This is a genomic window from Paenibacillus sp. TY11 (assembly GCF_059772165.1).
In genome coordinates this window covers 1-57671 of record NZ_JCBAIQ010000018.1, presented here as the reverse complement: position 1 = coordinate 57671, position 57671 = coordinate 1, and the positions used below count along the sequence as shown (strand labels likewise).

Annotated in this window: 54 protein-coding genes and 4 pseudogenes (1 of these 58 running past the window's edge); 45 read left to right on the top strand and 13 right to left on the bottom strand. The window is 41.6% G+C overall.

Translation table 11 applies throughout. The annotated features are described in order from the left end of the window. The 26 genes and pseudogenes from AC6EJC_RS19200 to AC6EJC_RS19075 form a co-directional block, all read left to right on the top strand. On the top strand, nucleotides 1-725 hold the 3' end of the coding sequence (locus AC6EJC_RS19200) for a hypothetical protein (protein WP_444955336.1). 2443 nt of this gene lie to the left of the window's left edge; 725 of the gene's 3168 nt are visible here — the last part of the coding sequence; its start codon lies off the left edge, out of view; its stop codon occupies nucleotides 723-725. A gap of 44 nt (nucleotides 726-769) precedes the next feature. After that, complete coding sequence (locus tag AC6EJC_RS19195) at nucleotides 770-1078, top strand: hypothetical protein (RefSeq protein WP_444955335.1); 309 nt, start codon at nucleotides 770-772, stop codon at nucleotides 1076-1078. An 84-nt stretch (nucleotides 1079-1162) separates the two neighbouring features. Then, a complete protein-coding gene (locus AC6EJC_RS19190) occupies nucleotides 1163-1351 on the top strand; it encodes a DUF5659 domain-containing protein (protein WP_444955334.1) in 189 nt (62 codons plus the stop codon). A gap of 21 nt (nucleotides 1352-1372) precedes the next feature. Next, entirely contained in the window at nucleotides 1373-3514 is a 2142-nt protein-coding gene (locus tag AC6EJC_RS19185) for a hypothetical protein (protein ID WP_444955333.1), read from the top strand. Between the two features lie 425 nt (nucleotides 3515-3939). Beyond that, nucleotides 3940-6144 carry an ATP-binding protein gene (locus AC6EJC_RS19180; RefSeq protein WP_444955332.1) on the top strand — a complete coding sequence of 735 codons (2205 nt, stop codon included), beginning with the start codon at nucleotides 3940-3942 and terminating at the stop codon, nucleotides 6142-6144. A gap of 286 nt (nucleotides 6145-6430) precedes the next feature. After that, a complete protein-coding gene (locus AC6EJC_RS19175; RefSeq protein WP_444955331.1) occupies nucleotides 6431-7696 on the top strand; it encodes a DNA modification methylase in 1266 nt (421 codons plus the stop codon). Between the two features lie 20 nt (nucleotides 7697-7716). Continuing rightward, the gene (locus AC6EJC_RS19170) at nucleotides 7717-7878 is read left to right on the top strand and encodes a hypothetical protein (protein WP_444955330.1); all 162 of its coding nucleotides are present in this window, start codon (nucleotides 7717-7719) and stop codon (nucleotides 7876-7878) included. Nucleotides 7879-7943: 65 nt separating this feature from the next. Next, nucleotides 7944-8687 (top strand): transposase, encoded by a 744-nt coding sequence (locus AC6EJC_RS19165; protein ID WP_444955329.1) that lies wholly within the window; start codon nucleotides 7944-7946, stop codon nucleotides 8685-8687. 159 nt (nucleotides 8688-8846) lie between these two features. Continuing rightward, nucleotides 8847-9692 carry a tyrosine-type recombinase/integrase gene (locus tag AC6EJC_RS19160; RefSeq protein WP_444955328.1) on the top strand — a complete coding sequence of 282 codons (846 nt, stop codon included), beginning with the start codon at nucleotides 8847-8849 and terminating at the stop codon, nucleotides 9690-9692. A gap of 176 nt (nucleotides 9693-9868) precedes the next feature. Beyond that, complete coding sequence (terL, locus tag AC6EJC_RS19155) at nucleotides 9869-11419, top strand: phage terminase large subunit (RefSeq protein ID WP_498475224.1); 1551 nt, start codon at nucleotides 9869-9871, stop codon at nucleotides 11417-11419. A gap of 128 nt (nucleotides 11420-11547) precedes the next feature. Further along, nucleotides 11548-11820 (top strand): hypothetical protein, encoded by a 273-nt coding sequence (locus AC6EJC_RS19150; RefSeq protein WP_444955326.1) that lies wholly within the window; start codon nucleotides 11548-11550, stop codon nucleotides 11818-11820. Nucleotides 11821-11869: 49 nt separating this feature from the next. Beyond that, nucleotides 11870-12175, top strand: coding sequence for a hypothetical protein (locus tag AC6EJC_RS19145; protein WP_444955325.1), 306 nt, complete (start codon nucleotides 11870-11872; stop codon nucleotides 12173-12175). Between the two features lie 174 nt (nucleotides 12176-12349). Then, nucleotides 12350-12583 (top strand): hypothetical protein, encoded by a 234-nt coding sequence (locus AC6EJC_RS19140; RefSeq protein ID WP_348621587.1) that lies wholly within the window; start codon nucleotides 12350-12352, stop codon nucleotides 12581-12583. Between the two features lie 86 nt (nucleotides 12584-12669). Then, nucleotides 12670-13350, top strand: coding sequence for a hypothetical protein (locus tag AC6EJC_RS19135; RefSeq protein ID WP_444955324.1), 681 nt, complete (start codon nucleotides 12670-12672; stop codon nucleotides 13348-13350). A gap of 181 nt (nucleotides 13351-13531) precedes the next feature. After that, nucleotides 13532-14053, top strand: coding sequence for an SMI1/KNR4 family protein (locus tag AC6EJC_RS19130; protein ID WP_444955323.1), 522 nt, complete (start codon nucleotides 13532-13534; stop codon nucleotides 14051-14053). Between the two features lie 141 nt (nucleotides 14054-14194). Next, nucleotides 14195-15502, top strand: a complete 1308-nt coding sequence (locus tag AC6EJC_RS19125) for a phage portal protein (protein ID WP_444955322.1) — start codon at nucleotides 14195-14197, stop codon at nucleotides 15500-15502. Then, a pseudogene (locus AC6EJC_RS19120) lies at nucleotides 15471-15626 on the top strand (hypothetical protein); the annotation flags it as partial. The gene AC6EJC_RS19125 and the pseudogene AC6EJC_RS19120, both read left to right, overlap by 32 nt. 36 nt (nucleotides 15627-15662) lie before the next feature. Further along, nucleotides 15663-15884, top strand: coding sequence for a hypothetical protein (locus AC6EJC_RS19115; protein ID WP_444955321.1), 222 nt, complete (start codon nucleotides 15663-15665; stop codon nucleotides 15882-15884). 392 nt (nucleotides 15885-16276) lie between these two features. Then, nucleotides 16277-16894, top strand: coding sequence for a DUF4355 domain-containing protein (locus AC6EJC_RS19110; protein WP_442436150.1), 618 nt, complete (start codon nucleotides 16277-16279; stop codon nucleotides 16892-16894). A 27-nt stretch (nucleotides 16895-16921) separates the two neighbouring features. Then, a complete protein-coding gene (locus tag AC6EJC_RS19105) occupies nucleotides 16922-17752 on the top strand; it encodes a phage major capsid protein (RefSeq protein WP_444955320.1) in 831 nt (276 codons plus the stop codon). A gap of 98 nt (nucleotides 17753-17850) precedes the next feature. Next, nucleotides 17851-18069, top strand: coding sequence for a hypothetical protein (locus AC6EJC_RS19100; protein ID WP_192513228.1), 219 nt, complete (start codon nucleotides 17851-17853; stop codon nucleotides 18067-18069). Beyond that, nucleotides 18062-18373 carry a phage head-tail connector protein gene (locus tag AC6EJC_RS19095; protein WP_444955319.1) on the top strand — a complete coding sequence of 104 codons (312 nt, stop codon included), beginning with the start codon at nucleotides 18062-18064 and terminating at the stop codon, nucleotides 18371-18373. Before AC6EJC_RS19100 ends, AC6EJC_RS19095 begins: the two co-directional genes overlap by 8 nt. Then, nucleotides 18373-18663, top strand: a complete 291-nt coding sequence (locus tag AC6EJC_RS19090; protein ID WP_444955318.1) for a hypothetical protein — start codon at nucleotides 18373-18375, stop codon at nucleotides 18661-18663. The genes AC6EJC_RS19095 and AC6EJC_RS19090 overlap by 1 nt, the downstream gene beginning before the upstream one ends. Then, nucleotides 18660-19811, top strand: coding sequence for an Ig-like domain-containing protein (locus tag AC6EJC_RS19085; RefSeq protein ID WP_444955317.1), 1152 nt, complete (start codon nucleotides 18660-18662; stop codon nucleotides 19809-19811). Before AC6EJC_RS19090 ends, AC6EJC_RS19085 begins: the two co-directional genes overlap by 4 nt. 62 nt (nucleotides 19812-19873) lie before the next feature. Then, entirely contained in the window at nucleotides 19874-19999 is a 126-nt protein-coding gene (locus tag AC6EJC_RS19080) for an SHOCT domain-containing protein (protein WP_268794278.1), read from the top strand. A 90-nt stretch (nucleotides 20000-20089) separates the two neighbouring features. Then, entirely contained in the window at nucleotides 20090-21712 is a 1623-nt protein-coding gene (locus tag AC6EJC_RS19075) for a recombinase family protein (protein ID WP_444955316.1), read from the top strand. 29 nt (nucleotides 21713-21741) lie between these two features. Here the strand turns inward: AC6EJC_RS19075 and AC6EJC_RS19070 are convergent, their stop codons facing one another. From AC6EJC_RS19070 to AC6EJC_RS19060, 3 genes are all read right to left on the bottom strand, one after another. Then, on the bottom strand, nucleotides 21742-22017 hold the full coding sequence (locus tag AC6EJC_RS19070) for a hypothetical protein (RefSeq protein ID WP_444955315.1): 276 nt from the start codon (nucleotides 22015-22017) through the stop codon (nucleotides 21742-21744). A gap of 197 nt (nucleotides 22018-22214) precedes the next feature. Next, nucleotides 22215-22601, bottom strand: coding sequence for an immunity 22 family protein (locus AC6EJC_RS19065; protein WP_444955314.1), 387 nt, complete (start codon nucleotides 22599-22601; stop codon nucleotides 22215-22217). Between the two features lie 13 nt (nucleotides 22602-22614). Beyond that, on the bottom strand, nucleotides 22615-25605 hold the full coding sequence (locus AC6EJC_RS19060; protein WP_444955313.1) for a contractile injection system protein, VgrG/Pvc8 family: 2991 nt from the start codon (nucleotides 25603-25605) through the stop codon (nucleotides 22615-22617). 508 nt (nucleotides 25606-26113) lie between these two features. Between AC6EJC_RS19060 and AC6EJC_RS19055 the strand changes: the two are divergent. The 6 genes and pseudogenes from AC6EJC_RS19055 to AC6EJC_RS19030 all read left to right on the top strand — a co-directional run. After that, nucleotides 26114-26407: pseudogene (locus tag AC6EJC_RS19055) on the top strand (N-6 DNA methylase); the annotation flags it as partial. Nucleotides 26408-26767: 360 nt separating this feature from the next. Next, the gene (locus tag AC6EJC_RS19050; protein ID WP_444955312.1) at nucleotides 26768-27757 is read left to right on the top strand and encodes a tRNA dihydrouridine synthase; all 990 of its coding nucleotides are present in this window, start codon (nucleotides 26768-26770) and stop codon (nucleotides 27755-27757) included. 54 nt (nucleotides 27758-27811) lie between these two features. Beyond that, nucleotides 27812-28381, top strand: coding sequence for an SF0329 family protein (locus AC6EJC_RS19045; RefSeq protein ID WP_444955311.1), 570 nt, complete (start codon nucleotides 27812-27814; stop codon nucleotides 28379-28381). A 274-nt stretch (nucleotides 28382-28655) separates the two neighbouring features. Next, nucleotides 28656-29273: a TetR/AcrR family transcriptional regulator gene (locus AC6EJC_RS19040; protein ID WP_444955310.1), complete on the top strand. Its 618-nt coding sequence runs from the start codon at nucleotides 28656-28658 to the stop codon at nucleotides 29271-29273. 138 nt (nucleotides 29274-29411) lie between these two features. Continuing rightward, the gene (locus AC6EJC_RS19035; protein WP_444955309.1) at nucleotides 29412-30170 is read left to right on the top strand and encodes an amidohydrolase family protein; all 759 of its coding nucleotides are present in this window, start codon (nucleotides 29412-29414) and stop codon (nucleotides 30168-30170) included. Continuing rightward, nucleotides 30115-30252, top strand: a pseudogene (locus AC6EJC_RS19030) (amidohydrolase family protein); the annotation flags it as partial. The gene AC6EJC_RS19035 and the pseudogene AC6EJC_RS19030, both read left to right, overlap by 56 nt. Before the next feature lie 125 nt (nucleotides 30253-30377). Here the strand turns inward: AC6EJC_RS19030 and AC6EJC_RS19025 are convergent. Next, nucleotides 30378-31319 carry a helix-turn-helix domain-containing protein gene (locus AC6EJC_RS19025; RefSeq protein ID WP_444955308.1) on the bottom strand — a complete coding sequence of 314 codons (942 nt, stop codon included), beginning with the start codon at nucleotides 31317-31319 and terminating at the stop codon, nucleotides 30378-30380. Between the two features lie 227 nt (nucleotides 31320-31546). Between AC6EJC_RS19025 and AC6EJC_RS19020 the strand changes: the two genes are divergently transcribed. Continuing rightward, complete coding sequence (locus AC6EJC_RS19020; RefSeq protein ID WP_444955307.1) at nucleotides 31547-32566, top strand: glycoside hydrolase family 88/105 protein; 1020 nt, start codon at nucleotides 31547-31549, stop codon at nucleotides 32564-32566. Between the two features lie 12 nt (nucleotides 32567-32578). Further along, nucleotides 32579-34753 (top strand): 1,3-beta-galactosyl-N-acetylhexosamine phosphorylase, encoded by a 2175-nt coding sequence (gene gnpA / locus AC6EJC_RS19015; RefSeq protein ID WP_444955306.1) that lies wholly within the window; start codon nucleotides 32579-32581, stop codon nucleotides 34751-34753. Nucleotides 34754-35092: 339 nt separating this feature from the next. Here the strand turns inward: gnpA and AC6EJC_RS19010 are convergent, their stop codons facing one another. Beyond that, nucleotides 35093-36031 (bottom strand): helix-turn-helix transcriptional regulator, encoded by a 939-nt coding sequence (locus AC6EJC_RS19010; protein WP_444955305.1) that lies wholly within the window; start codon nucleotides 36029-36031, stop codon nucleotides 35093-35095. 244 nt (nucleotides 36032-36275) lie between these two features. Between AC6EJC_RS19010 and AC6EJC_RS19005 the strand changes: the two genes are divergently transcribed. Both AC6EJC_RS19005 and AC6EJC_RS19000 read left to right on the top strand, forming a co-directional pair. Beyond that, a complete protein-coding gene (locus AC6EJC_RS19005) occupies nucleotides 36276-36725 on the top strand; it encodes a VOC family protein (RefSeq protein ID WP_444955304.1) in 450 nt (149 codons plus the stop codon). 300 nt (nucleotides 36726-37025) lie between these two features. Continuing rightward, a complete protein-coding gene (locus tag AC6EJC_RS19000) occupies nucleotides 37026-38501 on the top strand; it encodes a protein adenylyltransferase SelO (protein WP_444955303.1) in 1476 nt (491 codons plus the stop codon). 109 nt (nucleotides 38502-38610) lie between these two features. Here the strand turns inward: AC6EJC_RS19000 and AC6EJC_RS18995 are convergent, their stop codons facing one another. The 5 genes from AC6EJC_RS18995 to AC6EJC_RS18975 are packed head-to-tail and all read right to left on the bottom strand — an operon-like array spanning nucleotide 38611 to nucleotide 42919. Further along, on the bottom strand, nucleotides 38611-39027 hold the full coding sequence (locus AC6EJC_RS18995; RefSeq protein WP_025684793.1) for a DUF4280 domain-containing protein: 417 nt from the start codon (nucleotides 39025-39027) through the stop codon (nucleotides 38611-38613). 5 nt (nucleotides 39028-39032) lie between these two features. Continuing rightward, nucleotides 39033-39563, bottom strand: coding sequence for a hypothetical protein (locus AC6EJC_RS18990; RefSeq protein ID WP_444955302.1), 531 nt, complete (start codon nucleotides 39561-39563; stop codon nucleotides 39033-39035). Further along, nucleotides 39563-40822 (bottom strand): pentapeptide repeat-containing protein, encoded by a 1260-nt coding sequence (locus AC6EJC_RS18985; RefSeq protein WP_444955301.1) that lies wholly within the window; start codon nucleotides 40820-40822, stop codon nucleotides 39563-39565. The genes AC6EJC_RS18990 and AC6EJC_RS18985 overlap by 1 nt, the downstream gene beginning before the upstream one ends. 13 nt (nucleotides 40823-40835) lie before the next feature. Continuing rightward, a complete protein-coding gene (locus tag AC6EJC_RS18980; RefSeq protein WP_444955300.1) occupies nucleotides 40836-42251 on the bottom strand; it encodes a phage baseplate assembly protein V in 1416 nt (471 codons plus the stop codon). Next, on the bottom strand, nucleotides 42248-42919 hold the full coding sequence (locus AC6EJC_RS18975; protein ID WP_444955299.1) for a hypothetical protein: 672 nt from the start codon (nucleotides 42917-42919) through the stop codon (nucleotides 42248-42250). Before AC6EJC_RS18975 ends, AC6EJC_RS18980 begins: the two co-directional genes overlap by 4 nt. Before the next feature lie 221 nt (nucleotides 42920-43140). On the opposite strand from AC6EJC_RS18975, the gene AC6EJC_RS18970 reads away from it, so the two are divergent. From AC6EJC_RS18970 to AC6EJC_RS18955, 4 genes and pseudogenes are all read left to right on the top strand, one after another. Next, nucleotides 43141-44073 carry an AraC family transcriptional regulator gene (locus AC6EJC_RS18970; protein WP_444955298.1) on the top strand — a complete coding sequence of 311 codons (933 nt, stop codon included), beginning with the start codon at nucleotides 43141-43143 and terminating at the stop codon, nucleotides 44071-44073. Nucleotides 44074-44129: 56 nt separating this feature from the next. Beyond that, nucleotides 44130-44762: pseudogene (locus tag AC6EJC_RS18965) on the top strand (aminoglycoside phosphotransferase family protein); the annotation flags it as partial. 222 nt (nucleotides 44763-44984) lie between these two features. Continuing rightward, nucleotides 44985-45554 carry a GNAT family N-acetyltransferase gene (locus AC6EJC_RS18960; protein ID WP_444955408.1) on the top strand — a complete coding sequence of 190 codons (570 nt, stop codon included), beginning with the start codon at nucleotides 44985-44987 and terminating at the stop codon, nucleotides 45552-45554. A 376-nt stretch (nucleotides 45555-45930) separates the two neighbouring features. Beyond that, nucleotides 45931-47310, top strand: coding sequence for an amino acid permease (locus AC6EJC_RS18955; protein ID WP_444955297.1), 1380 nt, complete (start codon nucleotides 45931-45933; stop codon nucleotides 47308-47310). A gap of 128 nt (nucleotides 47311-47438) precedes the next feature. Here AC6EJC_RS18955 and AC6EJC_RS18950 read toward each other — a convergent pair whose 3' ends face one another. Next, entirely contained in the window at nucleotides 47439-47645 is a 207-nt protein-coding gene (locus tag AC6EJC_RS18950) for a DUF3953 domain-containing protein (protein ID WP_444955407.1), read from the bottom strand. A 495-nt stretch (nucleotides 47646-48140) separates the two neighbouring features. Here AC6EJC_RS18950 and AC6EJC_RS18945 point away from each other — a divergent pair, with 495 nt between their 5' ends. The 3 genes from AC6EJC_RS18945 (at nucleotide 48141) to AC6EJC_RS18935 (ending at nucleotide 53243) form a co-directional block, all read left to right on the top strand. Beyond that, nucleotides 48141-49079 (top strand): hypothetical protein, encoded by a 939-nt coding sequence (locus tag AC6EJC_RS18945; protein WP_444955296.1) that lies wholly within the window; start codon nucleotides 48141-48143, stop codon nucleotides 49077-49079. 197 nt (nucleotides 49080-49276) lie between these two features. After that, nucleotides 49277-49957: a hypothetical protein gene (locus AC6EJC_RS18940; RefSeq protein WP_444955295.1), complete on the top strand. Its 681-nt coding sequence runs from the start codon at nucleotides 49277-49279 to the stop codon at nucleotides 49955-49957. Between the two features lie 412 nt (nucleotides 49958-50369). Further along, the gene (locus AC6EJC_RS18935; protein ID WP_444955294.1) at nucleotides 50370-53243 is read left to right on the top strand and encodes a DUF3863 domain-containing protein; all 2874 of its coding nucleotides are present in this window, start codon (nucleotides 50370-50372) and stop codon (nucleotides 53241-53243) included. A 187-nt stretch (nucleotides 53244-53430) separates the two neighbouring features. On the opposite strand, the gene AC6EJC_RS18930 is transcribed toward AC6EJC_RS18935, so the two are convergent. Continuing rightward, nucleotides 53431-54105 (bottom strand): NAD(P)H-dependent oxidoreductase, encoded by a 675-nt coding sequence (locus AC6EJC_RS18930; RefSeq protein WP_061831600.1) that lies wholly within the window; start codon nucleotides 54103-54105, stop codon nucleotides 53431-53433. Between the two features lie 143 nt (nucleotides 54106-54248). Between AC6EJC_RS18930 and AC6EJC_RS18925 the strand changes: the two genes are divergently transcribed. Then, nucleotides 54249-54641 carry a winged helix-turn-helix transcriptional regulator gene (locus tag AC6EJC_RS18925; protein ID WP_165179453.1) on the top strand — a complete coding sequence of 131 codons (393 nt, stop codon included), beginning with the start codon at nucleotides 54249-54251 and terminating at the stop codon, nucleotides 54639-54641. 192 nt (nucleotides 54642-54833) lie between these two features. Then, entirely contained in the window at nucleotides 54834-55826 is a 993-nt protein-coding gene (locus AC6EJC_RS18920; protein WP_235307361.1) for an ABC transporter substrate-binding protein, read from the top strand. Between the two features lie 119 nt (nucleotides 55827-55945). On the opposite strand, the gene AC6EJC_RS18915 is transcribed toward AC6EJC_RS18920, so the two are convergent. After that, nucleotides 55946-57448, bottom strand: a complete 1503-nt coding sequence (locus AC6EJC_RS18915) for a stalk domain-containing protein (RefSeq protein WP_444955293.1) — start codon at nucleotides 57446-57448, stop codon at nucleotides 55946-55948. Between the last annotated feature and the right edge of the window lie 223 nt (nucleotides 57449-57671).

Here is a 57671-nt window from a genome sequence, read left to right as displayed (position 1 = left end):
TGAAGCATTTACAAGCCCTATGTATAGATGCTTCCAAATCGGGTCTGTTCGACCAAGTTGTCATTCCAGACGTGATTCGGCATCGGTTTGGAGTGTTGAAACCACAATTTACATTTTTCAAAGACGGAAAAACTTACAACAAGGATCGTAAGCACACCTCGGCTTTAGATCTGCTTGCCAAGTCCATGTTTTCATTTAAGAAATATATAAACCGAATCATGATAGACGATACGGATCTGAAAATTCGGAAACATCAGTTTGAGAATATCTATCAGTATTTTCAAAATCCTGACTTGGATACAGTGTATGTGGATCAAACCATCAATGCGTTAAAGACAACTTATGATACGTTCCTGCAAAGAAATAAAGAGCTAACACAAGAGAAGCAGAGCCTGAATCCATTCGCATCAGACGAGAAGCAGAAGCGATTGCGAAAAGAAGTGGATGCCAAATTTGCGGAGCTATATCGGGAAACGAAGGCAGTAGCGGAAAGCATATGCGATTGTCCTTCTCTACTTGCTACGGCTGCTGTGCGGAAGACTTACGTGGACTCCAAAGCGAAAAATTCGAATGAAAATTATTCCTTTTGTTGGGTGGTCGCCAGTGAAGGAATGCTGCAAAATGTACAGCTTCATTATGAGGACAAAGATAAAGTATATATCCAGCAGGCAAAGAGAGCGATGAACATACCTTTGAGTGGCTGGGCCGTAACTATACTACGGTGATGAAACGAGAAGCTTACACATTACAATGGCCTAAAGGCAAAGATATGAGCATTCCTAATAAGTACCTTAAACGACAGGATGCGAAGCTCGATGATCTCATCGGCTACCAAATCTCCTTGGTAAGCAGCGAAAAGAGGATATGGAATCCCAAAGAAGTAGCAGAGAAAATGTTGGGACAAACGTATACCTTGTTTGATGACCGTGGCTGGCTTGGCGTAGCTGAAGGATTGAGTATTGCTCGCAAAACAGGAGATACCATCCTCAATTGCTATATGAGCAAGTCGATAACCATTAAACAGATTATAAAGACAACGAACGCTTCTATCATTTGCCAGGCAGACTTTCGAGCATAACCATGCGGCTTGCCAGCCGATAGAGAGGGATGTGGGGGGATTAACCTTTCACATTCCAATCATTAATATATGTGGAGGTCAGATATGGAAAGCGATACAATTGTCATTACTCAGTCTCGAATGGCAGGATGGCTGATGTTTAATGGATTTAAGAAAGTAAATGAGCGTTTAGACTTAAAAGATGACAATCGTGTGATTTACATATTTAATAACTCGCCGCAACTGCGGAAAACGATGGCACAATACAACCAATTTAAAGCTCGTTTATTGTAATTCAGGCAGGTGATCATAACGATGGAGCAGACGACGAAAAAATGTATCTATAACGAAGTTACTTACAATAAAGAATTCAAGGATGGTCAGCTTTTTGAGCGTTTGTTTAGTGTAACGATTGATTCTTATAAAATTGATGATCTCATTATAAACAACTCAAAAGTAAATGATTTGGCAACGGAAGTTTCTAATCGCTTCGTTACCACTTTTCAACATTCATATCAGAAATCCATATCGGATAAGCAACAGCAATTTTCACAGGACTGTACGCGACTTATTTTTAGCGAATTGAAGCATCCCGATAAAGCTGTAGTCATCCCGGCTAAGGCTGGATTTGGCAAATCGACTTTGATCCAATCCATTGTAGAAACGCTCATTAATAACATCGGTGTATTTCATGAACATGAAAAAGAACTGGATTTGGGCATGATCATCGTCAGTGATCGGATCAAAGACTTGAAAAATATACAATTCAAAATTCGAGAGCAATTTGGTTACTACGATGAATTTAAAAAAGTGGATTGGGTATATGTGATGGAAGGCTGGAACAAAGAACACTGTCTGAATGGGATTACCGAATATGTCAAAGGGAGCTGCTCCAGCCGAAACTGCCCCTTTTACCAAGACTGTTGGGTATTTAAACAACGATTTGATCAAAAGAACAGTCCCATTGTGGCCATGAGCAAGGAGCGATTTTCTCATTATAGAACGGATAAACTAAGTACATTAGCGACTTATAATTGCTGGGGAGGAGCACGCCCACGTAATATCATTATGATGGATGAAAAACCAGTCCTTGAGAAACAAGTGAACGTGGATGAGAAGCTCCTATTAAAACTGTCAAACGCAGTGAATGAGATTCCAATTTTTGATTCCGAAACGACGAATAACAAAATGTATATGAAACATGTTCTGCATCAAGTACAGGGTAGAATACTGGATTTGCAGAATCAGTATAAAGAGTATCGCAGTAGAGTTATACTTCACAATGAAGACATTTTTGAGGAAAAGTTTCTAGAGCTTTTTTACAAGTATCTTCAACCCTTTACAGAGGAACTCGCTGCGATTCAACTATTTTTCCAATCAGGAGGATTATTCTGTAATACCTCCAGTTCTATTTATTTCAAAGTGATTTTTCCTAAAGAAGAATTCCGCTTCGAACAATTTAGAACATATATTTTTGATGCAACAGGTGAAGGAGACCCTAGCTACACCCCAGAATTCGTTCACTTTAATATCGATGACTATAAAGAATATGACAACGTTACCTTTCATATCATAAACGAAAATATGAGTAGAAGTGCTATTGAAAACTCCAAATCCAAGTTAAAAGTGGTAACCAACTGGATTCGAAAAAATTTCCACGAACCCACGTATGTTGTTTCTTATAAAATGAGTGGCAAAATGAACATCAATAAGCAACTTACCAAACAACTCGAACATCATCCTTATGTTGTCTTGGATCAGGATCAGAATGGAAAAAATGTAGTTCCTTACTTTGGGAATACCAAAGGGAAAAATCTATTTCAACATTGCCGGAAAATGGTTCAGATTGGCTGGAACCGTTTACCCTCGGATGAAACCCTAGCTGTTTTTATATATACATTTTTGACTATGGATCGTTTAGCTCAATTAAATGAAAGCGACATGAATAAAGTACAAAACTATATTCAGTTTGATGGAAAAACGAGCCGATTTGGTCATGATAATCTCAACATATTTGAATTGCGAAGAATGTTAGTAGATTTGGAACAAGAGGTATTCCGAACCAAAGTGCGAGATTTTAGTTCAGATGAACAGGTTGACATCTACTTATTTGGTGGCGATTTTCGCTTGAAAGAAATGATAGGCCAACGATTTAAAGGATGTACATTTAAAGTAGAACAGATTCCAGAATTTGATTTGGAGAAAAATCACCAAAAGGGTGTAGATAAACAAGAAAAACGACTATACACCTATATTGAAACATGGGATGGACAATCTATCGCGGTTACGGAAGTACGTAAACAATTGGACATTACAGATACTTATTGGAGTAGACTGATCAAAAAGGAAAACATTCAACTTATGCTCAAGCAGCATGGAATCCAAATTTCACGGCTAAAAGGTGGAGGGAGACAGCAGTATTTGCATCGCTTTGGTGAAACGGATCTTAAATCCTAACTTACACACTTTTCTATAATAATATATAAGAAACCGTGCAAGTTGAGAAATCATAATGAGCCGCAAAGGGGTTGGGTGTGGGAGGGGAAACGGCGGCAGGTCGATGAATACCCGTTTACGTAGCGTAGCGAAGTGGTTTTTATCGAGATGGTGATAGAGTTTCCCCTATCCCACAAGTAGATGAATAATATAAAGTTCCATTAAAACTAATTTTACATAATGATTAGAGAATTTATTAAATAGGCTATTGATATAGTAGGGTGCTTCGCACAGGGCTTGTCAGCCCGTAGAGAGGTCGTGATGTGAATACACGTTCTATTCAACGGCTAAATTAATAGAGTTATAGATTATCACTTTAAAATTTTCATGTTTCATATTGAATTTTAATCTTGCTCAAAAAAATCGAAAAGGGAGAGATTTTAAACTTGGATTTGATCACAACTCAGGATTGGACAAAATTTAGAAATTTAGAAACACTACCACAGAAAGCTGGGGTCAGCCGGGACAAACTTGGACTATTGGTTGCGAAGGAGTTGGCAGATAACGCTCTGGATCATTGTGGACACTGTGAAGTGGGATATGTGGAACCGAATGGATTCTATGTAAAGGATCAAGGTGAGGGAATCAATCCTGAATTATTGCCAAAGCTATTCTCCATTAATCGTCCGTTTCTGTCTAGTAAAATACTACGGATGCCAACTCGGGGAGCATTGGGAAATGGACTTCGTGTCGTATCAGGTGCGGTTATTGCTTCGGGTGGGAGTTTATGCGTATCCACACGTGGACAAAGATATCAGATTCATTTCCAAGCAGATGGAACTTCTACGGCTAAGCAAGTAGGCGATTCTCCTCATACGGGAACGAAGATTGAAATTCAGTTTGGTGATTCGTTAACGCCAGATCTACATTGGGCAGAACTAGCGATCCTTTATAATCAAGGCGAAGAGTATAAGGGGAGAACATCTGGCTATTGGTACACGTCAGAAGCATTTTATGAATTATGTCAAGGATATGCAGGCAGTGTACGCGAGTTGGTTGCAGAGTTTGATGGTTGCACAGGGACGAAAGCTGGAAAAGTGGCAAGCGACTATAAAAACAAATTGGGTCAATCGCTTTCGTTTGATGAAGCGGAATTATTGCTTGGTGCAATTCGGAATCACAGTAAACAGGTCAATGGGTCTCGTTACAGTAGTATGAATGGAATAACGGGTTATGAATATTACAAGTCCAGTGGTGAATTTACAGTGAAAAGTGGTAGAGGAGTATATAACGCCGAAATCCCGTTTACAGTTGAAGCTTGGGTTGATTTCAATAAGTCTTCTGGACTGGATATCCTCGTCAATAAATCTCCAACTACAGGATGGAACCAACTTAGCGTAGATAAAAAATCAGTTACTGTATTTGCGAGTGGCTTCTATGAAAAAATTGAAATAAAGCCTTGCCACATTATTCTGAATATCACTACTCCCTATATGCCGATTGTGAGTGATGGTAAGGAGCCTGATTTAAATTGGATGAAGGATGAAATTAAAGAAGCTATTCAGAAGGCAGCGAAACGAGCGAAGAAGCATATAAGCAAAACGGATAAGAAGAAGTCACAGAAGGTTATCATTCTGGCTCATTTACAAGCAGCCATCAACAAAGCAAGTGGTAACGGTAAGTACCCCTTCAGCTTACGCCAACTGTATTATGCCATACGTCCTTATATCATCTCAGAGTTAGGTCGGCAGCTTGAGTATGGAAATTTTTGTGGAATCATCACCAACTATGAAAATGAATGCGGAGAGATTCCAAATTTGTATCGGGATAATCGAGGTGTATTGTATCACCCTCATACAGGTGAGGATATTCCTATCGGTACATTGACGGTTCAAAACTATAGTCGACCGAATTGGACATTTAATAAAATCCTATATTGCGAAAAGGAAGGTTTATTCCCATTATTAAAACAGGCCAAATTTCCTGAACGGTATGATTGTGCATTGGTCACGTCGAAGGGATATGCCAGTCGAGCCGTTAAGGATTTGCTGGATATGCTGGGGGAAACGGAGGAGGAACTGCAATTCTTCTGTATCCATGACGCTGATGCTGCTGGAACTAAAATCTATGAGACATTAGTGGAGGAAACGAAAGCTCGCCCAGGTCGAAAAGTACGAGTGATTAATTTGGGACTTGATCCAGAGGAAGCTGTTCACATGGGGCTAGAAGTGGAAAAGTTAGAAAGGAAGCGAGACGAGAAGCCTGTAGCGGGTTATGTAGCTGGCGAATGGAAAGATTGGCTACAAACGAATCGAGTCGAGTTGAACGCCATGGATTCGGAATTATTTGTTTCTTGGCTGGAAAGGAAGATGTCTGAGTATGATAAAGGAAAAGTCATTCCAGATTCATCAACGCTTATGCTTAGCCTAGAACAAAGCATTCATGAGCGTGTCAAGCAAGAAGTTACGAATGAGATTTTACGAAAAGCCCATTTGGAAGAACTTATAGATCAGCGAATGGCTCACCTTTTGCCTGAATTAAATGAACGATACAAGGTATTGGAAGAGGAAGTATATCATGTACTGGACAACCAACGGGAGCAATGTTGGCGAGAGGTCATTAGTGATATAAGCGATCAAATTGAATTGTAGAAGCTAGCTGAGTCACGATTCAAAATTTGTAGTTTTACGACAAGAAATTTAGCAAGTTGAATGATGATTGAAATATCAAAAATTTAAAAATACATATCATACACGGGAACTCTGGCTACGAGCTAGGGTTCCTTTTTCATTTAGAGAGGAGAAATATGAATGCTATTAATGTTACAAGCAATAAGTGTAGAAATATCACGAGTTGTCACAGCAGTTGTCGTGTTTTGCATCTGGATGTGGATTGCAGCCTTTTTAAAAATGAAGGTAGAAAGGGGGATCAAGTGGATTGGAAATCAAATTCATAAACGTAGAAACTTTAATTCCGTACATAAAAAACGCCAGAAATAATGAGAAAGCTGTAGATTATGTAGCAACAAGTATTCAGAGTTATGGTTTTAAAAATCCCATTCTGATTGACAGTAATCATGAAATCATAGCAGGTCATACTCGTTTGTTAGCAGCTAAGAAGCTTGGACTAAAGGAAGTACCAACTATATTAGTCGATGACTTAACACCAGAACAGGTCAAAGCTTTCAGAATAGCTGATAACAAAACGGCTGAGTATGCAGATTGGAATTTTGAATTGTTAGCGCAGGAACTAGAAGAATTAAAACTGGCTGATTATGATCTTTCTCTAACTGGATTTGATATGAGTGAGTGTGAGCGTCTATTGGATACATTGCATGAAGAATTAGTGGATGAGGAAGATGATTTTAATCTGGAAGAAGCATTACCTGAACATCCGATCACTCGTAAAGGTGACATTTGGCTACTTGGGAAGCATAGGCTAATCTGCGGTGACTCGACTAATCAGCAGGATATTACAACATTGATGGATGGTAAGAAGGCTCAGCTTATTGTAACTGATCCACCTTATAATGTGGATTATACAGGTAAGACGAAGGATGCATTGAAAATTGAAAACGATAAGATGGATGACGACCAATTTTATGATTTCCTATTGGCTGCCTATAATCAAATGTTTGAAGTAGCAGATGACGGGGCAAGTATTTATGTGTTCCATGCAGATAGCGAAGGTTTGAATTTTAGGAAGGCATTTATTGAAGCTGGATTCAAACTGGCACAATGCTGCATATGGGCTAAGCAAGCGATGGTAATGGGTAGACAAGATTATCACTGGATGCATGAACCCGTATTATATGGTTGGAAGCCGACAGGTGGACACTACTGGAACAGTGATCGTAAGCAAACAACTTTATGGCAATTTGATCGCCCCTTCCGAAATGAATATCATCCCACGATGAAGCCAATTTCCCTGATTAGTTACCCGATCAAGAATTCCAGTAAACTTGGTGATATCGTATTTGATCCATTTGGCGGTTCAGGTTCAACGTTGATTGCTTGCGAGGAAACGGATCGGATTTGCTTTACGAGTGAGCTTGACCCCAAATATGTAGATGTGATTGTAAAGCGGTATATTGCCCACGTTGGTAGCGATAGCGATGTATATTCGATTCGGGAAGGTAAGCGGTATGACTATCATGAAGTTGTTGCTGAGTCGGCAAGGTCAGAGGTATCATGTGCTGACTAAACCGAGAGGGTGATGGGGATATGGGCAAAACAAAAGTGAATATGATGATTCGGTTCCTAAAGGGTATGCAAGCCGAAAAGGTAAATGTGCTGGGAGCTGAGGAGGCTCGGGAGGACAATGAATTGATTCAGAAGGTGATTGAGGATATTGAATTGTTTTACGAAGCTGAGTTAGAAGGATAAGCTGATACATATGGGGAATGGTCGATAGTTGGCTGTTCCCTTTTTTTGTGCTGGAGGTGAGCAGAATGAGTAAGAACAATAACAATCCAAAAAGGAATAAACCAAAGATACTGACCAAGTATGATCAATTTGTTGTGCCAAGACTCAGGGATATTCCCGTTTGGGTACGTGAAGGAGCAACAGATGAAGAGATTGCTAAGCGACTGAACATTCATATTTGGACATTAGGCGATTATCGCAGAAAGCATCCGAAATTTGCTGAAGCATTGGAACGTCCAACCAAGTGGGAAACCCATGTATATCCTCGATTAGCGGAGATTCAACAATGGTTCGAAGAAGGCGTGAATGCGGAGGATATCATCAAGAAACTCGACATTGGTAAAACGACTTGGTACGAGTATATAGATAAACATCCGATGCTGGCTGAACTAGTCAAATGGAGCAAATCTGTCCCCATATCCCACGTAGAAAATTCACTTTTGAAAGCTGCTACAGGGTATGAATATGAAGAAATTAAAACCATCATTGAAGAGGACAAAAATGGAAAAAAGAAGACTCGTATTGAGAAAGTGAAACGATATCAGCCTCCCAATCCGACAGCGATGATTTTCTACTTAAAGAACCGTGCACCTAACGAGTGGAATGATCGGCGTGAGTTGGTGGTGAATACAAAAGCGTTAGAACAGGAACGAAAGCAGCTATTTTTGGATATGATTGAAGCCGATGTAGTGGATGCCGACTATGAAGCTATCGAGGAATCGGTCGAGATGGAGGAAGGATACATAGAGCCGGATGATTCGCAGCCATAACGTTATGTCGTCAGTATTTGTATAGATAAACGCCAGTTTCAGCCTTGAATTAGCCCCAAAATCGCCCAAACTCAGTGCATAAGATAAGTTATGTATGGAGTGGACTTTCCCTCGCATCAACGCTATGATGTGACACACAAGCGAAGGGTGGGGACGAATATGGACTATATTCAAGGGTTTGAAGCACATTTACGGAGCAAGGATCGAAGCAAGAACACAGTTTCGTGCTACATCCGGGACGTGTTGCAGTTTATAACCTGGTATCAAAGGAAAACGGAATATGGACTGGACAAGTGGATTGAATTGGATGGCGTGGAGTACAAGAAATATCTGCAAAGCACCAACCAAGCGATACTCACCATCAACCGCAAGATTGCCAGTATCAACGTATTTGCTCAGTGGATGCACCAACAAGGATATATTAAGGAAGAAATACATATCGAAGCGGTCAGAAACAAGATTGTTCGCCAATACAAAGGGTTAGCAGAAAAGGATTTGTGGAAGCTGCGGAATGAAATTCACCGTATGGGCAATCGGATGCATATCTGTATGATTGAATTGTTGCTGGGAACAGGAATACGGGTTAGCGAATTGGTTGGTATTAAGCTGAAAGATATTGAAATAAGCGAACGAAAAGGTTTATTGAAGGTGTTCGGCAAAGGAAACTCCTTCCGCACCATTCCATTAAATAAGGATGTGCGAAAAGCTATTACTCGGTATCTTGAAGTCAGACCACAGGTTAATTCGGAATATCTATGTATGGGGCAGCGTGGAGCATTAGAACGAAATGCGATAAATTTGATTCTGAACAAGTATGGGAATCGGATCAATGTGAAGATCACACCCCATATGCTGAGGCATACGCTTGGCTATAAGCTGGTAAAGACGACTCCATTGACGACCATCCAGCAAATCCTTGGACATGATCATGTAGCAACCACCAATATTTATACCCTAACGACACAGCAGGATATGGCTGATGCTTTGGCAAATATCGAGTGGTAAGCAGCCACTCTTTTTGTCGTGGATGGGAGGGGGCCTTCTATGTAGGTAAACGAGGCCGCCAGCAAAGGGTGCAGAAATTTTTGTGATGGTTTTATAGTAAATTTGAGAAAGGAGCTATACCGATTGAAACAATAAAGCAAGAAGAGCAACGACAAGCTGAGCTACTTAAGCAGTATATGGAGAAGCATTTTAAACCACTGAAAATGAAACAACTAATTGAAACATTCTCTTTTTCTGAACTTCGCAAGCTAATCGGTGAGATGGACATTGAGTTTTTCGCTTTAGCCTATTTCCCTAAATATTTTGATCGAGCGTTTGGACAGTTTCACAAAGAGTTATTTTCGGAATTAAGACATATGCTTGCAAATACAGGACTGATTACAGCTTTTGGACTCCCAAGGGAGCATGGAAAGTCAACGATCAGTTCTTTTTTAGTTCCGCTGTATGCGACTTTATATGATAAATCACAGTTTACACTGATCATATCTGCCACAGAACAGATTGCGCTTCCGTTCCTCGATATGATCAAAGATGAGTTAGAAACGAATACGATGTTGATTGAGGATTTTGGGATTCGTAAAGGGAGCCGTTGGAACAACAATGAAATATGGCTGAAGAGTAAAGGTGGACTAGATTCTTGCATTATGATTCGTGGCATCGACGGTAGCTTGAGAGGTATCCATTACAAGCATCATCGTCCTACGCTGGTATTGATGGATGATTTGCTCAAAGAGGATACGGCTCGATCTGAAGCAAAACGAGAACAGATTAAAAATACATTTACAGATGTCATTCTACCTATTGGCACAAGGGATACGAATATTCTAATCTGTGGAACCATTCTAAACGAAGAGGATATTATGGCCGATTTGCTCAAAGGTAAAATACCAGGTGTGCGAAGTGTCCGTAAAGCAGCCGTGCTTCAATTTTCAGAACGAGATGATCTATGGTCAGAGTGGGAACGAATGTATAATAACTTGCAAGACGGGGACAGGATCAATACTGCCTTGTCTTTTTTTATGGCGAATGAGGAGGAAATGCTGGAGGGTACGAAAATCCTATGGAACGAGTATTTGGACTATTATTATTTGATGTGCAAAAAGCAAGCGATGGGTGAAAAGAGTTTCTATAAAGAGTTACAAAATGATCCGCGCTCGACCGATGAGTACATATTTCAGAATCTCATGTATTGGGAAAGGTTGCCTGAGTTTGAGGATATGGAAATGGCGATGTATATTGATCCAGCCATTAAGGCTGGAAAGAAGAATGACTATTCGGCCATTTCGATTATTGGACAGCATCGCAAAACAAAGCAGATGTATGTGATCGATGGCAATATCTATAAACTGTTGCCGGATGATTTGTTTCAAGTAGCCATTGAAAAATTGAAGCTTTACCCTGTAGATAAGCTGGGTTTTGAAGTGAATCAGGCACAAAGCTATATGAAGCAAAAGTTTGAAGAAGAGTTATGGAAAGCGAAGATACATACGCCCGTGGAAAGTGTGCATTCCAGAGGGCAGAAGCATGAACGTATTATTAGCTTGGAGCCGGAAGTGAAGAAGGGTCATATTCTGTTCAATGCAGATAACATCAGATATAATAACCAGATAAAAGATTATAACCGAAACTGCCAATATGATGATGCACCAGATAGTTTATATGGGGCTGTTCAATTGATTCAGTCGGTCAAGAGTCTGAAGTTTTATGATCGAAGTTTGTTATTTTGAGGGTTTTGCTAAAACACAAATCTTATTTTATCCAATCTCGTTAAGTCAATGGACAGGATACAGCAGGAAAATGTCGAATCACTAATTATGACCGCATTTGCTTTTGTAACTCTAAGGGGTGTATTAAATTGGAAAGAAAATGGTTAGCATATCGAATCTTCCCTGAACCATTAGGAACCACTTATCAGGATTATGACTTAACGAATAGAGCTGACGTTGAAAAGTTATTTGATTACTGTCAAATATTGGAGGCTATGATTTCAAGACAGGGTTGGCAATTTTTAATAAATCATTTGATTGTGAAAGCCTTGAAGAATTTATTTTTGAAGTTGAATCTCATATTGATTCGTTACCTATTTAAGCTCCCTCGAAGTAGCAAAAGGCAGCTATGGCAGACATGAGTAAGGTGAAACTATGTACGACTATATAAGTATCCATTCGGACAAGTACATGTCCAAAATTAAATCGGAGGTTGTTGAGCAATTCTTAACCTCTGTTTTGGGATTCACAAAAGTTAGTCACCTAACATTTCATAAAGAAGTCGATGGGGAGATTGTTAAAGTAACTGGTATTCTTGCTAATCCAGATGGGAGCTATGCTTTCGACACGCTTGATGGTACTGAAGAAGTAAATTTAATTGAAATTGATGTACCAATATACACTGATGACATCTTAGAACTAATATTATCTAGCATTGCAACTTCGATTACGAAAGAATTTTCGTGGATAATTGACGACGACCATGGATTGAACTAACGGGCAGAATAGTTAAGGTTGTGGCAACCATACAAGCTGATAACTGTAATCAAGACAATAACAGTTACAGCACTCATGATGCCTAAATTTCTTGAACTTTTTAGACATGTGGATCGTATGTATCATGATACATAAAGAAACATTATAGGAATCCTTTTGAAGGAGAGATTTTTATTGAAAAAGGGCTTAAAGTGGACGCTGTGGATCGTATTGTTGTTGATATTAGGTGGTATTGTTTTAAACTTCTATTTGAATTATTTTACATTCGCCTATGCTTTAATGAGTGTGCTCCTGCTTGTATTCTCAGGTTGGGGAGCTGTAGCCAAATTAAAGAACGACGTACATGAATATAAGAACCAACTGAGAAGAGAGTCGGATATAGATGATATTGAGCGATACACCAGATAGCGTCCAGACTGCGAGCTTAATTTTTTATAATACATATTGGTAAATGCAGGATAGAATTAAACATTATAAAATATGGAGGTCGGAGTATGGAGATTCACAAGAAGAGATTGCTTATTATGGCAGGATGTATTGCTCTATCTATAACGTTAACCAGTTGCGGAGAATCAGCCAAAGAAAACAAAGAGAGCGATAATGACGGAGAGACAATAAGCACGGTTGAATCAACTCCTATGGACGAAGCTGCAACGGATACAGAAAGCGGCAAGGTTACTGAGCCAGTTAAAGATAAAGGCACCACTAAAGAACCCCTGATCACCAAGGCAGGAGGACTTGGTGATACGAAGGAAACTATCGAACATCTCCGCGGGGCAGATGAGAATGGGCAAGATGCTGGCATTAGCTCTTATCAGAACAATAGTTTTCTGGCTATTTATGCCGAAGATGACGTTACAAAGAAAGACACGGCTTTGAATGTAACCCTGTCATTTGAAGCTACGGATACGCCAAGGCGCTCTGTAAAGGAAGCTATACGCGAGGCTTCTTCTGTAATTCCAAGTGACGCTGTTAAGGTCAAGGAGTATAAGGTAGACGAGGGGCGAGATGTTATCCAGTACGAGAGTAAGCTCCTTTCAGAACGGTTGAAGGGTTGGTATGAACTTGATGCAGCGAATAGTCCAGAATTTATGCCAGGCACCTTTATCGTCATACTGAAGCACGATGAAGAGGGAGTTTTCTCAGTCGTGGTTGGTGCTGGTAATAATCCGTAAATAAGCTCAACTAGTAACTATAAATGCACCCGTGGAAAGTGTGCATTCCAAGGGGCAGACGCATTATTAGTCTGGAGCCGGAGGTTAAGAAGGGCATATTTAGTTTAATTCATCAAAAATTTAATGCAATAACTAAAGAAAGGATTATTTTATATCTATTGAATAGCTGGAGGATTATGAAATGATGCATCAAGCTGAGTCACTATGGCAGCGTATTATTGAAAAAGGGATTAGCAAGGAAGCGGATTTTGAAAAGAAATTGAATCTACAAGTCGGTGCAAGAGATGAAGATTTCCAGATACTCGAAAGTACGCTTGGCATCAAGCTTCCCGAAGAAATGAAAAATTTTTATAGGGTATATAATGGGCAAGATTGGAAGGTGGGAGTTAGTTCTTTCGTAAGAAATTTAACACTTTCCCCTATTGCTCAAATTATTGATAACTGGAAGTTTATTCAGGAAGAATTTGATCCAGACGATTTGGAATTGGATGCCGATAATGAAATCAGGCCTTGTCTTTGGAATCCTAAATGGGTACCAATTGCAGAGAACGGTGGTGGGGACTATCTCTGTCTTGATACAGATCCATCCGAAGCGGGAGTTGTAGGGCAAGTATTATACTTTTGGCACGACTGGGGAAACCGTTCTGTAGAAGGGAACAACCTATATGAATTCATTGAAATTTGTCTGAAAGAAGAAGATTGAATAAATTATGAGCGTAAATTAGAATTTAAACTTCTTAGCAGAATAGTTAACTAAGGAACTGCCTTTTTAAAGGGCAGTTTTTTGATATGTGTAAAAATTAGTGGAATGTATGACATTGTTATTTTGAAAGGATTCGATGAGATGCAAATTACCGAACAAATCATATTAGATTGTCTAAATGAACTCCAATCGACTGCACTAGCCAAACAGAAATACTCAGACTACTACAATGGTCAGCATGCTATTCTCAAGAACTATGCGATGCAAGAAAGCCGAAGCAATCAAAAGCTTAACTTCAATTTCCCACGTAAATTTGTAGATAACGAAGTCGGCTATCTGCTCGGTAAACCAGTAAACTATGTGTCCAAGTCAGATCAGGATGAAGTCATACATAATATCGATATACATATGAGTCATTGGGACAAAGAGCACAATCTACAGCTTCGGAAACAATCCGAAATCTTTGGTGAGAGTTTTGAATTGAACTATATTGATTCGGATGGCCAGTTTTCAGCGACAGTATTGTCTCCTTTGAATGCGTATGTGTTGGAGGACGGAACAGCAGAACGAAATGTATTACTAGGACTACATAAATTTACGAGAAGGTTTGATAAACAAGTGTATCTGGACGTGTATACTGATCATGAAATTCTACACTATACAATCGGCAACGATAGTAAACTCATTCAAATGAAACAAAACCAATCATACGAACCGAAATATATCGGCAAACATAATCACATCTTTGGAAGAGTCCCACTTATCTCCTGTCCAGCTAATGCAGAGAGAAAAAGCGGATTCCAGGATGTGATTTCTTTATTTGATGCTTATAATGCGTTGAATTCAGATTTGGTCAATGAAATTGCAGATCATCGCAATGCCTATCTCGTGATCGAGAATGCCAAATTGGAAGCGGAAGACTTGTTGAATATGAAGAAGATGGGCATTATTCAAGTTCCGGCTGGTGGAAAGGTAAGTTGGCTTACGAAGGAGATTAACGATTCCTTTGTGAAAAACGAGTTGGATAACATTGAACGCAAAATCTTCGATATGATGGATCAGGTCAACTTTAATGAAAACTGGGCCAGCAATACATCTTCCTTAGCTCTGAGAAACAAGCTGCTGAATTTGGAGAATCGAGTGGCGATGCGTGAAGCCTTAATGGAAAAGGCAATCAAGCAGCGTTTACGGAATTTCTTTACCTACCTGCACATTAAAGAAGGTGTCCAATATGATTACCGGGATATCGCCGTAAAATTCACTCGTAACTTGCCGACAGACTTGGTTGGGATGGCTGATGTGATCGTTAAATTGCAGCAAGTAGTATCTCAGGAAACGTTGCTGACACTATTACCATTTGTGGAGAATCCGAAGCTGGAATTCAATAAATTTCATTCGGAGCAGCAACGATTAGCAGATGCGAGTAAGGAGAAATCGAATGCAGAATAAAAATGGTATCAAGCGGCTCGTTAAGAATAGCTGTGCTGGTTATCTTGGAGCAAAGCACGGTATCCCAAACTATTGCTGCTTACAAGATGGCCCATGTGTATTTTTCGCTCAAGATGATGGTCTGCCCCGTTGTACATATTTTGAAAATGGAGTGCTACCAATGGACGAGAAATTGGAGCGAGAATATAAGTCTGAACGTAATGTAGAGACTGAGCCTAAGACAGCGAAGCCGAGGGTGAACTGTACACGTTGTGGAGGAACATTTTCGGCAAATTCGAATCGGCAGAAATATTGTGAGAAATGCAGAGATAAGAATGCGAACGAAAAGTCGAAGTTACGGATGCGCCAGATGAGAAAAAGCAGGCTCGATGTTACGCTTTAGGCTATCCAAAAGCCATATAAACTAAGGGTGAAAAAAATCGTAAATGGTGAGGGAGTATGTTTGTACTATTTCTCATTTTTGCGGTTTCTAATGCGTAACATCATTGTATCGGATATGACGTTAAACGAATTCAACATACATATGCGTGTTCGAAAGCTCGAACCTATACAGACTTACGGTGTTACGCTTTAGGCTATCAAAAATCCTAATGAAATAAGGGTTAAAAATACCCAAAAGTGGGGAGTCGGTATGTTTGTACCTTTTCCTCGTTTTTGTGATTTCAAAAGCGTAACATCCCTGTCCTGAGCATGACATTAAACGGCTCAATTAATACATACATATGTGTGTTTGGTTCTGTGGAGTCGAATGGACAATAAAGGAGATTAACGAAAATGAATTTAGAACAAGTAAAGCAGTTGATTGAGGAAAACCAAACAAACGAGGAATGGCAATCGTATCTTCGGGGATTGAATCCGTATAGCGTAGAAGGGATAGAGCAATACATTCAATCTAATCATGATGCAAGAAGTTGGTTCGATAGCACGGTGGACAAACGATCCGCTAAATCGCTGGAAACGTGGAAATCCAATCATTTGGAAAGTGCAGTGGATGCTGAGATCAAGAAGCGATTCCCGGCTAAGGATGAGAAAGAAATCGAAGTTGAGAAGCTACGAGCCGAAGTGGAAAATATGAAGCTAGAGAAGCAACGTGAACGCTTAACCAGCCAAGCGATCAAAATAGCATCCGAAAAGAAACTTCCACTCCCGTTAGTGGATTATTTTATTGGTGCAGATGAAGAAGTGACAACAGCAAATTTGACTATGTTAGAACAATCGCTGCAAGTGGCTGTACAACAGCAAGTGGAGCAACGGCTTAAAGGGGAAGGATATACCCCTCCGGCTAGTTTAACGAATAGCACATTTACATTAGAAGCGATTAAAGGCATGTCACCAAACGAGATCAATCAGCATTGGGATCAAGTCAAGCAAGCATTACAAAACAAACAATAATAAACGAAAAGGATAGGGTGAATAGATATGTCAGTACAGAATTTTATTCCTACAATTTGGAGCGCACGTTTAAATGAAAGCTTGAAGAAGAATCTGGTGTATGGGGAAGTGGTCAACACCGATTACGAAGGGGAAATTCAAGGTCAAGGTTCCACCGTGAAAATCAATTCGATTGGGGCAATAACGATTGGCAATTATGACAAGGTAGCTGGAATCGGGAATCCACAGGAACTAGATGCTATGCAAAAAACGTTGGTGATCGATCAGGCGAAGTATTTTAATTTTCAGGTGGATGATGTCGATGCTGCTCAAGCGAATGTAAATCTACTGGATGGTGGAATCGTGGAAGCTTCCTATGGACTCGCCAATGTAGTGGATCAGTATCTTGCTGGATTCTACACAGAGGTTAAAGCTGAGAATACAATTGGTAACGATACAACGCCTATAATTCCAACCAAAGATACAGCCTATGATTTACTGATTGATTTAGGCGTACTATTGGACGAAAATAATGTGCCGGAAAGCGAACGATTTGTGGTGGTTCCTGCATGGTACTATGGCTTGCTTTTGAAGGATGCTCGTTTCACCAAAGACCCGAACATTATCCGTACAGGCTATGTGGGAGATATTGATGGTATGACCGTTTATAAATCCAACAATGTGCCGAATACCACAGGAGCCAAGTATAAAATCATCGCAGGTCATAAGAGTGCGATTTCGTTTGCCGGGCAAGTGGATTCGGTGGAAGCCTTCAGACCAGAGAAACAATTTTCAGATGCAGTGAAAGGATTGCAGGTATTCGGAGCTAAATGTATCAAGCCGGAAGCTCTCGCTGTACTCACAGCCAATAAGTCTTAATTGAAAATAGAATGATATGAGAACACATTATAATAGTAGAAACACGTTCGGGGTGTCCGTTTTGGATGCCCTTATTTTTAATTTTGGAGGGTGATAAGATGTGGTTTTTGAATCAAGAGACAGGCTGCACATGGGAAGTAACGGATCAGGAGCTGCTGCTGCGTTTACAGGTTAATGATCATTATGAGCAAGTGGATGAGCCTAAACCAGATGAGACTGAGCAAGATTTACCCCAAACGAAAGTTCAAACTGTCAAGAATATGAAGCGTACCGAGAAGGCACAGGTAAAGGAGGAACAGGAGACAGTACATGAGTGAGCTAATGAATTTGATGAAGCGATTATTGAGTATGGAATCAACAGACATATCCAAGGATGATATCCTGATCCACTATTTGAATAAAGCGAGGAGTAATATTTTTGGCTATTGTAATGTGGTAACACTGCCTGTGGAATACGATCATGTCATGGTTGATTATGCCGCATATCTCTATAAGAATAGGGATTCGGTCGGGCTTATGAATAAGCAGGAAGGTGAACGCTCAGCCACATACGAAACAGGCATTCCAGTAAGTATTCGACTTGCTCTTCCTCTACCTAAAATCAAGGTAGGGACAGATTAATGTTCTATAATACGAAGCTGGAAATTTTAGATGCTACTCATTTCAACCCTGTTCTGTCAGTGATGGCAGATGTACAACCTTATCGTAAAAATTTTTCATTCGAAGATGGTTACATACTAGAGACGACATGTCGAGCTTTTTGTCCACTGGAATCCTTATTGCAATTAAACGGCTATGTTCAAATCAGCAAGGATGTCTTTATTATTTTAGACATGAAGGAATGGAGCGATTATATGGAGTTGTATCTGTATCGCTGTAAGCCGGATTTTGCATTGGAGGTGAAGGAATGACAAGGAGTATAGAGCCGATGATGGATTTCTTTCTGCGAGAGAAAGGCGAACTTGTGTATATCAATAGTGTAAAGCAGCTTGCTCTAATTCGGGATGCGACAGATCATATTCAAATGACCGATGAAAAAATTATTCGAGCAGCAACACCTTTACATACAGGTGATATTGTGAACTATCGCTATGAACGATATTTAATTACCAGTCAGGTGGATCGAAATGAACAGTCGTGTCGAGGCAGAATGAAAAAGTGTAATCAACGGCTAGCTTTAAACTGGAATGGACAGGTGAAATGGATTGATGCTGTGGTGGAAGGCAGAACGTTTTCAACGGAAACAGGTAAAGTTATCTCCATGCCAGAGGGCAACATCCTGGTTATCGTACAGGACAATGCAGATACGAGGAGCATTACATTAAGCCAACGATTTTATATGACTCATCAGCCGTTTAAAATAGTTGGAATGGATCGTACGATGAATGGCATCATCCAGTTAAGCTGCACATTGGATAGCATAAATACAGCTTACGATGACGTGGAAAATAACATTGCAGACAGATGGAAGTACGAGATTTCCCATACATATGCATTACATATTCATCAGGGAACGATAGCTCATGTACCTCTAAACGAAACGTTATATTTGATTGTGAGTGCTACGGATAATGGAAATGAGATAGCGAATCCGGCGATTACCTATATATCCAGTGATCCGAATGTGATTAGTGTAGATCAGCAAGGTCGGGTTATGGGCATCGCTTTGGGCCAAGCAAGTATCACCGTAAAATTAACATATCACTCTACGATACTGAGTACGATTGAAATGAGAGTCGTCGAAACGGGAACGCATATCTATTCGATAGCCATTACTGGTAATCCCATCCTCAAAACAGGCCAAAGCGCCTCATACGTCAGTCATATCTATGATCATGGAACGGAAGTGTTTGACCAGTCTGTGGAGTGGAGCCTACGAAATCAAGATGATTCAACTCCGATAATGGGAAGCATAACAGCCAGCACAGGAAATAGTGTTACCATAAAAGCAGGAAGCAGTAGCGGGGCGAACAATAAAGCCCTTGCGCTGACTGCAACCTTAGTAAGTGATCCTAGTATTACTAGAGAAAAGACCATTAGCCTTAAGAATTTATTCTAAGTTTTATATCTATCGGCTTGCCTTTGTGGTGAGCCACTTTTATTTCAAAGGAGCACATACATATGCAACGAAAATCCATCGACTACTTGCTCAGTCTGAGTCTATTGAAGCAATTGAGATCACAAAATGTCATTACAGAAGAAGAATTTATAGCGATTGATGAGCTTAATAAAAAGTCTTTCAAGTAGCTATCACATGGACAGAAATGGACTTGATGATGTACCGCACGCATTATAACATGTGACCGTATAAAGAAAATATCGAAAGGAGAAACGTCTATGGCACAAGCCGCAACCGCAAAAAAAGTCGTGATCGTTCCCATTAAAACGATGGACATCGTAGAGGGAATCCAATCTATTCAAAAGAAGAAAGTCGCCGCCTATTGCCGAGTTAGTACCGATTCCGAGGAGCAAAAGGAGAGCTATACCAATCAGGTGAATCACTATACTCAATACATTCAAAACAACTTAGAATGGGAAATGGCTGATATTTACGCCGATGAAGGCATCAGTGGAACCAACACCAAAAATAGAACGCGTTTTAATCGGATGATACAGGATGCTCGAAACGGTAAACTGGATCTGATTCTGGTCAAGTCGATTTCGAGATTTGCTAGGAATACACTGGATTTATTGAAATATGTACGGGAACTTAAAAGCCTTGGAGTGGCTGTATTCTTTGAACGGGAGAATATTAATACACTGGATACCACAGGTGAAGTATTGCTGACCATCCTGAGTTCCCTTGCCCAAGACGAGAGTCGAAACATTTCTGAAAACAGTCGATGGGGCATATTACGAGGCTTCCAAAACGGCAAAGTCTTCTGCAACACCACTCGCTTCCTCGGCTATGATAAGGATGAACATGGTGAATTGGTGATTAACGAGCCAGAAGCAGAGATTGTGCGGCGCATATATGAGGAGTATCTAGACGGAAAAAGCTATCAGGCGATAGCCAGAGGCTTGATGCGAGATCACATTAAAACAGTCACGGGTGGCGATACGTGGTGGGATTCCTCCATTACCTTAATTCTGACCAATGAGAAATATTACGGAGCCTTGCTTCAGCAAAAGACGGTAACCGTTGATTTTCTAACCCATAAACGGATCAAGAATAAGGGACAAGAGCAGCAATATTTTATAGAGGATAACCACGAACCGATTGTATCCAAAGAAATATTTGAAGCGGTGCAAAAAGAGAAGAAACGGAGAGCCAAGCTGAAAGGGAGTGTGATGGGGGAGAGTAAAAGATACTCCAGCAAATATGCACTGAGCAGTAAAGTATATTGTGGATGCTGTGGAGCCATTTTTAAACGCCGAACCTGGAACAGCAATAACCCATCGAAAAAAGTCGTATGGCAATGCAAAACGTATGTTAATGAAGGTAAAGCAGCCTGTGATGCCAAATCAGTTGATGAACAAGTTTTACATTCCGCGTTTGTACGATTGTTCAATCGGATGTATGAGAACAAGAAAGGATTCATACGAATGTTGAAAGGGAATATTGAATCGGTACTTTCCAGCAAAGTAGAGCAAAAATCGTTATTAGACATCGAAGGACAGATGCAACAATTGAAATCCGACTTGAAGGAATTAGTGAATCTCAAGCTACGGAATCAGATAGATGAGAGTGTATATGATGAAGAAACGAACAGGCTTTCCAGCGAGCTCAATGGGCTAAGGCAACAGATGCTGCTATTAAAGGAGGAAGAGGATCAGAAGGAAAAAATCAAGGAGCGAGTCGATGAGATTATTCAACTTTTAAACTTGCGGCAAGATATACTGGAACAATTTGATGATAACCTATTCAATGCGTTGGTGGAGAAGATAACCATTCTCTCACCAGCGCATTTTGTTTTTACCTTGAAGAGTGGAATGAGCATAGATGAAATACTGGACTAAAAAAATCATGGGCTTATGCGATAAATAGACTAACGATGTATGACGGGGAGAATCAATCGAATCCCGTCTTTTACTCCTTCCATATAGATGGATTGTTTGTCCTGACTTAATTGATAGCCTATTGCTTCTTCCCATTCGGATAACAGACGTTGGATATCCTCGTTTTGGTTGGTTTTAAATTGATCCATTTGAGTGAATAGATTTTTGTCCTCTGGTGGGCATGAAACTTGTTGCTCACTGGCGAGTTCTAACTGATAAAATCGTTGGCGTAATGCTTCGAGAAACCAATCTGGCCAAATTGACATAGTTTATTTTCCCTCCCGTTTGTTGAAGTGTGTGTATGTTAACTCTGATGGGGAGGGATGGCAAGTCATTATTTTTGTGTAAAAAAGCTCATTCCTAACTCATGGTTCAAATTGGAATAAGCTTTTGAAAGGTTTATTCAGATAGCTAAATTGTTTCATACTTGGTTTATTGTTGTGTAACACACCCTATTTTGTAACTACTTATATTCTACTGTGCCAAGATATTTTAGAAAATTCGAGTCATTTTCAACCTCTTCTCTATTCCCGGTATACTTAAAATTGTAAAGCAATATTACTGCATTAAAATTATTTAATAATTTCCCTTGCAGCAATGCATTAAATTCTGGAATTATTTTATCATCATACGAAAAACCTTCAAGCAAGCTGATCAGATCATTGCTCGATTCTTCATAATATTCAGCTTCCCTAACAGCATCATCATACCTATCAATTTCAAAATATCTAGCAAATATTGATGGAATAAAATCACCCTCATCTGTATAAGAAGTTGCTAACAACCTCTCCAATTCTTCGCATGTATCAACATTTCCCATCCAAAGTGATACGAAGCCCTCTTTTTCCATATTCTAACCTCCATTAAGGCTTAAGACCCTCTGGCAGAGCATCTACTCCACCGTCAAATCTATAATTCGCCCAGTTTTGTAATCTTCTTTTAAACATATCATAATCGGTAGACGAATCAATAATTTCTAATAATTCATTATGTGCTTTGGTAGAGCCTTTCCCTCCATGTTTACCTGTAGGGTTTACAAATTTAGTCTCACTGATAAGCGTTCGCATCTCCGCAATTTGCTCGCTTGTTACTCCCCATCTTTTGAAGACATCTGCTCTGGATACCAAATGCCATTCATGTAATTTGCCAGGATGTCTGAGTCGGTCTTTTATGGTATCTCTTAGTTTAGGGTCTGCCCATACTTTGTCAAATTCATCGGGAGTCAAAGAATTGAACCATTTATTAAACTCGCCGTTTCTAACTGACGGTACAGAATCAAGAACATTTCTCGTCCCCTCAGTTTTAGTTAGGCTCGATTTCGGCTCATTCGTTGGCTTCAAGGGTTTTGGTTCTGGAACATCTTTGGAATTATGATGTGTCCCTTTTCCACCTTTTATTTTTCCCTTACCCAGAAGAGAGCTAATTAGCATCCCAGCTAATGTCTCACCCTCCATGTAACTTTGGCCCTTCTCTAACATCCGTTTATCGTCTTCTTTTAAACCTTTGAGATACTCTTCTCTGGCATTTTCCTGATCCAAAACATAATTTTTAGCAAATACCAAATCTCCCTTTGCCTCTTCATATTGACCCGACACTATAGTACTTATAGTATCCACAGGATGCTCGATAAGAGCATCTTTTAACTGTTTCAAGCCTTCAACGTTCGCTTGAACTGTTTCCTCCATGCCCTGGAAAAAGAGTGTGGTTTCCTCGCCAAAGCTTTTTTTAGGGGGTTCGGGACGATTAGCTTCCCAGTCACGAATACTTTGCGCATACTTTCTTGCTCTCTGTAATTTTTCTTCTTCTGGGGAAAGCGGCTTAGGAGGAGGTTGTTGCTTCATATAATCCCTAATCCATTTTTCACGAACACTTTTAGGAACCTGCTGATACGCATGAACCATCATCTTAGACTCTTTCAGCAAGTTTTGAACCAGCTCCAATGTTCCACCGGAATGAGCCACATGACGAGCACTTGTATACACTTTCCCCAAAATCCACTTGTTATAATAGGCTTCCTGAGCTCGCTCATACTCGTATTGACTGACCAGTCCCTGCATTGTTAAACCAGCCAAGTATTTTAACGGATGAATTCTGGTTCCCTTACCGCCTCCCCCAACCGTAGGTGTTCCTTTACTTCGAACAGGAATGGCTGCAGTTGCTTTCAGAATGACACCCGCCGCAGGCCCACTTAGTGCTCCTATAACAGCACCAGCCACTTTTCCCATCACCGGAATGGAGCCTAAAAGCTTAGACACCGTACCCATCAAAGCTTTGGCCTGTTGAAGCGCTGCTGGGGTCGTAACTTTTGCTTTAGGGGTAGGGGCTTGGCTACTGGATGAATCCTTTGTCGCTGATTGGGCTGCTTCATAGGCTTTTATACTCATCAATGGCGGCTCCGGTACAGGAGGGAGGTCAGCCACGAAAACAGGAGCTTTCACCGTACCTTCCTGATAAATTACTGGAGCGTGGGTATCCGTCTCACCATCCAGTACCATGCTGCTGGCTCCGCCTTTCAGATATAGCGCCGTTCCAGCTTCCAGCGACAGTTCCTCACCTGCACCCAGCTTCACATGACCACCCTGAATCTGTACATCCCCCGGACTGTTGATGGTGATGCCGCTACTTTCATGCAGTGTAATGGAAAATTCACCGGAGGTGGATAGGGTCAGTTCATGTTCAGACATTTCTACGCCGCTACCTTGCACATGTTGCCATACCTTCACATTTGGCTGTCCATTTGCGTGACGTTGTTGTCGGAGCGAATCCGTCACATAGGCATCCTGTTCACGGTGTGTAGGCAAATACAGTTCCACTTGTTCCCCGATTTCAGGCATATCGTACCAGCCACTATGTTCTTCAGCTACATATCGAGTCGCTACAGGAAACCAGCAGGCTTTGGCAGGATCTTGCTTTGGGTCGATGTCCAGTTGAAGCTGGACGAAATCCTGCTGTGCCTTCAGTACCGTTCCTGTCAGTGAAATCCCGGTAGCCTGATCGTTTTCATAACGAGCATAGCGGATATCCTGTTCGGCTTGAAGATCATAACGGGTACGCAGTAAGCCATCTGCTAACGTTGTCACTGCCCGAACCACGACCAGTTCTTTGCCTTGTCCAATCGGTAACGTGATGAGATCACCCAGCGCATAGTATTGCAGGCTTTCAATCATATAGGTGACATACGAGCTAGCACGTTCTCTTGGCTTTTCTGCATCCAACTCATGAAACGTTTTTCGTACTCGATAAAATACATCCCGCTCCACCTTATGCTGCTTGCCTTCTGGCATCCCAAAGAAAACCTTGGGCGAGGCTGCAGTTACCTCTGGCACAAGTACGGAACCAAAGCGAGAGGCGAGACGCTTTAAAAACGCCCAATCAGTCTCATCATATTGTAAAACAAATGTCTCCAGTTTGGCATAGTTGCTTACGGTATCAATGGCATCTCCGTACTGATATTTTCGAACCAGCGCAGTGACCAGATCATCATAGGTACGGTGAATATCTTGATAGGAGCGTCTTTTTACCTTGATATCCATCTGGTATGAATGGGAAGCCGCCTCCAGTTCAAAGGTATATACTCCACGTGTGCAATTCACAGACATTTGCGTAACGATCCCGTGGAACAGTCTTCTTAGCGATTGTCCTTGATCATCCAACTGACGAATCACAATCGGCTCTTGCTCCATATTTTGTCCGATGCATGCGGCTCCCTGTTCTTCGGAGAGCATACCACTAATATGTAAAAAAGTATGATCATTAATGGTACGTGTTATTTGAAGTTGATCGATGTGTTGCGGCTGAAAGGGACCATAAAAGCGTAGGCTTTCATATCCGATTCCATCTGATAATATGCTCAAGTGAGTTCATGTCTCCTTTCCAGATTTGATGGCTGATTACAAAAGTAAAGTGCAGCATTTTTAATTCGAGTCTGACGAATAGAAGAAATGGATGAATACAACTTTGAGTCAAGACCCATATGTATCACTGAGTTTGTTGGGTATAAAGTTACGAGATGTGATATTTAAATAACAGTCCAGCATATGTATTTATCGGTTAAAAGAGAGATTTAGTTTACAGAATGACCCATTGGTTGGGGTATTTACTATGTGTAATACTGGAAGCTGGAGGTGTGAGAGGGAAGGAAGCTGGTAGTAATTTTGAGCAATTGCTTTTCAAAGTGAGGAACGGGGCTGATTTCATCGTGATTATGGATTCGGGTAAAAAAGGGGGTGTTGTGTGAAGGAGCGGCTTTTGATAGTATAGGTAATATATATAATAAAAGTTAATATATACCTTTTGTCGTCTCGACACATGTGGAGTGTTGTTCACTATTGGTCAGAAAAGACTAATAGTTGAGGTGTATTGGCGTTTGAAAAAGGTAAAAATCAAAACAAACTTACTGATAAAAACATCAATAAGATTATCGAAACGTACCGAAATCGTGTAGATGTTGATAAATATGCTCACGTGGCATCACTTGAAGAAATCAAAGAAAACGAGTTTAACTTAAATATTCCTCGCTACGTGGATACGTTTGAAGAAGAGCAAGTTATTGACCTTGATGAAGTAAATAAGCTACTAGAGCAAGATAAACAAGAAATCGCTGAACTTGAAGCCAAAATCAATGAACAGCTGAAAATTTTGTATATTAATGTGTAGAAATTGACGAAAAGGGTCAAGGATATTACTCCTCGGCTCTTTTTTTAAGCCATTCGTATGGGAACGGCGTAGGCTGGGGGAAGTTATGCCGTGCAGTATTTCTATGAACTGCGGCGCAGTACGTTATAGAAGATGGCAAGGAGGGGCGGCGCTCTTCCTTTTTTTGCGAGTCTTTTGGGGAGTCTGCTCCTCTCTTGGGTATGATATACTCATTTAGATGTCTATGCTTAACATATACTGCCGTTTGAACTACGTTGCTTAAACATGTTATATGTGAAGAAGAAGCAAGGACATGAACAGGTTAGATTTACCATTTTGGGACCAAAGATTTGTCCTGGTATTTATAGAGGAGCTTTTGATATGACGAATAATTTTTGGCGTGAGTTGCCACGACCCTTTTTTATACTGGCACCGATGGAAGATGTGACGGATGTTGTGTTTCGCCATGTCGTAAGTGAAGCAGCCAGACCGGATGTGTTTTTTACGGAGTTTGCGAATACAGAGAGTTATTGTCACCCGGAGGGGAACAAAAGTGTACGCGGGCGTTTGATTTTTACAGAGGATGAACAGCCCATGGTGGCCCATATCTGGGGAGATAAGCCGGAATATTTCCGTGAAATGAGCATCGGTATGGCGAAAGAAGGCTTCAAAGGCATCGATATTAATATGGGTTGTCCTGTAGCGAATGTAGCCGAGAATGGGAAGGGAAGCGGCCTGATCTGCCGTCCCGAAATCGCAGCGGATATCATTCAGGCCGCCAAAGCCGGGGGACTGCCCGTCAGTGTGAAAACAAGGCTCGGTTTCACTGCCGTAGACGAATGGCGCGACTGGTTGACCCATATTTTGAAACAAGACATTGTGAATTTGTCCATTCATCTGCGGACAAGAGAGGAAATGAGCAAAGTAGACGCCCACTGGGAACTGATTCCGGAGATTAAGAAACTTCGTGATGAGGTGGCACCAGATACACTGTTGACCATTAACGGAGATATTCCGGACCGTCAGACCGGCTTGAAGCTCGCTGAGCAATATGGAGTGGATGGCATTATGATTGGGCGTGGTATTTTCCAGAATCCATTTGCGTTTGAGAAGGAGCCGAAGGAACATAGCAGTGAAGAATTGCTTGAACTGCTGCGGCTTCATCTAGATCTCCATGATCAATATTCAGCGCAGGAGCCACGTTCGTTCAGCCCTCTCGCCCGCTTCTTCAAAATATATGTCCGTGGATTCCGAGGGGCAAGTGAACTCAGAAACAGCTTAATGAACGCCAAATCAACAAGTGAAGTGCGTACATTGCTTGATGAGTTTGGAAGCAAGGATCATGATGAGGTAGAGGAACGTGGAAATTAAATTGCCAAGTTGGGGGACGGGCTGTTAGTAGGCATTGAAAACATAGGAGGATATATGTCCTGGAGTAAATTGAAGCAACAACTGGAGAGCTTCCGCTGTCCTGCGTTAGACGGAAGGGTTGAATACCGAGCGACCAGTTACCGTTATTTGCCTGATAAGTCTGGAATTTGTTATATAACTGTAGATAAGAAGAACATACTCAATATGAATGATATCACTAGTCCAATCAAATGGTATCAGACGGAGTTGGAAATCAAGAATGATCCAGATATCCAAGTTCCTATCAGCAATGAAGAAATTGAAGCGGTCAGAAAAGATACTAATGGGAACGTTCCGGAGGAGCGTCTACAAGTAATTGCAAGAGGTAGAAAAATATCAGAACATGCAAAGGAGCTTTTGTCAGCACAGGCTTCATTAAGCAAGTCTAATTTTAATGTTGTAGCTAATAAGTTTTTAACTACTTCTATAGAGGAAAGCTTAGAGAGTAATGATATCTTATTGAATATTCTAGCTTTAGTGGACAGACGAGTTGGAAAAAAGCGAATATTAAACATGACCGAGAAGATGCAGTTAAAGCATCCCATTGTGCAGTATTTTTATGAACTACGGCGTAGCACTCTATGAAAATAAATAACTTCATTGATGGGGGCACGTCATGTCATGGTTGTTCTCACTGAAAACATGAATAAAGACTTGAAAAAAATCGGGGAAAAGGTTGAATGGAGAACGGGGAAAACCCGCTTCCGTCATGTCTTTTCCCTGTTTTTTTATATTCGGCTATACAATTGAATTATCACCTATCGTAACTGTCAAGGTTTCTGTTGTTTTGCTCCGGTTTGACAAGTCTAAGCCACTGAACTACACTAAAAATGAATGGTTTATTCATTATTGATTGAGGGTGTTCATTATACAGGCCAAAAAAGATGAAGTGAAAAAAGAAATTGAATCAGCCGCTTTAAAGGTATTTTTTCGAAAAGGCTTTGTAGATGCCAAAATGAGCGATATTGCGGATGAAATCCAAATTTCTGTCGGAAATATTTATACTTATTTTAAAAATAAAAAGGAGTTATTTTATTCGGTTGTTCCGCCTTCCTTAGTGGATTATTTGAAGAATGTGTTAGTGGAAAGCATTCATATCGATAACCAGACTTTTTTTGAAGAAACCCATAACGAAAAAAAATCGGCCATTGTTCAGGAGCAAATCAACCTACTAACTCAATATAGCATGCAGATCGTCATTATTTTCGAAAAAAATAAAGGGACGATTTACAGCAATGCAAAAAACGAACTGGTCGATCTGATGATTGAAACCAAGAAGCCCTATTTGAAAAACACTTATAAAAGGTATGAAATCGGAAGCGATGAAAATATGATTTTGCTGAACATCATTGCCAATAATGTCATCAATATGATTTTGGATTTATTGAAGAGGGATATGAGCGTCGATAGCCGGAAACGGATTTTTGAGGCAATTAATCTATACAGGCTGCATGGACTAAAAAGCTTGAATGAATAATGTCGACAAGTAGGGATGATTATTTGCGGGACGGTTCACCATTTTTTTGCATCAGGGTAGTCCCTCATATTTTTTTGTCTCAAAAATGAATTGATAATTCATTATTAAATGGTGTGAGCGTAACAGGAGGGAGAAACGATGAAGACAGGTTATGCACTTAAAAACTGCAATGTGATTTATGGAGACGCGAAAAAAGACGTTGAAAAAATGATGACGATTTTAATTCACAAAGACGGGCTGATTCAGGAGATCGAGAAGGCAAGCGATTTGGCTATCCCCAGCCATTATCAAACGATCGATGTATCGGGGAAATATGTGATGCCTGGCCTCATTAATGCGCACGTCCATCTTTTTGCAGATGGAAAGCCATTTACGCTGTCTGCAAGCGAAGGGATGCTGAATTTTGCATTCGATCATATTTTGGATACGAGGCTGGGCCGAAGTGTATTAAAAAAACGAGTGAAGAAAAATGCTCTGACGGCACTGCATTCCGGTGTAACCACGATGCGCAGCGTCGGTGAATTTTTTTATACTGATGTACAGCTCCGAGATGAAATTAATGCAAACCGGTTTGTTGGCCCCAATCTTTTGGTGTCCGGGTATTTTCTGAGCGTAACAGGTGGTCATGGGGCACCCTATTTGGCTTTAATCGGCGATTCGCCATGGGAAGCGAGAAGAAATGTAAGAATTAATGTGAAAAACGGGGTAGACCTAATCAAAATATGCGTGACAGGCGGGGTTACCGATGCCAACATGGTCGGCGAAGCAGGCCGCTTGCAAATGACGGAGGAAGAGGTTGCCGCCATCTGCGAGGAAGCCCATAAAATCGGTATGCGTGTAGCTGAGACAAACGAAACTGAACGCGGGTCAGGTCATCGAACGGGTAACAAAATCTAATGCGGAAATCTTAGGCATCGATCACCTTACAGGGAGCATTGATATCGGAAAACAAGCGGATTTAATCGTGATGGAGCAAAACCCTTTGGACAATATAAAAGCTTTGTCGGATGTAGCTATGGTTATGGTCAAAGGCAATCTTATACAAACACCATCGGTGACCCGAATTCGAGAAGTGGACGAGCTGCTTGATTCCGTTTGGTAAAATTAGACCCACCCCGTAAACTCCAGTATAGACGCTTTCGCAGATTGCGCTTCGGATTGCGCCCCTTTACGCCATTCTTTTGGCGGCTTTCCCATAAGCCTGGAGAAGCAACGGTTGAAGCTGGAAATGGAGTGAAAACCGACTTGTTCGGAGATCGAAAGAATAGAATCTTCCGTGCTTTTTAACTGCTTGCAGGCCTCTTCGATTCGGGTGCCGTTTAGAAAATCGAGAGGCGACGTCCCCATAATTTCATGGAATTTTCTACGGAAATGAGTTGTACTTAAATGGCACAGGTCGGCCAAAAAATCCATAGTAATGGGGTTCATATAGTTTTTCGTGATGTGCTCCAGAACCGGAGAAATGACAAAATCGCTTTTCAGGCTATGCTCTGTTTCTGGATCTGCCAACAGTTCATTCCTGGAATGAATTCTAAGAAGTTCTATATAAAGGGATAGCAATAAGCCGTAGGCACTTTCTTGATAGTAAGGATTCTGCTGTTTTAATTCCTCTACGATTGAAGTCGCAAGTGTATAAACCTTGGGATGTTGCTCCTTATTCAATATACAGTTCATACCCTTCACCACCCACAAATTCGGCTCGAAGTTGCTGTAAGCACTTTTAAATGAATGTTGAAAGAGGTCTTCTGGCGAAAAAAAGATATAAGACCAAAGACTGGATGTATTCGGCGAACTGTACGTGGTATGAGGAAGATACCTGGGGATGAAGGTCACATCACCGGCTTTGAAGGGTACAGATTCTCCTTTGATCTCCATGATGCCGCTATCCGAGTAGCAAATACCAATCTCCAAATGGTTATGAAAATGGAGATGCTCACTTTTAATATCCGAAATTCTCCAACGTTCACCACTTAACAGCAAGACAGGAAAGTTTATGGGCAAGCTGTAGTGTCGGTACTCTATAACAGGCTTCTTTTTTCTGGGCATATTCAATACTCCCATGACTTTGATATGAGTTGATTATAGGTGAATGTGATGTCAAGTTTATCCAGTAGGTATACATAAATGATTGGAATCGCGCAGTTTTGTTGCGAATATGCTTAGATTGAGACTATTTTACTGCGTACAATGGAATAAGTAAAGCGTTTTCAAAACAGTGACGAACAGCTCTCAAGCGCCTTTGGGGGCGTGTGCGCTAGGAGAGGGGAATACAAATGCTTCAATTAAATTATGACAAGGAAGAGATGTTAAGCGTCATCGACAAAGTCGTCAGAAAAACAATGGCGATGGATTTAACGTGGGACTGGCCTTGCGGTGTGGCTTATTATGGTGTATCCAGGGCCTATACCCAAACAGGAAATAAAGAATATTTGAATATGCTTGTCCAGTGGGCAGATGAATATATCGAGCTGGGCCTGCCGCACTGGACGGTAAACACATGTGCCATGGGCCATATGCTGATCACATTGTATGAAGAAACAGGGGACCAGAAATATTGGGATATTGTGATGAGCAAGGTGGATTATATCCAGAACAATGCTCTCAGGTTCGGAGACAATGTTCTGCAGCATACGGTATCCGTTGCTAATGATTTTCCAGAACAGGCATGGGCGGACACGTTGTTTATGGCGGCATTTTTTCTGCTTCGTGTAGGAACCAAATTAAAGGATGAGGAAATGATCCAGGATGCCTTAAATCAATATTACTGGCATATCAAATACCTGCAAGACCCTAGTAGCGGTTTCTGGTACCATGGCTACAATAATGTCAAACAGGATCACATGTCCGGTTTTTTCTGGGGGAGAGCGAATGCTTGGGGAGCATATACCATGTCGCAAGTCAAAATTCATTTGAAAGACTGGTATTTGTATCCGCAGTGTATGGACGTGGAGTGTTCCCTTCGGGATCAACTGGCGGCACTGAAGGGTGTTCAAACGGAGAATGGCCTGTGGCGGACGGTACTGGATGACGAGGAGTCCTATGAAGAAGTATCTGCCTCTTGTGGTATCGCGGCGGCCATGATTAATAACGGCAATCCGCTGCATACCAAATACGTGCAAAAGGCATTGGAGGGTATATTGAACCATATTAGCGAAGACGGACGGGTACTGGGTGTATCGGGCGGCACAGCGGTCATGAAAGATCGGGAAGGGTATCGCAATATTCCAAAAGACTGGATTCAGGGCTGGGGGCAAGGCCTGGCATTGGCTTTTCTGTCCGATATGCTTAAATAGGAGGGATCGAAGTTGTCCAAACAAACAACGGGAGCCTTTACACTACCGGGAGAATCCGGTTATGAGGCGCTTACTCTGAAATTAGCTGAACGGTGGGGCGCCGATGTCATTCGTGATAGTGACGGCACTCAGTTGTCAGAAGAAATTATAAACGCTGGGTACGGAATATATTCGACAATCTGTATCATCAGAGATCATAATGAGTGGGCGTCCCACCATCTTGATAAGCTGCAGCAGTGTTTTTTAATTACAAATCCGAAGGTAGCTGTACAAGATTATGTATCCATCTATCTGATGGAGGATTTTTTTGCTGAACAATTCAAAGTTAATGATTCCAAAGAGGCGTTTAACTATTGGCAGGTTTTTGACAGAACGACTGGGGAGGAAGTTCCAAGAGAACAGTGGAATTATGAAAGGGAATCTGGAAATGTGGTCATTACCGGCATTGTTCCTTGGCATAAATACACGGTAAGCTTCATGGCCTACAGGATCTGGGAAGAGATTTCCATGTATAATCATACAACGAATCATTGGGACAAAGAACATTTGATGCAGATTGATCCCATCTATGCAGAAACGCAACAGTATCTGCTGGATTGGATGGAGGATTGGTGTCTCCAGCATAAGGAAACCACGGTTGTTCGGTTCACCTCCTTATTTTATAATTTCGCCTGGATCTGGGGCAGTAATGAGCGCAATCGCCATCTGTTCTCTGACTGGGGTTCATACGATTTTACGGTAAGTTCAAGAGCGCTTGATCTGTTTGCCAAGAGATATGGGTATTCGATGACTGCCGAGGATTTTGTGAATGGTGGGAAATATCGCGTCAGTCATATTCCGGCTGAGCGGCGCAAGTTGGATTGGATGGCATTTATCAATGATTTTGTAATCGAATTTGGCAAGAAATTAATTGACATTGTGCATGGGCACGACAAGCTGGCCTATGTGTTTTATGATGACAGTTGGGTTGGCATGGAGCCTTACAATGACCGTTTTCAAGAGTTTGGATTTGACGGGTTGATTAAATGTGTGTTCTCAGGTTATGAGGCGAGGCTTTGTTCAGGTGTAAACGTGAATACGCATGAGATTCGGCTGCATCCATATTTATTTCCGGTCGGTTTAGGCGGGCTTCCTACCTTTATGGAGGGGGGAGACCCCACGCTGGATGCCAAAAAGTATTGGATTAATATCCGGCGCGCCCTATTGCGGGAGCCTATAGACCGGATTGGACTGGGCGGATATTTGCATCTTGTAGAGCCTTACCCGGATTTTTGCGATTACATCGAAAAGATTGCCAATGAATTCAGAGAAATTAAAGAACTGCATCATGAAGGCAAACCCTATCACATGAAGACGAAGGTAGCTATTCTGCATAGCTGGGGAAAATTGAGATCGTGGACATTGTCCGGCCATTTCCATGAAACGTATATGCATGATTTAATTCATGTCAATGAGGCTTTATCTGGATTGCCGATTGAAGTGCAGTTCATTGATTTTGAAGATATCCGTCAGGGAATTCTACAAGATTGTGATGTGGTGATCAATGCCGGCTCTGCCGGTTCAGCATGGAGTGGTGGAAAGTACTGGAATGACAACAAGTGTGTGGACTTACTGACCCAATGGGTTTATGAGGGGGGGACCTTTATTGGTATCAACCAGCCTTCAGCAGTTGAAGGCCATGACAGCTTTTTCAGAATGGCACATGTTTTCGGCCTAGATGAGGATACAGGCTCCAGAGTAGGTCATGGAAGATGGACATATGAGGTTAGGGATGAGCATGGTTTGGTGCCTGAAGGGGCCAGTATAACGCCAAAGAATAGCATTTATCTTACCGATGGGTCAGCAGCGGTAGCGCATGAAACGAATGGTATGATAACACTATCTACTCATGCCTTCGGTAAAGGAAAGGGAGTTTACCTTCCTTCTTTCGAATTTAGCTGGGAAAATACAAGATTGCTGCTGAATCTGATTCGCTTTGCGGGTAATGAGTTACATGAAACGATGTACATTACGGATAACTTATATACAGAGTGTGCTTATTATCCGGAAAGTAAAATATTGGTCGTTATTAACAATAGCGATCAACTTCAAAGAACGACTATTGATACGGAATATGGAAAACAAACCATGGAATTAGAACCGTATGACACCATGATCACCAATATTAGCTTAACAAAATCGGTATAGGAACGGAAAATAATGAGAAGTAACAGTGTCAAGCCCTCCTTTATTTAACAATATTAGAAAAGCCATTCGTGTAACTCAACTTGGAGGTGGATTCGCACGTTTCACTTTCTCTCCGGTCACTATTCCTCGGCTGAAGACTTTACTGCATGGAATCCAACTGGGTCCACAAGAACTGTATCCTATGCCGTTATCGCCAAACGGAAGCCATAATTCAAATGTCATAGCTAGCCAAAAAAGAAGCTTAAGGCTCCTTTTTTGGCTAGAATGTAGATGAAATAGATCAAAGATCTCCCAAAGGGTGTGAATCTTACTGGATGTCTGTCTTAAAAGCCTTTTATCTTATAATTTTTGATAGTGATTTAGAAGATTTTTTACCCTATCTTGAATAATTTGTTTTAATGATTCAGGCTTCACTGATATAACATAATGACCATATCTCATAAAATAATTAGCTAAAAATTCTTCTTCTCCTGGATTATAGAATCCCTTAATGACTGTTTTATGACCATTTTCTATTTTCATAGAAGGATAATGTTCTTTATAAAAAATATCCTTGGCTTGTTCTAAAATCTCTACTTCAAAGTCAATGCTCTTCTCAGATTGATAAATTTCTAATGAACGACTAAGAAGTTCATCTGTGGAAAAGCGGGATTTGAGGTCCTCTTCTTCTATAAAGGTTATTCGATCGCATCTGAAAACTCTATATTTATTCGTATTTAGCTCTATTCCAGTAGCATACCATTGGCCAAACTTAGCGGAAATTTTGAAAAATTGAACATGGTAACTTTTTTTCTGATTATTTTTTAAATACTGAATCTTACAGTTACTCCCATTAAGAATGCTTGTTAGAATTTTATCTAAAAAACGACTAACATGATTATGCTGATATATTTCAAATTGTAGGACTTTTTTCATTTTGTGAATCTGCTTTATTTGTATTTGAGAAAGACAGTGTTCAAACTTTTCATTTAGTTTATTAACACTTAAATGAAATGGTGTGGATTGATAAGCTTCTAACGTCAACATTGCAAAGTACAGAGCATACACTTCATCCATCGTAAAAATAATGGGGGATAACAATCTATTTTTTAAGATACCATATCGTCCATGTCTGCCATGTTCTGAAAAAATAGGCATACCTAATTGTTCTAATGAACTAACATCACGTAGAGCTGTACTTTTTGAAATATTATATTTATCCATTAGGTCATTTAAATTAAAGAACTCTCGACTGTTTAAGTATCTGATCATGTCATTTAATCTTTCTGATTTCTTCATAATAAATCTCCTTATAAAGGTGTCATGTTTTGATACCTTTTTATATGATAATAAGTTCAAGGTAATATATCAAATGTATAAGATATCTACCTGAGGATTTTACAAAAATCCAATAAGCGACTTCCAATGAACAAGATATAGATCGAAATGGTTTAGTTCGTCTATATATTGCACTTCGGAGCGACTGAAATCGAATTTTGCAAAATTCTGACCTAAAAGCATGATATAAAAGGAGATTGATACCATGAGTACAACACTGGAAGTAGCTATTTTCTTATCCATGAACGGAAAAGCAAAGGAAGCTATACATTTTTACAAAAAACATTTTAATGCAGAGGAATTGTTTCTTGTTACCTATCAAGACATGGCCAAACGTGACAGCTCAATACAGCTTACTGATGAAAATAAGAATTATATTTCTCATTCTGTCTTATTAATCGGAAGAACAAAAGTAATGGTAGCAGAAGATACAATGAATATCAGTGAAGAATATAGAGTTGGTAATAACACTTCATTATGTATTCAAAGTGCTGACTTAGAAGAAATTGAACATTTTTATAATAGCTTAATTACAGATGATCGAGTGAAAATTATTGTTCCTTTATCTAATAATGTGTTTAGCCAAGCCTACGGTATTATTGAAGACCCGTTCGGTATTCAAATACAATTAATGTTTGATAATCGATTACAATAAAATAGTTAACAGGTGTCATGTTTCGTAATGCAATCTGTATTCTGAAATGAAATCTTTATGTTTTATTGAGATATACTATCGTATAATTACTAAAAAAATATGGAAACTTAAGCAATTCCTTTGCAGCCTTAACTCCCAGTCACCTCGACGTCTGTGGAGTGTGTGGCTCTTATAATCTTTAGAAATAAGGGGATTAAAAGCTTAAAGACATATAACGTGTTGAAAAGTGGATAATAAATGGGCAGAAGTAAAGACTAAAAAGATGAAACCCAAGATACCACAACAGAAAAAGGAGACACTATGACGGAGAAAAAAGAAATAGCGGATACAGGGTGGAATTTCGACAACAGTTATTCTCGTCTGCCAGAATCATTGTTTACAAAGCTCAACCCAACTCCTGTTCGCTCACCAAAGCTGATCATTCTTAATCATCCGTTGGCAGCATCATTGGGGTTGAACGGTACGGCGCTGCAGAGGGATGATGACGTTGCGGTGCTGGCCGGCAACCAGGTTCCCGAAGGTGCTGCGCCTCTTGCTCAAGCTTACGCAGGACATCAATTCGGGCATTTTAACATGTTAGGAGACGGTCGTGCTCTGCTGCTTGGCGAACAGATCACTCCCTTGGATGAGCGGGTTGATATTCAGCTTAAGGGCTCAGGCAGAACACCATACTCTCGCCGTGGTGACGGTCGGGCGGCACTTGGGCCGATGCTTCGCGAATACATCATCAGTGAAGCGATGCATGCACTAGGTATTGCTACCACCCGCAGCTTGGCAGTGGTAACCACGGGTGAGTCGATCATCCGGGAAACTGAGCAGCCCGGTGCCATTCTGACTCGTGTAGCTGCCAGCCATCTTCGCGTCGGCACTTTTCAATTCGTCTCAGCATGGGGCACGACCCAGGATCTCCGTACTCTGGCTGATTACACATTGGAAAGACATTATCAGGAAGTTGCCGATAACGAAAACCGTTACCTTTCCCTGCTCCAGGAAGTGATCAAGCGTCAGGCCGAGCTGATTGCCAAATGGCAGCTGGTTGGTTTTATTCATGGGGTGATGAACACCGACAACATGACCCTTAGCGGAGAAACCATTGATTATGGCCCGTGCGCCTTCATGGATACCTATGACCCTGAGACGGTGTTTAGTTCCATTGACATGCAGGGCCGCTATGCTTATGCGAATCAGCCGCATATTGCCGCGTGGAATCTCGCGAGATTTGCTGAAACCCTCTTGCCGTTGCTGCATGACAATAGGGAGCAGGCTGTCAAACTGGCTGAGGATGCGATTTCAGATTTTTCAGAGATGTTTCACCATCACTGGCTTACGGGAATGAGGGCGAAGTTGGGGATCTTTAACGAAGAGCTGCAGGATGAATCCCTTATTGAAGAACTTCTGGATATGATGCAGAAGCATCATGCGGACTACACCAATACCTTCCGTGCTCTAACTTTGAACAAGCTGGAGGATATGGTTCTATTCAGCACTGCGGAATTCACCCAGTGGCACGAGCAGTGGCAGGCGAGACTGGGTAGACAGCAGGAATCACAAGCCTCCTCGCATCAACTGATGCGCAGCAGCAATCCCGCAATCATCCCGCGCAACCACCGAGTAGAAGAAGCATTGAAGGCTGCGGTGGAACGAGAAGACTACCGTGTGATGGAGCAGCTTCTTGAAGTTCTTTCGAACCCTTATGCTTATTCTGACGAACAGGCTATCTACTCTACATTGCCTGAGGAATCCAACTGCTCATACCGAACCTTTTGCGGTACCTGATGTGGAGCGAATGATTTGAAGATAACCTATATCATGCGTTGGTGGAGAAGATAGCGATTCTCTCACCAGCGCATTTTGCATTATCCTGAAAAATGGTAAGATGCAGCCATTAATCGAGCTCCTGTCCGTCATTCTCGATTTGAATATGCCCGCAATACAGACATTGATGCGTACAGTTCTGCGTTAGAGCGGGCTGGCCTTCGATTCTCATGTCGCTTTTCCCGTTCAGCCAAGGCATCGTAAGAACGGGAATGCACGGGGCTTTTTTTACTCCATAAATATCGACCATCTCACTAGCTTGTACAGCCGGATTCAGCGGACTGGAGCAATTTCCAAAAGATTTAATATTCACTCCAGGCACATAATCTCCAATATTCATCTGTGCTTTATTTTTGACATACACCCCGTGGCTAAAAGGACGCTTCAAACGGGTAGGCTGTGTACCGTAACTACAGCTTAAAATGGCACCTGCCACGACATAGCTTTTTTTCGCGCCTGTTCCAGGCTGCACATTTGCTTCTTCCATGCGGATTATTCCTCCTTTGTGGCCATCTCCACTTTTTGCACGCAAACACCTGTAAATGGACGACGCAGCAGACTTTCCGCCACCGCCAGATTGATATAGATATGTGCTTCCAACAAGCCGGCGATGCGAAATATAGACGACTCGATTTTCCCGTGTTTAAGTACCAATTGCTTCAAGGTATGATCGGGATACCACTCGGTTTGTGATGAAAGGCAATCTATCACAGGTGGACGCAGTACCCAGTACACATCTTGTCTGGCTTGCTGAAAATCTGTAAGTATAGCGGCCTTCCATTCCAGTCCCGGCATATATTTTTCCAACAAGGCTTTCATGGAGTCTGAAACCAGCGGCAAAGGGAACTCCAGAAAATCCGGATATATAGTTCGTGGATCTGTATGTACAGCTAAAAACAGGGGAGTGTCCTCCGTCTTAATTCTGTGATCCGAAAGGATATCTTCCACCTGTAATGGAGACAGGGGAGCAGGCTCCACCCGATGCTTTACGCGCTCGTCCACCATGAGTCGAAAATATCTCATTACATCCACTCCCCTTTACTCACTGTATCTGTTACCTGTGTAGCTAGAGGTGTGTCCACAGCAGCGAGGCCAATAGCTTCGCTTAGTTGGTCATCCGTAAAGCTTGCCCGGTGTAGCTTCGCTCCTGTAAAATTAGCTTTTACTAAGCATGCACCTATAAACGAAGCGCCAGTAACATCGGCTCCTACAAAGCAGGCACCTGTTAGATCCGCTCCGTTAAATGAAGCTCTTTGCAGCGAGGCATCTTGAAAAGCAGCCCCCTGAAGCTGTGCATGTTGAAAACTGGCTCCTTGTAAATTCGCTCTTGTAAAATCCACTCCATCCAATCCTAACGGTTCCCAATCCAGCCAAGCATCCGATCCGTATTCGCTATTGCCTATAACTTCGTCCAGTACAGTCTCTTGCAGGGAACAGCCGCTGAAATCGGCTCCGTGAAGCAGGCTGTGCGAAAAGTCGGTTCCATCTAGCTGAGCTTCTTGCCATACCGTGCCTACGAGAATACAGTGATGCAATCGACTTTGTTTCATCCCGATCTGGCGAAAGGCTGTATAGCGAAAATCCAAGGAGCTGTAATCTCCACCCGACAGTTGAACTTGGGTCAGCGCTTGGTAGCTGTAGGCCGATTCTTCTTTTTCCTCCAGCCAAGACTTTATTACGTTCGCATCCATGGGTCTTCGATCTTCCCGGTACACCGACACACTATGATCCATATACTCTCCGACACGAACCTCGAAAGCCTCTTCACGATCCAGCGCCTCAAACTCAGGTAAGCCGACCGCTTGCTTCATTGCCTGACGAAGCAGACTTACGATCATCGTGTGAAGATATCCCGCTGCTTCCAGCATGATCTGTTCCAATTCAAGTTCGGAAAGGGAGACTTGCTGTTTCAAGGTATCAGCCCAAAGTTGTTCACGTAAATGAGTCCAATAGGGAAAAATCCAACTTGCATCGTACTCCAACTGAACGGGCTCAGCATCAAGCATCCATAAGGCATCCGTAGCTTCAACAAGATAAACAGGCTTCTGTTCAAGCCATGTGGTACGCAGCATAGAGTAGGTGATGTAACCGATATGACCTTTACGATCGGTGAGTTGTTTTTGCCGAACCAGCTCACAAAAGGCGCGAAAATGTTCTACTATATGCTGTAATCTTTGTGTTTGTGTTGATGTACATTTCAACGCCCATTCTTTGCGAATGAGAGACCAAGCCTGATGAAGAGCCGCTTGTTGCTGATCTAACATATCTGTTTGCTTTTCCATTTCTTAATCATCCTTAATTCGACTTCACTTCGCTGCCTTTCATGTCCGCCGACCCGCTTAATTCAATATGACTGCCGTTACAATCCATACGAAGCTGACTACCTGCGGACAGGCTCATCGTCTTCCCCGCAGACAGGCTGAGATTGCCTCCCGCTGAAATATTCACTTGCTTGCTGCTCGCGATATGAATGCCTTCTTTATCGTCCAGCTTGATATATATAGCGCCGTCCTTGCCTGTAACGACCAGTTCATCCGGTCCCAGTCGAATTTCCTTGCCATGCGGAGTACGCCATATTTTCATTTGCGGATTGGAAAAATGGTTATGCGTACTCTTGCGATCAGCCCGTCTCACCGCACTACCTGCTACGCCGTCTTCTTCCCGACTGCCGGGAAAATAGAGGGAAACCGAATCGCCTTTTTCTGGCATGACGTACCAGCCGGTATGGCCACCGCCACTGTACACGGTAGAATAATTGAACCAATGTGCTTTGCTTGCGTCCTGTTGTTCATCACAATCCAGATGGATACGCACCTGATCCTGACGAATGTCCAGCACAACACCGCTTAATGAGGCTCCTGCCAGCTTATCCTGGTAGTAGCTTTTTTGCCGAAATCCCTGGTAAGAACCCAGCACATACTGGTGCCGCAGCAGTCCTTGACTCATGGCGGTGTAGGCTTCCATCACATACAAGTTATGCCCCTGAAAATTCAACTGAGCACCCAAGTCGAGTACCTCATCCGTTTCTACCTCATAAAAAATAAAATCGTGTTCACTGAGCTTGGTCTGCTCATTCTCCTGAAAATAACGAAAAGGAAGCAACTGCTTACGTACGGTATAACGAGTATGATCCAGTACCGCCTGTGCAGGGCTGTCCTCAATACCAAAATAAAACTTGGGACTGTCAAAACGGGCTACAGGCATCAGACTCGTATGATAGCGGGAGGCTATGCGTCTTAAAAACGCCCAGTCTGTCTCCTGATACTGAATGGCAATCCGTCCGATGGCTTCTCCGCTGGTAGCTCCGTCGATCACATCCAGCCCTTCATAGTCCTTACCTATGTGCTCCAGCATTTGAGGAATCGTCATTTTCGTATATTGAAAAGAACGAGTGCGCTGCTTAATGTCCATCCGGTAAGTATGGGAAATAGCTTCCACCTCCAGATAATACACACCTCGCACGACTTTTACCTCGACCGAAAGGGCAATCCCGCTAAATAGCGGCTTACTTGCCCCAGATTCATCTCGTTGGCTGACTTCAATGATGGTATTTTTTTCTGTCGTTTCCACGTAACTGTCTTGCAAGTCTTCGGGGATAACGCCTGTAAAATAAAGCCGGGTATGCTCGTTAACTTTTTTCGTTAAGGTAAGCTGCTCCAGATCAATTTGGTCATAAGGGTGAATTTGAATTTGATCGTATCCCAAGCTCATCGTGTAATCATTCCTTTCTCATTCGCAGAATAGGGGGAGGGTGGAAGGATGCAAAGGGATTGAATCCAGTATTCCGCTATAGGTAACCAGGCTTCGAGATCTGCCTCCAGACAGCTGAAGGAACCTATGACGACTCGTCCCTTGTGGATGAAAAGCAGCAATTCGTTGTATAGATTACTGTCTATCCCCGCCGCCACAAAACGAATCTGCCCAACCGAAAGTCCGGAACAGTTGGTGATCATCTCCGTGCCTAACCAGTTGCGAATCGGTTGTACCGACCGTAACATATCCGCCATTTGCTCTACAAAATCGGAAAGCTCTTCCGTTTCTAGAGCAGTATCCGTTGGATTAAAAGTGATATTGATAGTCCCCTCTGGTGAGGTATAAATGACCTTTGGACGATGCTCCGAAGGATATTTAATTGTAGCTTGCTCCATTGGCATAGGAGTAAAGGACTTGGGAATATAAAAACCGATTTCCCCATTTAGTATCGTTTTACTTTCCAGCGTAAGATGCTCATTTCCAATATGAAACAGCTTGTTTTCTTCAGGTATGAAGCTATATTCCTGTGATTGATCTGAAACGGATTTTAGATCACCGTTATTAGCTGTCGTCTGATCCATCATTTTAGCTTTGAGGCTAAGAATATGCTCGTCTAGGTAGTTCATAGGCAGCCTCCTTTTTTATAAAAAATGAATATTAAAGGCAGAAGGAGATATTTAAATATCAACCCAACATATGTATGTATCGGTTAAAAGAGAGATTTAGTTTACAGAATGACCCATTCAATGGGGGATTTACAATGTATATTTATGGGATTCAGATTTTCCAATGAAGGTGTATAATTTTAGCAGTCTGATACTATGATTAATTTGGGGTGTTCGGCAAAATGAATAATGATTATAAAGAAAGAATAGATAGAGTCATTGAATATATAAGAGAAAATAGTGATCAAAAACTTAATCTTGATATATTAGCGAGTGTTTCGAATTTTTCGAAGTATCATTTTACACGGATATTTACTTCTATGGTTGGTGTGACTCCATTATCCTTTGTAAATCAAGAGCGTTTACAAAAAGCTATTTACTTATTGGGTGAAACCAACAAAACCATTTTGGAAATTTCGAATCTGTGTGGCTTCCAATCGATTTCCACCTTTAATGCTCTGTTTAAGAAGCAGTACAATAAAACACCAAGTGAAGTTCGGAATACCGCAAGGAAGAATAGCAATTTTCTATCATATTTGAGCAATAAGCAAGAAGTGTCAGGTTCTTTTGTGAATTATAATAAAAATAAAGAAAATCAACTTTTAAAAAGAGCGTGGGAAAACATGATAACCATCAAGGAGCTACCAGCGTATGAAGTGGCATACGTTAGACATGTTGGGAGTTATTTGGATACCCGTGTGGCATGGGATCAGTTAGGATGTTGGGCTAAAGAATACGGATTTACGCCGAAGAACCATTTTTTTATCGGAATATCTGTGGATGATGGAAATCTCGTAGACGAATATGCTTGTCGATACGATGCTTGTGTTACATTGCCAAGTGGGTTTGAACAACACGAGCATAAAACGAATGTACAATTCAAAACACTATCTGGTGGAATGTACGCTTTATATCCATACTACGGCACCATTGATAAATTTGTTCTTGCCTATCAAAGTGTATACAGTCTATGGTTGCCGAGTAGTGAGTACGATGCTGATGATAGACCCTGCCTCGAATTTTGTATGAATGACCCTGCTAAGGATCGGGAAGGGAAATGTAAGGTCGATTTATACATACCGATCAAGCAGAGAAGATCAATAACCGTGTGGTAGGAGGAACATTATTGGAAACCCCTATAGGTATTGTTGATTGGGTAGAAAAAAATGAAATGTTGGATGACTTATTAAATCAAGAAGACACCTTAACCACGTACCCAATGGATGATGGATTTGAAGCTGAAGTGATAAAAATATGTTCAGCTCAAGAGAGCTTTGTATTGAAAGTATGGAATAAAAGTTCCAAACCAGATGTTCGTTTTCAATTTCGTTTATTGAATGTCCTTTTTGAACGAGGATTACCCGTCTCTAAGCCAGTGGGTTGGGGAATCAAGCCAAATTCAGACAAGGTGCTGTTAACAACCTTTGACGGAACTCCCGTGCTTAAACTAAATAAAAAGAAAATGACGGATATGGCGAACCTATTGTCCAGGATACATCAAATCCATGTTGAAGAGATTGAAAATATACACCTCCCCAAGTACGACTTCATTGACTACTTTTTTCCTGGAGTAAGAGAGCACTCTGATCTATATCATCCATTAATTTCTCTTGTACAAATAGCCCCAATAAAGCAAGAACGTATTATTCATGGTGATTTTCATTTAGAAAACATAATGGAGAGAAAAGACCGCTATACCGTAATAGATTGGACGAACGGGCAATTAGGCGATCCCGGATATGATTTTGCGTGGGCACTTACTTTGAATAAAATATATGTCTCGGAGCAGTATGCACATGTGTTTCGTTCCGCTTATCTATTGGAAAATGAGGTTCAAGAGAAAGATCTTCAGGTTTTTGAAGCGTTGGCTTGTCTCAGATGGATGTTACTTCATAGAAACGGCGGTATCCCCAAAGGCCCCAACACCATAGAGAGGGTAAAAGGTTTAATAACCCAGAATTCATTCTTAAAAGAATGGGAGTTTAGTGATATTTCAGTAAAAAAGAAAATATGGAGTGATGCCGGAATGAACGTAGAAGCCATGTTTGAGCAGTTTCCTATCCTAAAGTCAGATGATTTGGTATTAAAGAAGATTGAAGATCATCATCTGGATGAAGTTTTTGAGATCTATAACAATGACAAAGTTTTTGAATACTGCGGCATTATACCCAAGCATAATAAAGATACTGTAAAAAAAATGATAGGCCATTTTGAGAGAGATTATCATAAAAAGTCAAGGGTCAAGTGGGGGATATTCGCTAATCCTGAATCTGATCGTTTACTTGGAATCATTGAAGCTTTCGACTTTAATCAAAAAGTAAATATGGTGACGATAGGTTACTTTTTGGCAGAATCGCATTGGGGAAAAGGTGTTGCTACAGAAGCCGTAAACATATTGCTCAAGTTTTTATTTATGTATATGAACATCAATAGAATTCAGGCAGAAGTGATGCCTTTAAATGAGAATTCAAAGCGAGTCTTGTTGAAAAATGGTTTTATCAAAGAGGGGACGTTACGACAAGCAACGCTATGGGCAGGCAAAGGAGTCGTTGATTTAGAAATATACAGTATTTTAAGAGAAGACTATGTAAATTGAAAGTGATATTTATCATTGAAAAATATGTACGAGCATTTATTTTTACCGAGTCTAATGAATCAAGTAAAATTGACCAATGTTCAGAAAAAAAGAATCTCCTTCCTTTCCATTTCATCCCTAAAAATGTCTGCTAATTAGCAGTTGTATTTAGGCGATTTTTGTCATACAATGCATCTAATGCTACGGACTCGGTCTTAGAAACAGTAAGGTTTGGACGGTAAATAGGACGTGGTTTCTTTGTATATTTACGAATCGTGGAACTACTTTGTAGTCGTTCGATCACGACCACGTCAGTCTGAAAAATTAATAATGTTTGGGGACAGTTTTCCGGATCATTAGCGTTTGATGATGAACATATACGAAGGGGAGCGTTCTTTTGGAATCGAAACAATTAACGAGAGGGCTAAAGCCACGGCACGTTGAGTTGATTGCGCTTGGAGGCACGATTGGGGTCGGTTTGTTTATGGGGTCGGCAAGTACGATAAAATGGGCAGGTCCCTCGGTACTGTTGGCTTATCTCTTAGCTGGGATTATTATGTTTTTTGTCATGCGGATCATGGGGGAAATGCTGATTCTTGAACCGGTGACGGGCTCATTCGCTACATTTGCTCATAAATATATCAGCCCTTTGGCCGGTTTCCTGACCGCCTGGAGCTATTGGTTCTTATGGGTTACCGTAGGAATGGCGGAGGTCACTGCGATTGGGGTATACGTGGGCTATTGGTTTCCGGACATCCCGCAATGGTTGCCGGCTTTGGCAGGTGTAATTATTATTGCGTTAGCCAATTTGGCGGCTGTGAAATTTTATGGAGAATTTGAGTTTTGGTTTGCGATGATTAAGATTATCGCCATTATCTTCATGCTCGTAGTTGGTACGGGGATGATCTTCTTTGGCCTCGGTAACGGCGGGCAACCGATAGGTCTATCCAACCTGTACAGCCATGGCGGCTTCTTTGCAGGTGGATTAAAAGGTTTTCTATTTGCACTCTGCATCGTAACGGCGGCTTACCAAGGTATAGAGATGGTGGGCATTACGGCAGGTGAAGCAGAAAATCCAAAGATGACACTGCGAAAAGCCATTAAAAATATCATCTGGCGTATTTTGATTTTCTACGTGGGTGCAATTTTTGTCATTGTTACGATTTATCCGTGGAACCAAATTGGCGAGATCGGCAGCCCTTTCGTTCTGACTTTTGCTAAAGTAGGAATTGTGGCCGCTGCGGGTATCATTAACTTTGTTGTTCTTACAGCAGCGATGTCAGGTTGCAACAGTGGTATTTACAGTGCGGGAAGAATGTTATATACATTGGCTAAGAACGGACAAGCTCCCAAGTTTTTCGGGAAAATTTCCCCAAGCGGTGTCCCTAGAAATAGTATTATTACGACCATTTCCTTGCTGCTGGTAGGGGTGTTATTTAACTACTTAATGCCTGATTCCAAACTGTTTCTGTACATCTACAGCGCCAGCGTTCTCCCGGGTATGGTACCGTGGTTTGCATTAGCCATCAGTCAATTCAGGTTCCGGAAAAAGTGGAAGAACGAAATGGAAGATCACACCTTTAAGTCTCGTTTTTTTCCGATCAGTAATTACATCACCATTATCTTTTTGTTGCTAGTGATCGTTGGAATGTGGTTTAATCCAGACACACGCTTGTCGTTGATTGTCGGAGCAACATTCATGGCGATCGTCATTGTTGGATATTTTATCTTTGGCATAGGAAAGCGGCAGAGAATTGAAGAATTAGATGAAAACTAAAAGATTTGCTAAATACGTAATATTTGCCGAGCGCAATTCAGATGATCCTGAGTTCGCTCGGCTTTTCTTTTACATGAAGAGGGATGGGGCTATGGAAAGGTTGGCTACTGAGGCATAGAACCGTGTGGTTATCTTGTTCGCACTACAAGTGTAAATATAGATACAAAAAAAGTGAGAAGGGAAACTGAGAAGTTGATTATTGCTATACTCTTACGATTAGCCTTAAACTCTGTAATTCCAGAAAATAGAAACATAAACCCTAGAAAAAATTGTGCGATTTTGTATGAATCCTTATAGGTGTCTGGATATGCGAGTGATAAAGAGGAGGAGGTCATAACAACTACAGCAAATATTAATGTGAGGATTCGGTAGATATCCATTTTCTTAAACATAGATAAATTCCCCCTTCCTTTATAATGCCCAGTGTATTACATATTCTAAAGGTCAGACCATGGGACTTCAAATAAATACAAAAATGGAGGAGGCGGAAGGGTACTGGATAAGCGAAGAACCATCCGACTGTGTGTAGCTCTAATAGGTAAAGAGCTTCGTTTTTTGCGTTCGAGTTAGAGATTGTAAGAGGGAAGGAGTAGTACCGAGGCTCGCAGTATCCCGAAAGTCAACGGACAATTTGCTCATTTTCGGGGGGAGAATCACGCCTTTAGTTCAGAAAACAACGAATTACTATAGAATAAACCAAAGATAATCAGGAGTATGGTCCAGTATTCCCTCATTTTTATTTCTGATAAGATTAATTCCATATTATTGAAGGTACATTCGGGCTGCGAAGGTGAAAAGAATGATACATAAGGAAATGAGGAAGATACCGAATGAAGGCGAAAGAGTATATTATTTTGATGACTGCTGTCATTGGTTTAACTGCCATGCTGACCGCATGCGGTGACTCCAAGAAGCAAAGTGAAGGTGAATCTACGACAGGAGCGACAACGGCCACGACTACTACACAGACCACCAAGGTGGACAATACGAGGCAGGCCAGTGTGGATGCTGCTGTGAGCAATACTGCAGACAAAACTACAAAAGGTAATGGGAAGACGTATTCAGACGTGGCTAAAGAAGCATCAAAACCCGAGCAGCCAGCAGGACAAATAGGGTTAAATACGACGCAGGAGCAGCTTCTTACCTTTGCGGATCGTTATGGACTGGTACGAGTACCGGATCATCCGATTCGGCGGGTTTCCGACCCAACCGGAAAACATATAAACATCGCAAATTACAGCGACTCTGTCGTCAATTTATACACAGAAGAGCCGATTCATCCAAATACGGATGAGTTTATTCACGAGGCTTATACTTATTTTACAGAGGGAGTTGCTCCAGGTGAGTCCTACAAGAAATGGGAGGAAACCTCTAACACCGAAAGAGGACTCGTCAAAATTCTCTATTTGTCACGCGAGGGGCTTCTTATTTTAGAAGACGCGATGAAGACGCATGATTACTCTAGTCCATCTGTCCAAAACGCGCTGGGCTTCTTTAAGGTTGCCTCGGAGTTTGAATCTATGCTGCCTGTCGCACAGACACCTACAGACATCAGCTTGTACAATATGTATGATCAACAGGTCAAACCGGAGTGGAAGAAACTGAGCGATATTAAAAATCCTGCTACAGATGAAAAAGCCTTCGCTGCTGCCTACCAAAAAGCAAGAGATGAGACGAATAATCTCATGGGTCTGTTAAACATTATGGTGTCTACGGAAATGGAAAAACGTCTCAAAGCAGCAACCGATCAGCAGAATACAGGGAAATAGCTTAAATCATCATTTTTTGAAATAATACCCATACGTACCCGATCCGAGAGAGAAAGCTCAAATTATCTTGAGAACAGGCTAATATGGAAAGGACATAATTTATCCATACTTTCTTCTAATATTTAACTGTTGATAGATTTATTGAAAAGCTATAATGCTAATGATGATTTGAGTGTATTTGAAGAGAGGTTAAGGGTATGATGTTGAAAAAATGGTCGTTATTCTTGATGTTAGGCATTCTGGTGGTAGCATCTGTGGGTTGGAACGGTGGGGTATCTTACGCAGCTACAGAATATACTTGGGATAAGTACAAGGGCACTGAAGTGAAGACATATAGATTGACTGCAGTACCCGGAAGAATCGAATATATGGATCAGGAAAGGTTTTTTGCTGCTTTAAGCCAAACCCCAAATGTGTATGGAGATTTCAGCGGCTATAAAACGGGGAAAACAACTGGAGTTGTAACCGAAAGTATAACGGATGATGTGTACAAATTTACAGTTACTGATTTTCTTCGCGATCAGGAGCCTGAGGTCGTAGAGTACCAAAACCCAAGAGGTGGGATTCCTCATAGATGGAACGGCACAAGTGATATTCGAATTTTTATGAGAGGATCAGAAGCAGCTTCTTTGTCTGAGCTGTTTTATGAGGGAACGCCAAGTGAAGGACGATTCAAGTTTAATGCTAACGAAATATATTTAGTTACATTTTGGTCCAGCACTGTGAGAGCGATCAGTGGTATGTCTGCTGAAGCGTTAGAAGAGGATGGTACTCATACGTTTACAGACCGGGAGCTTGTAGGCCAGGTAACCAGCGAAGACCCTTCGGCTTATCCGCAGGATGGGATTTTAGAGGGTTATTACTACGTCATCAAATAAGTCAAATCGTGTGCTCTAAACCAAAGAAGAGATAACATTGTGTATGCCTCGTGAGGGTGGCTCTATACATCATGTTATCTTTTTTATTGTGATGCTCGCATTTAGGACAAATAGCATTGAAAAAATGCTGTAAATTTAATTGCTAATGAAAACCATTTTAAAAGATCGGGATATATGGCTTTGAAATAATGACGATTTTACGAAAAAAACAGTATAGTTAAAACTACTTTTTTACTGGCTTTATTCAATCTAAGGGATATTATTCCGATAATTCAAGTATATACAGTTTGGTGTCAACAGATATGAAAATAATTTTGAAAACAAAAGAAATAATTTTCAAAATTGAAACAGAAGTACAGGTAGAAGTGACCTGATGCGATATCGTAGAGGAGGTGCAAGAATCCAAAATAATATGAAATGTGAAAAAAAGTTCAAACAAATTAGGCAATACATCGTTGCTTTGCTGGCTGTTTGGTTGTTCTGTATACATACTGTGCCTGTTTTTGCAGACAGGACCTTTAACGATATTGAACATTCCTACGCAGCTGATGCGATTGAAGCCATGGCTGCTCAAGGGTATGTTACGGGTTATCAGGATGGTAGTTTTCGACCTGTACATTTTATTTCGCGGCAGGAATGGGCGAGTATTTTCGTTAAAACCTTAAAACGAACTTCGGTTAACAAAAGCGTTGCTTCTTTTAGTGATGTGTCACCGTGGGCTCTACCTTATGTGCATACCTTGCGGGAAGAGAACATTACCAAAGGAATCAGTGATCAATTATTTGGTGCTAAGCACAATATGACTCGTCAGGATATGGCGGTGTGGTATGCCAGGTATTTCGGTGTTTCTGAAGATGCCCGGTCCTCCAGTGTATCCGGTTTTGTAGATCAGCCTGATATTTCAGACTATGCACAAACGAGCGTGTGGTTGATGGAGCAGTTGGGGCTAATGGAGGGGGATAAGAATCATTACTTCCATCCCAAAGAGTGTGTGACACGCCAGGATGCCACGCTGGTTGCTTACCGAGTATGGTTAGGTGGTGACGTTCTAAGAGAACGGGCCAAGCGTTTATTGGGGTCATTAGGAAATGGAGCTGGAACGACATCTCAGACGACCAGCCTACCAGAGTCGAAGAAGATCGTGGTGGACTTGGCGCCGGAAATTAGTCACCAGCGTGCGAATCCGGATATTGAAGAGCCTAAAAGCCATAGTCCAAGACCTAATCCGCCGGTCACTCCAGTGACACCACCGAAGCCGGAACCGCCAGTTATACAGTCGGAACCCAAACCTGTACCACCGATAACACCGTCAAAACCACCACCGGTGCTTCCACCGGATCACTCGTCGGATTTCGTGGCGGATGAGGTAGTAATCAAGGCCCCGGAGCTGGTGAACCAACCGGAAACCTATCCTTCGTATCAGCTATCCTTTCAACTCTACAATGAAGGGCGGCCAGTAAGTATTCCCGATGTGAGCGTCACAAGTGTGACCTACAAATTTAGCGATGCATTAGGTGTTTTTGATGAGCATGGGAAAATTGCACGTTCAGAAAATATTCCAACTACCGATGATTGTATTCCTGTAGAGATGGAAGTCACCATTGCTAAACCCTATCGGGTACTTAAAGCACAGACCAAGCTGATTGTGAAAGGGAAGACTCCTCCAGTAGAGGACCCAAGTGTAATTAGGTCCGTATACTTGGCGACGTACACCATTTCACAGGCCACTACTCTAGACCCTGCAGCCTGGAGCATGCCGTATGTATTTCAAAATGCAAAGGGAGAGGTCATAACGCCTGATTTGCTGCCGTCAGACTTGAAGCTTCGGATAGAGGATTCCAGGGGAATATTTTACGAGGATGGACATATTGCGAATCTGCATCTGATCCCTGCAGTGAACTCTGTCATTCCATTCAAGATTGAGGTTGAATCACCATCTCAGGGAATTCACTTCATATCCGATGCCGAGTTAACTGTAGTACCGGGAGAACGCAAAAAGCAATATTTTGCTGTCTCCATGATGCTGCAGGGACAAGATGTCGGAAGTGCGACCACGGTAGAACAAATTGAGCAGGCTCGTCAATTGTTGATGGACCACTTTGGTCCCAACTTAAAAGTGACGTGGGCCATGGAAAGTAGATTTGTTTTTGTGGAAACGAATCGACCACAGCTTAAAAAGGTTTTGGAATACGTGGATCAGTATGGTGATGAAGTGGGAATTCTGGATGGTTATCCGAATAACCTGTATGGGCTTCCTGAATGGGAAGCACGGATGAACGAGTGGTTGTATATGTATCGTTATAATGCACTCAATGAGCTGCATCAATCTGGTTCGTTAGGAGCACCTTCGGTGTTGGAAAGCATGGATACAGACCAATATCGGAAGTATCTGCCTAAATCATTGACTAGCTTTACGGTGAATCCTGAGCAGGCCCAATGGCTTAAAGATCATTTTAAGATCACTTCAGCTATGGGGTGGTCGGCTACACAGTATAATGTGAACAGCATGTATGGTGAGGGTTCGCCTTTGATGCCTTACTGGTCTAATAAAGATAATCCGATTGTTCCGGCACAGGGGCTTACGAATAATAGTGGTATCGTGTTTATGAATTCGATTACGATTGATCCCATTGGATCACGCTATACAAAAGACTCCTCGCGCTGGACCCTTCATCCAGGGGACCCATATGTGACTGAAACGGATGCGGCACCACAACTGTATATAGCGCAGCAATATTTAGATAATCCATATCAACGTTTAAATACGGTAAACTATATGTCGATTATTTTGGATATCAACTGGTTTGCCAGCAACCATAACATGTCTCAAATATGGGAGAACTTTGTGACTCACTTTCCTGCCGACCGTGAGGTCGAGATTGTGGGAGTGGACGGGCTGAAACAGATTTATGAATCATTAGCTGGATCGAATAATGATCATACGGAATTTTCGCTCATGTTTAGAGGCTCCGGCTTTAAGGCGGTTATGGATTCCAATAATTCACCCGCCAATCTGCGCTACTTATGGACCGAAAACGCCTCACAGCGAATTATTTTATCCAAAGAGGATGGGGATGCGGCATGGTCCATTATTGATTTCACCGACTATACCCGAACTTCGGTTCCAAAGATGGCCTACAACCTGGATAAAAACACGGATGTAAGCTATATCACGGGAAGGAACTTCAAGCTACATCCCACGGCTCCGTTGACAGTAAATGAAATTCAGCGTGTAAAGGATCGTTTGAAGGAAATCTATTTCGCGGAAGAAGTAAACTATCAGTAACAGTTTGGAATGCCAGGATTTTTTAAGACCTGAGGTTTTATAAAAAGGGGGTGTCCCAAAAGCCATAGAAATGGCTGTGGGGCGCCCCTTTGTTTTAGAGTAAGATATTCGTTTGTGCTTCAGTTGGTCGCTTCGTGAACGGACCGTTGTTCCAATCGCTGTTGGTGCCCAGATTTTTTCTAGGGTTTTACACCCATTCAATAACCTGATCTACAGATCGCCGGGTTTTGCCGCGCGGCTCGTTCAGGCGGTATCCAAATGCCACCATGCAGGAAATACCGAAATGCTCGGCATCCATGATGCCTTCTTCGGAGAGGATGCGTTCGATTTCCTGTTTATTAAAACCTTCGATAGGACAGGAATCAATGCCGATTTGAGCTGCGGCAGTCATCATGTTACCCAGTGCGATGTAGGTTTGTCGGCAGCCCCACTCGAACAAGGCTCTTTTATTTTCCTCCAGCCCAAAATCAGATTTTAGAAAGGCATCATACACTTTCTCTCTGCCTTGAATCACTTCAGCGGGTAATTGCTGCACGTTCTCCATCATACTCTTGATATAATCGGAGGAGGCTACCATATCTTCTGGAAGTCTAGAGAGGATGAGTACAAAATGACTGGCTGTTGGCAGTTGTTTTTGCGCCCCCCAAGAGTAAGGCAGCAGCTTCTCACGCATAGCTTTACTCTGAACGACAACAAATTTCCAAGGTTCAAAGCCAAATGAGCTTGGAGATAAACGACCGGTTTCAAGAATAAAATCAAAATCGGAATCGCTAATTTTCTTATGACTATCAAATTCCTTCGTTGCATGTCTGAACTCGTATGCAGATAAGATTTGATCTTTAGTAGTAGTTAAGGTTTCCATCGTTATTCCACTCCTTATGGATGTGATTAAAATTGACGCTTACCAAGTGACATGCTTAATATTAGAATATACATGATCGTTTTTGAAGTACGCACATTAATGTGCTGTAGTATATAAAATGATACCAAGGAGGAGAAAAGCCTATGCGCAATCGGAAAGGCGGCTTTGGGGAATGTACCGCTGGAAATGATCAGGCGTGTCCAGTTGAGTTCACGCTGGACGTGATTGGGGGCAAATGGAAAGGGATTATTCTATATCATCTTATGTATGGGACTAAGCGATTTAGTGATTTTCGGCGGATCTGTCCGGGAATTACTCAGCGTATGCTGACACTCCAATTGCGCGAGCTGGAAGAGGACGGAGTCGTTCACCGTGAAGTCTACCAACAGGTTCCTCCCAAGGTCGAATACTCTCTAACTGAATTTGGAAAAACGCTGATCCCGATTATTAACCTGATGAAGGATTGGGGAGAAGAATATAAAACAAAACAGCGATCATCAGAAAGCAGCCTTCAGCAGCCTAGCCCCAATGTGTAGGTTTTTGAGACGGCTCCACGAAAAAAGACCTGGCCATCATTTTGGCAGGTCTTTTGTTTTTTAAAGTGAAATGATGCAAAGTTCGTTTTTCAGTTGACAGCAAGGACGACGCTTGATATATTTCTTACGATATTGATAATCATTATCATCCGTATTGGAGATCATCTCCACCATATATAGGGGGCTAATCAGTTGAAAAGAAAATCGTATTTTATGATGACAGCTATGTTACTTGTATTGTCTGTATTCATCAGCGCTTGCGGCGGAAATAATAATGGAAGTAGTCCGGCTTCATCTTCAGAAGATAAGCAAGAGTCGGCTACTACTGGAGAGACTAGAAGCTTTAAAACGGTTAAAGGGGATATTCAAATTCCTGCGAAGCCACAGCGCATTGTAACGGATTTTTACGGTGGAGAATTGCTGTCCGTGGGTGCTAACGTGGTGGGTGTGGAGCCGACTGCGTTTCAAAATCCTTTTCTGACCGATTTGCTGAAGGAAAAAGGAACCAAAGAGGTGGGTGATCCGACCAATTTGGAAAAGACGCTGGAACTCAAACCCGATCTGATCGTGGTTATGAAGGATACGAATTATGAGGCTTTATCTAAAATCGCACCTACCCTGTACATTCCGTACGGTACGACGACTAATATCTATGATACGGTCAAGCTGTTCGGCGATATCACTGGGGAAAAGGAGAAGGCCGAGCAATTTATTACTGCATTTGATAAAAAGGCCGCTGAAGGTCGCGCACGTCTTAAAGGTGTGATTGACGAAAAGGCAACTTTCGGTTTGTATGAGCTGACGGACAAGCACGCACTTTGGATCTTTGGCGACAATGCGGGTCGCGGCGGCCAAGCTGTATACAATGCGCTTAAACTGAACATGCCAAAGAAAACAGTGAACTCCAAGGAACAAACGGTGCAGCTTTCGATGGAGGTATTGCCACAGTATGACGCAGATTATATGTTCCTGACTACGTATGACCCCGAGAAAAAGGGTGACGCGCTCAAACAACTAAAGTCGTCCGCTGTGTGGGGGAATCTTCCAGCGGTGAAGAATAATAGAGTGTTCTTTAACGATTTTGATACGTATTATCGCTATGATCCAATCGCTATTACCGGACAAATTGATATGATCGTAGATATGCTGGTCGAAAGAGAAAAAGAGAATAAAGCTAAACAATAGATGTGAGATTCTGCGTTGTAATGAATTGCCCAAAACAGATAGGAATTCGCATAATATCGCAGTATATAGCATAAAAAACCAGTCCAACATGAATTATGCTTGGACTGGTTTTTTATTTACTATTTCGTCGTAATTTCGATAGTATCTTCTTTTTGTATCCAATCTACCTTGGCCCCCAGCGTTTCGCTGAGTAGCCTTAGTGGAAGATAACCAATTCCATTCACCATGAAGGGCGGATTGGTGAGTTTTACGGCTTTACCGTTCACTTTTGTTTGGCTGGTTTTGAAATTTACTTCTAGAGAGACAGGATGGTCTTCTGTCTTAGACTGATTCATTTTCGCTATTTTGCTGTTGAAATCATAAGCGATCTCGGCCCCCAGTTTGTCAAAAACAGAACGAAGGGGAATAAACACCTGCCCGTTGCGGGTAATGACACCATTACTCAGAGAGACAGGCGAACCATTGAGACGGACAAGAATCGGTTTTTGTACAGGAACTGGTGAACTATACAGAAACTCATAGTCCCCTATACCGAGCTGCGCGTGTTTGTTGACACCCCAGCCCCATAGGGCGCCATCTGCTTTTTGCATGATTACGTGCCGTGGACCTGCTTTGATGCTTTGAATATTTTTAGCAAGTAATGTAAAGGGTGCATTGGATGGTAACTTTTCACCATCTAGAGACGCAACATATACATTCCCAGCTGTGGTGAGGGCAAGTATGGAGCGTTCGGCGAAAAAGGCGTCTTTAACATCCTTTACTCCTGTTAATAGTACAGGGGTATTTTCGTTGTGATAGGTTGTATTATCTGAGTAACCTGTAACTGTAGCACCCCAGAACCATAGCCGACCTTGCTGATCAATCGCGAGATTGGAATACTTATTGGCCTTGATTGTCTTGATATCCGATAAGGCTTGAATTTGCGATACGGATAGAGTTTCGGACGGAGTTGCATTTTTATCAAATTCTTTGGGCCACGTCCACACGGTGCCATCTTTTTTTAAGGCTATGTTATTAGCGATTGACGTAATATCCTTTAATGATGAAATAGGTTCGAAGCCCTGCAAGGCTTTTGTATTTTTCCATACACTGCCGTCTTTCTTTAGAAATATCCAGCGTTCCTCATAATCCGGTCTTTCCTCATAGTAACTATCTATATTGGCAACCTCGTCGATGCCAGATAGGGTTTGAAAAGGACTAGAGATGTTTCCATTGTCGAGCCGATCAGCGGACGATATGCTGCCTTCGCTGCTCAGAGCGAGCACATGATCATTCAAACTACTTACAGCTGCGAGGTTCTGTAATCCTTCCAGAGGAACGATTTTCACGGATTCAGAAATATTATTTCTAGGCACATACCAAGCAGAGTGGTCTTGTAAGGTAAATACCAGATCGCCCTCGTTGATGATATTAGAAAATGTTTTTACAACGTCCGGCTTACCCTCTACACGAGTCGGTACGGATTGATTATAACCCCACATCCATAAGCTTCCATCGGATTGAATCAGACTCCCGGAATCATAGGAGCGAATATGGGATGTGGAGTTATCTCCGGCCGCCCATACACTGGGACTGAGCAGCAATAACGTGATTATACTGAGTAATAGAGCCCGTCTTTTCATACGATTTTCCTCATTTCTTGATCAATGTATCCCCCTATCCATAGACGTAGATCATATAGAAAAGTTTTCCAAAATGTATGAATTTCAATAAAATAACCTCCAAACCTGAACTTACCCCTGTCAAATAGACAGTAAAGAAAATGCCCTTAAATTAAGCAGCTTGAGTCCGGTATTCAATCGGGCTCTTGTTGTTCAAGTTAAGCTGGATGCGTTCCTGGTTGTA

Coding starts and splice junctions, on each gene's coding strand:
- AC6EJC_RS19195 (WP_444955335.1), top strand. CDS start 770: ATGAGCATTCCTAATAAGTACCTTAAACGACAGGATGCGAAGCTCGAT.
- AC6EJC_RS19190 (WP_444955334.1), top strand. CDS start 1,163: ATGGAAAGCGATACAATTGTCATTACTCAGTCTCGAATGGCAGGATGG.
- AC6EJC_RS19185 (WP_444955333.1), top strand. CDS start 1,373: ATGGAGCAGACGACGAAAAAATGTATCTATAACGAAGTTACTTACAAT.
- AC6EJC_RS19170 (WP_444955330.1), top strand. CDS start 7,717: ATGGGCAAAACAAAAGTGAATATGATGATTCGGTTCCTAAAGGGTATG.
- AC6EJC_RS19165 (WP_444955329.1), top strand. CDS start 7,944: ATGAGTAAGAACAATAACAATCCAAAAAGGAATAAACCAAAGATACTG.
- AC6EJC_RS19160 (WP_444955328.1), top strand. CDS start 8,847: ATGGACTATATTCAAGGGTTTGAAGCACATTTACGGAGCAAGGATCGA.
- terL (WP_498475224.1), top strand. CDS start 9,869: ATGGAGAAGCATTTTAAACCACTGAAAATGAAACAACTAATTGAAACA.
- AC6EJC_RS19145 (WP_444955325.1), top strand. CDS start 11,870: ATGTCCAAAATTAAATCGGAGGTTGTTGAGCAATTCTTAACCTCTGTT.
- AC6EJC_RS19135 (WP_444955324.1), top strand. CDS start 12,670: ATGGAGATTCACAAGAAGAGATTGCTTATTATGGCAGGATGTATTGCT.
- AC6EJC_RS19130 (WP_444955323.1), top strand. CDS start 13,532: ATGATGCATCAAGCTGAGTCACTATGGCAGCGTATTATTGAAAAAGGG.
- AC6EJC_RS19125 (WP_444955322.1), top strand. CDS start 14,195: ATGCAAATTACCGAACAAATCATATTAGATTGTCTAAATGAACTCCAA.
- AC6EJC_RS19115 (WP_444955321.1), top strand. CDS start 15,663: ATGGACGAGAAATTGGAGCGAGAATATAAGTCTGAACGTAATGTAGAG.
- AC6EJC_RS19110 (WP_442436150.1), top strand. CDS start 16,277: ATGAATTTAGAACAAGTAAAGCAGTTGATTGAGGAAAACCAAACAAAC.
- AC6EJC_RS19105 (WP_444955320.1), top strand. CDS start 16,922: ATGTCAGTACAGAATTTTATTCCTACAATTTGGAGCGCACGTTTAAAT.
- AC6EJC_RS19100 (WP_192513228.1), top strand. CDS start 17,851: ATGTGGTTTTTGAATCAAGAGACAGGCTGCACATGGGAAGTAACGGAT.
- AC6EJC_RS19095 (WP_444955319.1), top strand. CDS start 18,062: ATGAGTGAGCTAATGAATTTGATGAAGCGATTATTGAGTATGGAATCA.
- AC6EJC_RS19090 (WP_444955318.1), top strand. CDS start 18,373: ATGTTCTATAATACGAAGCTGGAAATTTTAGATGCTACTCATTTCAAC.
- AC6EJC_RS19085 (WP_444955317.1), top strand. CDS start 18,660: ATGACAAGGAGTATAGAGCCGATGATGGATTTCTTTCTGCGAGAGAAA.
- AC6EJC_RS19080 (WP_268794278.1), top strand. CDS start 19,874: ATGCAACGAAAATCCATCGACTACTTGCTCAGTCTGAGTCTATTGAAG.
- AC6EJC_RS19075 (WP_444955316.1), top strand. CDS start 20,090: ATGGCACAAGCCGCAACCGCAAAAAAAGTCGTGATCGTTCCCATTAAA.
- AC6EJC_RS19070 (WP_444955315.1), bottom strand. CDS start 22,017: ATGTCAATTTGGCCAGATTGGTTTCTCGAAGCATTACGCCAACGATTT.
- AC6EJC_RS19065 (WP_444955314.1), bottom strand. CDS start 22,601: ATGGAAAAAGAGGGCTTCGTATCACTTTGGATGGGAAATGTTGATACA.
- AC6EJC_RS19050 (WP_444955312.1), top strand. CDS start 26,768: ATGACGAATAATTTTTGGCGTGAGTTGCCACGACCCTTTTTTATACTG.
- AC6EJC_RS19045 (WP_444955311.1), top strand. CDS start 27,812: ATGTCCTGGAGTAAATTGAAGCAACAACTGGAGAGCTTCCGCTGTCCT.
- AC6EJC_RS19035 (WP_444955309.1), top strand. CDS start 29,412: ATGAAGACAGGTTATGCACTTAAAAACTGCAATGTGATTTATGGAGAC.
- AC6EJC_RS19025 (WP_444955308.1), bottom strand. CDS start 31,319: ATGCCCAGAAAAAAGAAGCCTGTTATAGAGTACCGACACTACAGCTTG.
- AC6EJC_RS19020 (WP_444955307.1), top strand. CDS start 31,547: ATGCTTCAATTAAATTATGACAAGGAAGAGATGTTAAGCGTCATCGAC.
- AC6EJC_RS19010 (WP_444955305.1), bottom strand. CDS start 36,031: ATGAAGAAATCAGAAAGATTAAATGACATGATCAGATACTTAAACAGT.
- AC6EJC_RS19005 (WP_444955304.1), top strand. CDS start 36,276: ATGAGTACAACACTGGAAGTAGCTATTTTCTTATCCATGAACGGAAAA.
- AC6EJC_RS19000 (WP_444955303.1), top strand. CDS start 37,026: ATGACGGAGAAAAAAGAAATAGCGGATACAGGGTGGAATTTCGACAAC.
- AC6EJC_RS18995 (WP_025684793.1), bottom strand. CDS start 39,027: ATGGAAGAAGCAAATGTGCAGCCTGGAACAGGCGCGAAAAAAAGCTAT.
- AC6EJC_RS18990 (WP_444955302.1), bottom strand. CDS start 39,563: ATGAGATATTTTCGACTCATGGTGGACGAGCGCGTAAAGCATCGGGTG.
- AC6EJC_RS18985 (WP_444955301.1), bottom strand. CDS start 40,822: ATGGAAAAGCAAACAGATATGTTAGATCAGCAACAAGCGGCTCTTCAT.
- AC6EJC_RS18980 (WP_444955300.1), bottom strand. CDS start 42,251: ATGAGCTTGGGATACGATCAAATTCAAATTCACCCTTATGACCAAATT.
- AC6EJC_RS18975 (WP_444955299.1), bottom strand. CDS start 42,919: ATGAACTACCTAGACGAGCATATTCTTAGCCTCAAAGCTAAAATGATG.
- AC6EJC_RS18970 (WP_444955298.1), top strand. CDS start 43,141: ATGAATAATGATTATAAAGAAAGAATAGATAGAGTCATTGAATATATA.
- AC6EJC_RS18960 (WP_444955408.1), top strand. CDS start 44,985: ATGAACGTAGAAGCCATGTTTGAGCAGTTTCCTATCCTAAAGTCAGAT.
- AC6EJC_RS18950 (WP_444955407.1), bottom strand. CDS start 47,645: ATGACCTCCTCCTCTTTATCACTCGCATATCCAGACACCTATAAGGAT.
- AC6EJC_RS18945 (WP_444955296.1), top strand. CDS start 48,141: ATGAAGGCGAAAGAGTATATTATTTTGATGACTGCTGTCATTGGTTTA.
- AC6EJC_RS18940 (WP_444955295.1), top strand. CDS start 49,277: ATGATGTTGAAAAAATGGTCGTTATTCTTGATGTTAGGCATTCTGGTG.
- AC6EJC_RS18935 (WP_444955294.1), top strand. CDS start 50,370: ATGAAATGTGAAAAAAAGTTCAAACAAATTAGGCAATACATCGTTGCT.
- AC6EJC_RS18930 (WP_061831600.1), bottom strand. CDS start 54,105: ATGGAAACCTTAACTACTACTAAAGATCAAATCTTATCTGCATACGAG.
- AC6EJC_RS18925 (WP_165179453.1), top strand. CDS start 54,249: ATGCGCAATCGGAAAGGCGGCTTTGGGGAATGTACCGCTGGAAATGAT.
- AC6EJC_RS18915 (WP_444955293.1), bottom strand. CDS start 57,448: ATGAAAAGACGGGCTCTATTACTCAGTATAATCACGTTATTGCTGCTC.